This window comes from Sphingopyxis sp. SCN 67-31, from assembly GCF_001725095.1.
In genome coordinates, this window is record NZ_MEFH01000089.1 from 1 (window position 1) to 48,536 (window position 48,536).

Genomic DNA, 48,536 nt, shown 5'->3' on the forward strand with positions numbered 1-48,536 from the left:
ACCGACCCGCCGCCGCCGGTGCCGTCGATCATGCGGATCAGCGGCAGGCGATATTCGTGCGCCATCGCCTCGCACTGGATGAACTTGCGGTGCAGCGCCGCGTCGGCCGCGCCGCCGCGCACGGTAAAGTCGTCGGCGCTCGCGACCACCGGCCGCCCGTCGATATTGGCGCGGCCGAAGATGAAGTTGCTCGCAGCCAGATCTTCCAGTTCGCCGTCGGGACCATAAGTGCCCCGTCCCGCGATCTGCCCGATCTCGCGAAAGCTGCCCGCGTCGACGATCGCGGCGAGCCGCGCCCGCGCGTCCATCTTGCCGCGGCTGTGCTGGCGCGCGACCTTTTCGGCGCCGCCCATCTTCTCCGCCATCGCGCGCCGCGCGGCGAGTTCGGCGACTTCCTTTTCCCAGCTCATCGCGCGACGCTAGCTTACGTTGACGGAAACGTCATTCCCATTTTCTCCCCTCCCGTTTACGAGAGGGGCAGCGAGACTTGAGCCTGCGCAGCAGGCGCTGGTCGCAGCGGGGTGGGCATGGGGCGCGGCGTCGCCTGCCCACCTCATTGCGGCTAGGCAGCAAGCTGCCAAGCCTCATTGCCCCTCCCGCCTGCGGGAGGGGACAAAAGGGAGACAAAAATGACCGACATCACCCTCGCAGGCCGCACCGCGCTCGTCACCGGCGCCTCGCGCGGCATCGGGCGCGGGATCGCGCTGGCGCTGGCCAGGGCGGGCGCCGATATCGCGGTCAACTATACGCGCGATGGCGAGGCCGCCGCCGAAACGGTGGCCGGGGTGATCGCACTCGGCCGCAAGGCTCGGGCCTATCAGGCATCGGTCGCCGACGAAGCGGCGTCCGCCGCGATGGTCGCCGCGATCGAGGCCGATTTCGGCCCCATGTCGATCCTGATCAACAACGCCGGCATCGCCAGCCGCGGCAAGACCGTCGCCGGCACCGACGCCGCCGAGGTCGAGAAGCTGCTCGCCATCCACGCGGTCGGCGCCCACCGCCTGTCGCGCCTCGCGCTGCCGCAGCTTCGCCGGCACGAGCGCAGCGATATCGTCGTCATATCGAGCGTCGCGACGCTGAACCACGCCGCGAACGGCGCGCCCTACAACATGGCGAAGGCGGCGGCCGAGGCGCTGGCGCTCACCCTCGCCAAGGAAGAAGTGCGCAGCGGCGTGCGCGTCAACATCGTCGCACCGTCGCTGACCGTCAGCGACATGGGCGAGCGGCTGGCACGCGCGATCACCGGCCAGGACGACATCCACCATCTCGACGCCAAATTCCCCTTCGGCCGCGTCCCCACGCCCGACGACGTCGCCGCGGCGGTGCTGTGGTTCGTCTCCGACGCCAACCCCTATTGTTCGGGGCAGAAGCTCAACATCGACGGCGCCGGACAGGCGAGCTTTCGCTGACCCCCGCACCATCGCCCACATGACCCGTCCCTAATGATCCCGAGGTCCGATCCATGAAATCCTTCGCCGCCCTTGCCCTTGCCGTCCTGCTTGCGGGCTGCGCCGCCGCCCAGTCGAAGGAACCGCGCGCCGCGTCCGAAACGGCGCCGCCCGCCGGCCCGATGTTCGAGCCGACCGAGGTGCGCTCGGCGGGGTCGGTGACGGTCGACGGCGTCGCCATCGCCTATCAGGCGGTGGCTGGCACGCTGGTCGTCCACCCGAAGGGCTGGACCGACACGCTCGCCGCCGAACGCCGCCGCGACAAGGATGCCGGAAAAGACGTCCCCGACGCCGAGGCGTCGATGTTCTACACCGCCTATTTCAAGGAGGGCGCCCCCGCCGAGAGCCGCCCTATCACCTTCTTCTTCAACGGCGGCCCCGGATCGCCGACGCTGTGGCTGCACATGGGCGCCTTCGGCCCGGTGCGCGTCGAGACGCCCGATCTGGTTCACGGCGGCGCGCCCTATCGCATCGTCGCCAACGACCAGAGCCTGCTGGGCGTCAGCGACCTCGTCTTCGTCGACGCGCCGGGCACCGGCTTCAGCCGCGTCGCGGGCAAGGACAAGGCCGACGCCTTCTTCGGCGTCGATCAGGACATCCACGCCTTCACCGTTTTCATCCGCGATTTCCTGTCGAAACACGGCCGCTGGAAATCGCCCAAATATCTCTATGGCGAAAGCTATGGGACGATGCGCGCCGCGGGGATGACGCTGGCGCTGCAACGGCAGGACATCGACCTCAACGGCGTGATCCTGCTGTCCGACATCCTGAACTGGGACCTCATCCCCGACGACCCGCAGCTCAACCCCGGGGTCGACCTGCCCTATATCGTGTCGCTGCCGACCTATGCCGCGACCGCCTGGTATCACAAGCGCGCCGCGGGCAATCCTCCCGAGTTGCGCCCCTTCCTCGACGAGGTCGAGAAATTCGCCACCACCGACTATGCGCTCGCGCTGATGAAGGGGAACGGGCTTCCCGACGATGAGCGGCAGGCGATCGCCGCAAGGCTCCACGCCTATACCGGGCTGCCGCTCGCCTATCTGCTCAAGACGAACCTGCGCATCGAATATGGCGCGATGCAGAAGGAACTGCTCGCCGACAAGGGCCAGACGACCGGGACGCTCGACACGCGCTTCACCGGGCCGACGCTCGACCCGCTGAGCAAGACCGCCTCCTACGATCCGCAGGGCAGCGCGATCGGCGGCGCCTACACCGCGGCGTTCAACGATTACGCCCGGCGCACGCTCGGCTATGGCGAGGGCCGGCATTACGAGGGCAGCCTCGGCGTCTATGGAAGCTGGGATTACAAGCACGAACCACCCGAGGCCGGCAGGCCGCTGATCGCGCTCCCCAACGTGCTGCCGGACCTGGCGGCCGCGATGAAGCAGAATCCGCAGATGAAGCTGCTCGTCACCGGCGGCTATTTCGACGTCTCGACCCCCTATTTCGCGGGCTGGTACGAGCTTCAGCACCTGCCGGTTCCCAAGGAGCTGCAGGCGAACATCGCCTATAAATATTATCCCGCCGGCCACATGGTCTATGTCAACGTCCCGTTGCTTCGCGAGATGCGCGTCGACGTCGCCGACTTCATCCGCCGCACCGACCATATCGACTGAACCGCGCGGCGGTCATCTCATCGCGCCGAAGCCCCGTCATGCGTCCCGACTCGTCCTCGCCGCTCGTCCCCTTCCTCGTCGCCTGCGCGGGGATCGCGACCTATTCGTCGATGGACGTGCTGATGAAGGGGCTGTCGATCGGCATCGGCGCCTATAATGCGGTGTTGTGGCGCACGATGGCGGGAAGCGTGCTGAGCGGTCTCGTCTATTTCGCGGCGCGGCCGGCGCGCCCCGATGCGGCGACGATGCGCATCCATGCCTGGCGCTCGCTGTTCGTCACCGGCATGGCGCTCGGCTTCTTCTGGGCGCTCGCGCGGCTGCCGATGGCCGAGGCGATAGCGCTCGCCTTCGTCGCGCCGCTGCTCGCGCTCTACATGGCCGCGATCTTCCTCGGCGAGCGGATCGGGCGGCGCTCGATCGCCGCGTCGCTGCTGGGATTCGCGGGGGTGCTGGTGATCGTCGCGGGCAAGTTGGGCGACGGCGGGCACGACACGCAGGCGCTGTGGGCGGTCGGCGCGGTGTTCCTTTCGGCGGTCTGCTACGCCTACAACCTCATCCTCGCGCGGCGGCAGGCGAAGATGGCGGGACCGGCGGAGATCGCCTTCTACCAGAATCTGTTCGTCGCGCTGTTCCTGTCGCTTGCGGCGCCGTGGTTCGCGGCGATTCCCGCCGCCGCCCACGCTGCGCCGATCGTCGGCGCCGCGCTGCTCGCCATCCTGTCGCTGCTGCTGCTGAGCTGGGCCTATGCGCGTGCCGAGGCGCAAATCCTGGCGACCACCGAATATACGGGCTTCCTGTGGGCGATGCTGTTCGGCTGGTTCTTCTATGCCGAGCCGGTGACGCTGCCGACGATCGCCGGCGCGCTGCTGATCGTCGCGGCCTGCCTGATCGTCACGCGCAAGACCCCGCGTAGAGATCCGGTCGAACCGGCAGCGGCTTAGGCTCTACTACATAAAGAATTCACACCGCCGCGCGCGCGAGCCGGTCGTTGATCGCCGCGCCCAGCCCATCGGCCGGAATCGCGGCAACCGCGATCCGCGGCTTTACGCTCGCCGCCCCTGCATGCAGCGCGTCGAACAGATGCGCCGCCGCCTCGGTCGCGTCGCCCGCCTCGCTCAGGCAATAGTCGCCGCGCAGGGCACCGAAGCCGATGCCGAACTCGTCGGGCGCAAAGGAAGCCGCATCCAGCCGCACCGGCTTGCCCGGCGCATAATGACTTGCCAGCATACCGGGGGCAACGACGTCGGCCCCCTTGCGTCCGCGGACGGGGAGGCCGCTGGCTGCGCCGAGCATCGCCGCCGTCACCGGCCCCGGTCGCAGCACCTCCACCGCGCCGTCCACGACCCGTGCGATCGTCGATTCGACCCCGGCCGTCGTCGCGCCGTCGTCGATCACCAGCGCGATCCGTCCGTCGAGGCTCGTCAGCACATGCGCCGCCCTCGTCGGGCTCACCCGGCCGCTGGCGTTGGCGCTCGGCGCGGCGAGCGGCGCGCGGCTGGCGGCAAGCAGCGCCTGCATCGCGCGGTGCGCCGGGACGCGCAGCGCGATCGTGTCGAGCCCCGCCGTCGCGATGCGCGCAACCGGGCAGTCGCGTGTGCGCGGCACCACCAGCGTCAGCGGCCCCGGCCAGAAGCGCGCCGCGAGGGTGCGCTCGGCCGCGCCGAACACCCCCAGCGCCTCGGCCGCTGCCAGATCGGGCACATGGACGATCAGCGGGTTGAAGTCAGGCCGCCCTTTCGCGGCATAGATGCGCGCGACCGCATCGGCGTTCCGTGCATCGGCGGCGAGGCCGTAGACCGTTTCAGTCGGCACCGCGACCGGAAGCCCCTGCGCGACGAGCGTCGCGGCGCGCGCGACCGTGTCGGCGTCGAAGGCGCGGACTTCGGTTGCCATACTCTCGATTGGACCATCGGCCATGCCGCGCTATAGCGCCGGCTGCAACGGAATCACCCCCTAAAACGGGACGCTTCATGACCTACACCGCGCCGACCACCGAACATCTATTCGTCCTCGACCATATCGCCCGCATCGACGCGATGGCGCAGCACGAGCGCTTCGCCGCCGCGACCCCCGACATGGTCGAGGCGATCGTCACCGGCATCGGCGACTTCGCGGCAGAGGTCTACGCGCCGCTCAACCGCGTCGGCGACGTGAACAATCCCCGCTGGGAAGACGGCAAGGTGACCATGCCGCCGGGTTTCAAGGAAGCCTATCGGCAATTCGTCGAGGCGGGCTGGGGCAGCCTCGACGGCCCCGCCGCCTATGGCGGGCAGGACCTGCCCTTCACCCTCGCGACCGTGGTGATCGAGGCGCTGGGCAGCGCCGACATGGGCTTCACCCTGTGCAACATCCTGACCCCCGGCGCGATTCACGCGCTGATGGCCTATGGCACCGAGGAACAGCGCCGGACCTGGCTCCCGAAGCTCGTCACCGGCGAGTGGAACGGCACGATGAACCTGACCGAGCCGAGCGCGGGCAGCGACGTCGGCGCGCTGCGCTCGACCGCCGAGAAGGTGACCGAGGGCGAACATGCCGGCCTCTACCGGATCAGGGGGCAGAAGATTTTCATCACCTTCGGCGAGCACGACCTTACCGACAATATCGTCCACCTCGTTCTCGCGCGCACGCCGGGCGCGCCCGAGGGGACGCGCGGCATCTCACTGTTCCTCGTCCCCAAATACCGGCTCGATGCCGAAGGGCGGCCGACGATTTCGAACGGCGTGCGCTGCGCATCGATCGAACACAAGCTCGGCATCCACGGCTCGCCGACCGCGGTGATGATCTATGGCGAGGAGGAGGATTGCCTCGGCGAGATCGTCGGCGAAGAGATGGGCGGCATGCGCGCGATGTTCGTGATGATGAACAACGCCCGCCTGATGGTCGGCTGTCAGGGCGTCCAGATCGCCGAACGCGCGCTGCAGCAGGCACAACGCTATGCCGCCGAGCGCGTCCAGTCGGCACTCGCGGGTTCGCCCGACCGCACGCCGGTGACGATCGAGCATCATCCCGACGTCAAGCGCATGCTGTGGCGGATGCGCGCGCAGACCGAGGCCGCGCGCGCGCTCATCTATTATGCGTCGGCGCAGACCGATTTCGGCAAGCTGGGCGACGCTGCCGCGGCGCTGCGCGCCGACGTCCTGATCCCGCTGGCGAAGGCGCATGCGACCGACATCGGCTGCGAGGTCGCGAGCCTCGGCGTGCAGGTCCACGGCGGCATGGGTTTCATCGAGGAGACCGGCGCCGCGCAGCATTACCGCGACGCGCGCATCGCGCCGATCTATGAAGGCACCAACGGCATTCAGGCCGCCGACCTCGTCGGACGCAAGCTCGGCCTTGCCGGCGGCGAGGGCGTGCGCTCGCTGATCGCCGACATCGCGCACGGCGGCGCCGATTTCCCCGAACTGGCGCAGCTTGCCGAGGCGTGCGGCGCGGTCACCGACTGGCTCGAACAGGCGAGCATGCCCGACCGGCTTGCGGGCAGCTATCCCTATCTGACCATGCTCGCGACGGCGACCTGCGGCTGGCTGATGGCGATCGAGCATCGGGCGGCGAAAGCGGCGCTCGAAGCGGACGACGGCGATGCCGCCTTTCTGGGATCCAAGATCGCCTCGACGCGTTTCTATCTTCAGCAGATCGTGCCCGCCGCGACGGGTCTGGCCGCCGCCGTGCTCGCAGGCGACGCCGTGCTTCCCACGCTACCGCGGATCGGCTGATTTCCGCCGGGGTCGGGCGCATGATTAACGCGATGATAACCATCGCGTCCTAAGCACGGCGGGCAATCGCTGGAGACGTGCGTGCCCAATCCGGTCAGAAGCCTGATCATCAGTTGGCAGTCCATCGGCCTGTCGCTGCTGTTGAGCGTGCTCGTCGGCCTGTCGGCGGCCGCGGTGCCGCTCGACCGGCTGGTCGAAGCGGCCATCGGCCGGTTCGCCTGGCGACCGGTGTCGGGCGATATAGTGGTCGTCGCAATCGACGAGCGAACGCTCGACAATTCGCCCAAATCCAGCTTTTCGCTGACACAGCACGCACAGGTCGTCGACGCGGTCAATGCCGCCGGCGCGCGGCGGCTGTTCATCGATTTCTACTACAACCGACGCGAGGCGGACAGCGACTTTCCCCGACTGACCGGGGCCATTCGCCGCATGGGCGACCGGGTCGTCCTGGGGCTGGTTGCCGGCTCGAACAGGCCCGGCGATTTCCAGCCGACGTTCCTGCCCAGTCCCGCGTTCGGCTCTGCCGCCGGTCAGGCCAGCATAGGGCTGGAATATGATTTCTGGCAGGTCTGGCGTCTCGCGACGGCCGTCTCGATCGGCGGGAAAACCGTTCCGAGCTTTTCCGCGTTGTTGGCGCAGCGGTCGCTTCCGATCGGCAGTTTCGCGCTCGACTATTCCTATCGAACCAGCTCCATTCCTGTTTATGAGGCCATCGACCTGCTCTCGGGAAAGGTCGGCGGGCGCGAGTTGGCGGGCAAGGATGTCGTCTTCGCACCCACCGCCCCCTCCTTTCAGGATGCGCATTTTCTGCCGGGACATAATCGCGTGCCGGGCGCCTTCATCCATGTCATCGGCGCGGAGACGCTGAAGCGCGGCAATCCGGCCGATATAGGCTGGATGCCGGCGTTCGCACTCGCCCTCCTCACGACGTTGGGCGCCGTCGCCTTCCGCCGTGGCCGATGGTTCAATGCGACGGCATTGGGCACGATCGCGGCGCTGATCGTCGTCAAGGTCTGGCTGACGACGATGCTCGTCACCTGTTCGATCGGCGCCGCACTGGTCCTGATCGGGGTGTTCGGTGCCAATGTTTCGCGCCGCCGCCGCCGCGAATCGGCGCTCCACGAAAATCCCGTATCGGGGCTACCCAATTTCGAGGCGCTACGGTCGCAGGCGCCGTTCGGAAGCCACACCGTGGTTGCGGCAAAGCTGGTCAATTTCGGCGATCTCGTCGCCTTTCTGCCCGGCGAAGGCAGCCAGCAACTCGTCGAGCAGGTCGCACGCCGCCTGCAGCTCGCGTCGCAGTCGACGGCGCTGCACCACGACCCCGACGGCAACTTTGCCTGGCTCGTCCCATTTTATCAGCACAGCCAGATCGAGGCGCAACTCGCGGGCCTCGCCGCGCTGTTCAACGCCCCGCTGACGATCGGCGGCGCGCGCATCGACGTCGCGATCGCCTTCGGCGTCAACGACGAGTTCGAGGGATCGAATGCGCAGCGGCTGGCCGCGGCGCTGGTCGCCGCCGATCACGCGGTCCGCACCCGCGCGCTGTGGACCAAACATATGCCGCGCCAGCAGGAGGACGCCGGCTGGCAATTGAGTTTCCATTCGCAGCTCGAGGACGCGCTGACCGGCGGCGACATCTGGGTCGCCTTTCAGCCGCAATATGGCATCGCGACCGGCCAGCTGGTCGGCGTGGAGGCGCTGGTGCGCTGGACGCATCCGACGCGCGGCCCCATCCCGCCCGACGAGTTCATCGTCCAGGCCGAAAAGAGCCAGGACATCTATCGCCTGACGCTGTTCGTCATGGACCAGGCGATCCGGTCGGCGGCCCAGCTGCATGCTCGCGGCCTCCACGCCAACATGTCGGTGAACCTGTCTGCGGCGTTGCTCGACCATGACGACCTCGTCGGCACGATCCGCGTGATGCTCACAGCGCATCATCTGCCGCCCGAACTGCTGACGATCGAGATTACCGAAACCGCGCAGATCGAGAACAGCCGGCAGGCGCGCCAGACGCTGGCGCAGCTTCGTCGTGCCGGCATCCGCCTGTCGATCGACGATTATGGCACCGGCCAGTCCAACCTCGAATATCTGACCGAGATCGAAGCCGACGAGATCAAGATCGACAAGCGATTCGTGATGACGATGCGCGATTCGCAGCGCAACTTCGAAATCGTCAAATCGACCATCGATCTGGCGCATCGCCTGGGCGCCGTCGCGGTTGCCGAAGGGATCGAGGACGCCCCGACGATGGCGTTGCTCCATCAACTCGGATGCGATGTCGGACAAGGCTATCATCTTGGAAAACCGCAGTTGTTTTCCGATCTGGTCGCGTCGATCTTTCCCAACTCCCACAGCCGCATCGCATAGCTGCCAATCTGGCGGCAATCCCATTGGTTAAGACTCGATTTACCTTAAAAATTAAGGTATACGCGCGGTTAACTGTTCTCTTCGTGGGGCAGTGCCGACAGGAGATTGATCATGGGTTGGTTTTGGGGTTGGCTTGGTGGCTCCGGTAGCGCCATCGGCGGCGCGTCCGCCTAAGCCTTGAAAAACTGCAGGAAGGGCCTCGGCATCGCCGGGGCCTTTTCTTTTTGGGCGAATGGCGATTCGGGATGGAGCCATTTCCGTCCGCGCCCGGGCCCCACTGCCCCCATCCCGCTCCCTGCCATGACACGGCCGTTGACGGCCACGCACCTGAAAGCGTCGAACGCCGCGGAATAGCGTGACCGGCGCGCGTCGCGGAGCGTGCGCGAGCGATGAACCGAATCAAATCAGCGACGAATCGAGTCGGTAATCGGGCATTTACTCTCTTGCATCCCTGCGCCGAAGTGGCACTATAGGTGGTGGGTGATCCGTCGGGGGGCCCCAAGAAATTGTATCTGGCTGCAAATGGCGGATTTCCGTCGCTCTTCGTGCAGAGGGGCGGGAAAAGGACGTGGTGCGCCAAATATGTCCCACCCGACGCGCCGAAAGATGCTAGGCTGGGGCTTCGCCCCGAGTCGAACAAGACAAGAACGAAGGCGCCGTCGCGCGCCATGCAAACGGGGTGAAGCAGGATGGATTTTCGCGAGACCGAACGGGTGGAGATGAACGACGTGGCGACGGTGGAACTGACGAGAAACGATGCGCCCGGTGCGGCCGAATCGAAGACTGATTCGCCGGTCGTCGGGCAGGGCGATTCGGGCGAGCCGAAAGTGCACGCGCGCCGATTCGAGGTCACGACCGATTCCAGCCGCGACGCGCTGCTCACCGATTTCGGCAAGGAGACGCTGCAGGACCGCTATCTGCTGCCCGGCGAATCCTATCAGGACCTGTTCGCGCGAGTCGCGTGCGCCTATGCCGACGATGCCGACCACGCCCAGCGCCTCTACGACTATATCTCGCGCCTCTGGTTCATGCCTGCGACCCCGGTGCTCTCGAACGGCGGCACCGGCCGCGGCCTGCCCATCTCCTGCTATCTGAACTCGGTCGACGACAGCCTCGAGGGGATCGTCGGCACCTGGAACGAGAATGTCTGGCTGGCCAGCCGCGGCGGCGGCATCGGCACCTATTGGGGCAATGTCCGCGGCATCGGCGAACCCGTCGGCCTCAACGGCAAGACCAGCGGCATCATTCCCTTCGTGCGCGTGATGGACTCGCTGACCCTCGCGATCAGCCAGGGCAGCCTGCGCCGCGGTTCGGCCGCCTGCTACCTCGACATCTCGCATCCCGAGATCGAGGAGTTCCTCGAGGTGCGCAAGCCGTCGGGCGACTTCAACCGCAAGGCGCTCAACCTCCACCACGGCGTCCTCCTGACCGACGAGTTCATGGAAGCGGTGCGCGACGGCGCCGAGTTCAACCTGCGCAGCCCCAAGGACCAGAGCGTCCGCGGCACCGTCGACGCGCGCGGGCTGTTCCAGAAGCTGGTCGAGACGCGGCTCGCGACCGGCGAGCCCTACATCATCTTCATCGACCAGGTGAACCGCATGATGCCCAAGCATCACCGCGACCTGGGGCTGAAGGTCTCGACCTCGAACCTCTGCTCGGAAATCACGCTGCCGACGGGCCGCGACCATCTGGGCAACGACCGCACCGCGGTCTGCTGCCTCTCGTCGCTCAACCTCGAAACCTGGGACGAGTGGAGCGGCGACAAGCCGTTCATCGAGGACGTGATGCGCTTCCTCGACAATGTCCTCAGCGACTATATCGACCGCGCGCCCGACGAAATGGCGCGCGCCAAATACAGCGCGAGCCGCGAACGCTCGGTCGGGCTCGGCGTCATGGGCTTCCACAGCTTCCTCCAGGCGCGCGGCCTGCCCTTCGAGGGCGCGATGGCGAAATCGTGGAACCTGCGCATCTTCAAGCATATCCGCGCGCAGGTCGACCAGGCGTCGATGCTGCTCGCCAAGGAGCGCGGCCCCTGCCCCGACGCCGCGGACCAGGGCGTGATGGAGCGTTTCAGCTGCAAGATGGCGATCGCGCCGACCGCGTCGATCAGCATCATCTGCGGCGGCACCAGCGCGTGCATCGAGCCGATCCCGGCGAACATCTACACCCACAAGACGCTGTCGGGCAGCTTCGTGGTCAAGAACCCGCACCTCGAATCGCTGCTCGTCGACAAGGCGAAGAACAGCGACGCGGTGTGGAATTCGATCCTCGAAAAGGGCGGCAGCGTCCAGCACCTCGACTTCCTGACGCAGGACGAGAAGGACGCGTTCAAGACGAGCTTCGAGATCGACCAGCGCTGGCTGCTCGAACTCGCCGCCGACCGCACGCCCTATATCGACCAGGCGGCGTCGCTGAACCTGTTCATCCCGGCGGACGTCGAGAAGTGGGACCTGCTGATGCTCCACTATCGCGCGTGGGAACTCGGCATCAAGTCGCTCTATTATCTGCGGTCCAAGTCAGTGCAGCGCGCGGGCTTCGCGGGTGGTGTCGAGGCCGATAACACGGCCGAAGCGCCCAAATACGAACTCACGGCCGAAAGCACCGATTACGACGAATGCCTGGCGTGCCAGTGATGCGCGCACGCGCATCCCTGTCCCGCGGCGAGCGCCGCCACGCATCCTCCGCAGCCCTCGCGCGTTATTCCGACGCGAGGCGGGCTGAAGCGGAGCATGGCGATGAGCGACATCATCCACTACCCGATCCTGACGGCGCTGTTCACGCTGGTCAGCTTCGTCGCGATGATCTGGCTCATCATCAACGCGCGCGGCGTGGCGCGCCTGTTCGCCAAGCGGACCAACGATCTGGAGCCCGGCCCGGCGCCGCGCGGCGTGACGGCATCGGCGCGCGCGGTGTGGATCGCGATCATCCTGTTCGTTCTCGGCGGATTCGGCGCCTTCCTGATGCTGTTCCTGAGCGGGGAGCGTCAGGAGATCGACGCGATCGACAGTCGCGCGACGCTCGGCGCGCCCTATATCCCGCCCGCCGGCTGACGTCGGCACGAGCACCGGGGGCAGGGGCACCGGGCCCGCGCACCCCCTTCTATCACGCCGGACGCCCGCCGGGCCGTCCGGCGTCTGTCCCTGTCCGCCCTGCTGCTGCCATTGCCTGACGAAAGAAACGAACCATGCCTCTTCTCGAAGCCCGCAAGACCTACAAGCCCTTCGAATATCCCTGGGCTTATGATTTCTGGAAGCGCCAGCAGCAGATTCACTGGGTGCCGGAAGAAGTGCCGCTGGGCGAGGATTGCCGCGATTGGGCGCAGAAGATCAGCGACCACGAACGCAATCTGCTGACCCAGATCTTCCGCTTCTTCACCCAGGCCGACATCGAGGTGCAGGACTGCTACCACGAAAAATACGGCCGCGTGTTCAAGCCGACCGAGATCAAGATGATGCTGACCGCGTTCAGCAACATGGAAACGGTCCACATCGCGGCCTATTCGCACCTGCTCGACACGGTCGGCATGCCCGAAAGCGAATATGGCATGTTCCTCGAATATGAGGAGATGCGCGCCAAGCACGACTATATGGGCACCTTCGGCGTCGACAATGACGAGGACATCGCGCGTACGCTTGCGATGTTCGGCGGCTTCACCGAAGGGCTTCAGCTCTTCGCCAGCTTCGCGATGCTGATGAACTTCCCGCGCTTCAACAAGATGAAGGGAATGGGTCAGATCATCAGCTGGTCGATCCGCGACGAGAGCCTGCATTGCGAAGGCATCACGCGCCTGTTCCACGCCTTCGCCAAGGAACGCGACTGCCTGACCAAGGCGGTGAAGGAGGACATCATCGACTGCTGCCAGAAGACGGTGCGGCTCGAGGATGCGTTCATCGACCTGGCGTTCGAGCAGGGTCCAGTCCCCGGCATGACGCCCAAGGAGATCAAGCGCTATATCCGCTACATCGCCGACTGGCGCCTCGGGCAGCTCGGCTTCCAGCCGATCTACATGATCGAGGAGCATCCCCTCCCCTGGCTCGCGCCGCTGCTCAACGGCGTCGAGCACGCCAACTTCTTCGAAACCCGCGCCACCGAATATTCGAAGGCGGCGACGCGCGGCGACTGGAATAGCGTGTGGGACAGCTTCGACAACCGCAAGAAGGCGAAGGCGAACGACGACGCGCCGGTCGACGAAGCCGAAAGCGACGGCGAGGACATGTTCGCCAAGGCAGGCATCGCGGCGGAATAACCCTTCCTTACCCCCTCCTGCTCGCGGGAGGGGCAGCGAGACTTATTTATGGGCTCCGTCCCATCAATCACGGCGGGGCGGGCATCCGATGTCCGCCCCGGACGCATAGGAACCAGAAGTCAGAGACGACAGAATGACCGAAAAGAAGAAACTCAAACTCCTGATCCTCAGCCAGCCCCAGCGCGCGACGCTCGAGGGTCTCTCCAACCGCCGCCCCCAACTCGCCGCCGACCCCATCCGCGACGAACTCGTCGCGCTGGGCCTCGTCGCGCAGCAGGGCGCCAGATGGGCGCTGACCCCGACGGGCAAGAAGGTGCTGGCGGCGAACTCCAACCGGCGGAACAAGGGCGGATTTTCGGTTTAAGGCGGCTATTCCGGTCGCTCCGGGTTCCCCCAGACGATCCTGCAGGGGAATCGCCCCCGAATGCCGCGGCATCAATGCACCGACACCGAACCACCGGGGCTCCGCATGCGGCCCACCGCGAACATCACGCCGCCGCGCACCGCATCGGGCGAGTCTTCGAGCAGGTAGAGCTTGACCAGTTCGCGCGTCACCTCGCTGTCATCGTCGACGACCAGCCGCAGCGACGCGATGCCGAGGTCATTGCGTTCGATCACCACGTCGCGGATCAGCGCGAGCGGCCACGCGGCGTCGGTGCCACGATAGAGCTGCGCGCCGTCGTGGACGATCCAGGCATCGCGGCGCCGCCACGCGCGGAAGAAGCCGACGAAGCCGAAGATCGCCGCCGCAAGAACCGCGGTCACCACCAGATTGCCGAACAGCAGGTTCATCGCGACCTCCGTCACGTTCGCGCCGCGTGCCTGCCGCGCGATCAGGCCGGCCGCCGCCAGCGCGCACAGCAATTGCCCCGCCAGCAGCGGCTTCGCCCTCAACCGGCCGATCACGATCATCCTGGAACCCCGGTGCGTCATCGCCCGGTCCATAGCATCGCCGCCGCACCGCGCCAGCCCGCGCGCGTCCCGGCGCCACGCTACTCCGCTCTCCCTCCACGACGGGTTGCGGGCGACCGCTTTGCCCGACTCGGCGGGCGCATGGTAGGCTGGTCCGGAAAAGGAGAAATGCCATGCAGGTCGTGACCGAAGGCGATCGCCGCAAGGAGGTCCGCGCGCTCCTCTATCAGATTCAGGCGCATCCCGAGCGCGACTGGACCGCGGCGCGGCGGCGCATCGCCACGCTGAACCGGCTGATCGCGCCGCGGCCCGCGTCCCGCCACTGACGCCTCGCGCCGAAGTCGGAAGCCCGCTGCAAGAGCGAATCGGAAAGCCGATGGTCTGCGACGACCATTCCGCTACCGCCGGCCGCGTTCGTCGCAACCTCGCGGCGTCTCGGCGCTTTTCGCCATCCTTCCAGATTCAGCATAAGCGTGTGTAAGAAATAGGTAATTTCTAACGGCAGCATCTGATCAGACAGTCGGCGCGACTTGGCGCCATGCAACAGCGCCGCCGATCCTTCGTTTTACCCGCATCCGTCCCTTCGCGGACTCCCATACCCGATGGAGAATGATGATGCGCAAGACGATGATGATATTCGCCGCGGGCACCGCGCTGCTTGCGGTTCCCGCATTCGCCCAGCTCGACGTCGGCGGTGCCGTTGGCGGCACGCTCGGCGCGCAGGTCGATCCGGGCGCGACGGTCGGCAATACGGTCGATCGGGTGACGCAGCCGGTCGGCGACACGGTCGACCGCGTCGACGGCACGGTGAACAGAACCGCCGATGCGACCAAGCTGACCCTCGCGACGCGCGAGGAGGTACGCGCCGGCGTTCAGGTCACCGACACCAAGGGCAAGAGCATCGGCACGGTGCAAAGCATCGATGGCGACAATGCGGTGGTGGTCGACGGCGGCAAGCTTTACAACGTGCCGCTTTCCTCGCTCTACCGGCAGGCTGACGGCGCGGCGGGTACGCTGGTGACCAAGCTGCCGAAGGCCGGCCTCGAGGCGCGCGGCAGCGCCGAGGGCGAGACGAACGCCGACGCAACGACGCGCTGAAGTCAGTCAAAAAGCTCCGGCCGCCGCGATCCGCGTGGCGACCGGGCGAGTATCGAACGGAGCCGGTCCGCGTGTCCGGCTCCGTTTTTCGATGCGCAACCGATTGCCCGCGCGGGAAGGGGCTAACCTCGGCTTTCGCCAAAAAGGAAATGGCCCGCCCCGGGGCGTCGGGACGGGCCAGTTTCGGTGCCGGGGTGCCGGATTGCTCCCCCGGCCCTCTGGTTATCCGATCATTCCTCGAACAGGTCGACCGCGTTCGCGGCGTTCGCCGACAGGCGAACCGTGTCGCCATCGACCGAAGCGACAAGACCAGCCGGCAGATAATGATGCCGGCCGTCGCCGCTGTCGGCGCGGGTCAGCTTGATCCGCTCGCCGTCGAGATGATCGACAGTGCCGATATGGACGCCGTCGGCGCCGATGACATGCATATGTTCCTTGATCGCGCTATGGTCGTGATCGGCCATGGTCTGTCTCCTTGCCGCGCCGCCGTCCGTTCCGCGGCGACGATGGAGGTGATACGCGCAAGGCCCGCTTCGGCTCCGCGCGCTCCGACGAACCGCCCGAAAGCTGCGGTCGCGCAGCGTCTCGCGACAGGATGGGGTCTGTCAGGGCGCGCCGCGCGGTTCGTCGTCTTCGATGCCGCCCGGCCCCAGTTCGGCCTCTTCGTCATCGTCGCTGCGCTCGCCGCGATAGGCGTCCATGTCGATCCGGCCCGATCGCTCCATCTGGCGCATATGGTCGATCAGGTCCTCGGCATCGTCGCGTTCGTCGCGCGCCTTCGTCTTCCGGCTGTCTTCGAGCGGGCGAGCGCGGCGCGCGGCCTCGGCGACGGTCTGGGCCTGCGCCTCCTCGTCCTGCTGTTCGCGGTTCCGCGCCTCGGGCGCTTCATTCTTGTCGTTGCGGGGTTCGTCGACCATGACCGGCTCCATCGCTGGGGGATGACCGGGAAACGCCCGAGGCGCCGCGGCCGTTCCGTCAGGCAGCGGCGGTCAGCAGCTTGTTCTCGATGATGCGGACGAAGACCTCGGGATCCTGCGCACCGGGAATCAGCATACGTCCGCCGAGGATGAAGGCCGGCACGCCGGTGATATTGTTATCGGCCCAATACGCCTCTTCGGCGCGGACCTCCTCGGCATAGGCATCGCCCGCGAGGATCGTGGCGGCGCGCGCGGGATCAAGGCCCGCCGATGCCGCGACATCGGCCAGCACCTGCGGATCGCCGACGTCGCGCTTGTCGGTGAAATGGGCGCGAAAAAGCGCGAGCTTCAGCGCGGTCTGGACCCCGGTCGCCGTCCCCGCCGGTTCGGCCGCTTCGCATCCAGCCGCCCAGGCGAGCAGCCGGTGGGCGTCGAAGCTGTTGCGCATGCGGAACGCGAGCCCGCGGTTGAAGACGAAGCCCAGGTCGGCGGCCGCGCCAGCGAGCCTTTCGCTGTTCGCGCGGCTCTGTTCGGCGCTGATCCCATATTTGCGCATCACGTGGCTCGCCGCGTCCTCGCCCTCGGGCGGCATGTCGGGGTTGAGCTCGAACGGGTGCCAGCGGACGCGAAAGGTCAGCCGCCCCGCGAAATGCGCCATCGCCTGTTCGAAACGGAGCCAGCCGATGATGCACCAGGGGCACATCACGTCGGATACGATGTCGACGTCGAGGCGCGGGGTCGCCGTGTCGGTCACGATTGTCCTCCTGCGCACCGCCGTGCGTGTTGACCGGATTCAGGAAGGCGAACGGCGATCCTTGCCCGAACGGCGATCGTCACCGCTGCGTCGCTCCGGCCCTTTGTAATTCGGGTCGTCCGCTACCCTCCGGTCACCCGAGCGCCGATCCGCCCGGTCCCTCTTGTCCTGATCTCGCGACATGGTCTTCCTTTCCCACGCGAAAAGGGAAAAGCTGCTGCGACCCGCGAAACATTATTCACATTATCGGCGAAAAGACAATCGGCGGAGTATCGAAGGCCCGGTTCAGCCGCCCTCCGGCATGGCGCTGCCCGCCGTCAGGGCGGAGCGCGACAGGGTCCACCAGGCCCCGATCATCAGAGCGGTGGACAGCGCTTCGATGATCATCGCCTGGACGATGCCGCCATTGACCACATCGCCGCTCGCGGCGCCGATCAGGCGGCCGAGAAGCGCGGTGCCATAGAGCGCCGCGGGGACCAGCAGCGCGCGAAGCCAGCCGGGCACGAGCGCCCCGACCGCCGCCCCGCCGGCCGCGACCAGGAAAAAGGCCGACATGTCGGCACGCACCGTATTCGCGGCGGCGCCATCGATACCGATGCCGAACTGTTCGACATAGGTGGCGGGATCGAGCACGCCCCGCACGCCCAATATGGCGAACAGCAGCGCCCAGAGCAGGACGGCGCCGCGCAATACCCAGTTGATCATCGCTCTTCTCCCTTGCTGGCCGCAGGCTGCGGCATCGCCGGGAAAAGTGCAATCCCATCCTTGCGCGCCGCGAGGGCGCGCCGCGCTTCGGATCAGGCGGCGTCGGCCGCGAAGCTTTGCTCGATCCACCCGCCGCCGAGCACCCGGCTCGCATCGCCGGCGTCATAGAGCACCGCCGCCTGCCCCGGCGCGACGCCATATTCGGGCGCCGCGAACAGCAACCGGTCGCCCACCATGCGCGCCGGCACCGGCTTCGCCATGCTGCGAACCTTCGCCAGCACATCGCGCCCTTCGACATCGGCGAGCCAGTTCGCCTCGCCGAGCCGCGCGCCCGATACCGCGAGCGCCCGCCGCGGGCCGACGACGACGCGCTTCGTCTCCGCCTCCAGCCGCACGACATAAAGCGGCTCGGCCTGCCCGCCGATGTCGATCCCGCGGCGCTGGCCGACCGTGTAGTGGATCAGGCCCTTGTGCGCGCCGAGCAGGGTGCCGTCGACATGGACGATCTCTCCCCGGTCGTCGGCTTCGGGCCGCAGCTTGCGCACGAGTCCCGCATAGTCGCCGTCGGGGACGAAGCAGATGTCCTGGCTGTCGGGCTTGGCCGCGACGCCGAGGCCGAGCTCGCGCGCGATCTCGCGCACCGCGCTCTTTTCGAGCCCGCCGAGCGGGAAGCGCAGGAAATCGAGCTGCTCCTGCGTCGTCGCGAACAGGAAATAGCTCTGGTCGCGCGCCGGATCGAGCGCGCGGTGCAGTTCCGCGCCGGCAGGGCCCATCACGCGGCGCACATAATGGCCGGTCGCCAGACAATCGGCGCCCAGATCGCGCGCGAGTTGGAACAGGTCGGTGAACTTGACCCCCATGTTACAGCGCACGCAGGGAATCGGGGTGCGCCCGGCGAGATATTCGTCGGCGAACTGGTCGATCACGGTGTCGCGAAAGCGGCTTTCATGGTCGTGGACATGATGCGCGAAACCCAGCCGGTCGGCGACGGCGCGCGCGTCGCGGATGTCCTGGCCCGCGCAGCAGGCACCGACGCGCTTCGCCTTCGCGCCATGCTCGTAAAGCTGGAGCGTCACCCCGATTACCTCGGCGCCCGAGCGCGCGGCGAGCGCCGCGACCACGCTCGAATCGACGCCGCCCGACATGGCGACGACGATTCGCCGGGCCTTCAGCGGTTCGGCGAGCTGGAAATCGCCGAGTCGGTCGGGGGTGAGCAGCGCTGCCATGATGGCCGCCATCTAGGGACGATAGCGGCGAGATGCCAGTATTTCCGGGACGTCTGTCAAAATATTGACGGAGATTAAGCTTCGCTAACAAGCTCTGAAATGAGCATTTACGCGGCCTTAGGCGGTTGCCGCTAGACGGGTGGCATGAACCTTGTGCCGTCCGATCTTCCGCCCTTCGCCGGTGCGGCCCGCCTGTCGAAGCCCGGCTTCGACATATTGCTGGCGGTGTCGAGCGCGCGGCAGGCGGCGTTGCCGACGGTGCGGATGATGCGCGAGCGCACACACGGCGAAGCGCATGCGGTGCGGGTGGGCGCCGTCCGCGACCTGTTGGGGGGCAGGCGCGGCGACATGCAGGACGCGGCGGCACGGCCCGCGCGCTTCTTCGACCTGTCGCCCGAAACGCAGGATTTGACCGAAACCGTGAACGGTCCGTTTACCAGAGGGTTTCAGCCGATGTTGAGCCCCGCCTTTCTAGACCGGCGAATGTCGGTTGAACCGATCCCCCCCGTTGCAGACATTATGGAATGAGCATGATCGAGAATCAGAAAATCCGCCCGGCCCAGGTCATCGGCCCCCTCGGGGAACCGCTGACGCTGGACACGCTGCCGCCGCCGAACACCACGCGCTGGGTCGTCCGACGCAAGGCAGAGGTCGTCGCCGCGGTCAATGGCGGGCTGCTGACGGTCGACGAAGCGTGCGAGCGCTATAGCCTGAGCCTCGAGGAATTCGCCAGCTGGCAGCGCTCGATCGACCGCAGCGGCATGGCCGGCCTGCGCGTCACGCGCATCCAGCACTACCGCGACCTCTACGAGCGCCAGCAACGCTTCTGACCGCGAGCATCGCTGGACGAAAGGGGGCGCCTTCGGGCGCCTTCTTTTTGCCCCGCACCCCGCCCCAGCGGCGGCGGGATCAAGAAAGAATCGCCTTGCTTCCGATATTTGACGATTTTCCTGCAACCGATGCGTTCATCCCGCGTTAAGCCCCCGAGTCAAACTTGGAGAGAACTCGATATGCGCAAGATTGTGATCACCCTCGCCGCCGCGTCGGCCCTCGCGCTGGGCGCTTGCCAGAGCCCGCAGGCCGACAAGGTCGAGGATCAGGCCGAAGCCCAGGCGGACGCCATCGACGCCCAGGCCGACGCCATGCCCGAAGGCCCCGCCAAGGAAGCCACCGAGGACAAGGCCGACGCGGTTGAAGCAGCCGGCGAAGCCAAGGCCGACGCGATCGACAACGGAACCGTCGCGCCCCCCCCGGCGACCGTGCCGCCCGTCGACGAGAAGAAATAAGGCGAACGGCTCGCCCAAGGCAAACAAGGGCGCCGGAGGCTTGGCCTCCGGCGCCCTTTGTCATGAACATGACCGCAGCGAAGACCGCCCGGTCGAAGCCGGTCAGTCTTCGTCCTTGTAGATCGCAACCTTGCGCTCGCCGGTGCTGCTCGCCTTGCCGCGATACATGCCCGGCGTGTTGAACGACCAGTCGGCGGTCCCGCCGGGCCCGGTGATGATCACGCCGCCGGTGCCGCCCAGCGCCTCCAGTTCGGCCATGACCGCGTCGGCCGCCTGCCTGGGCGCCTCACCCTTCATCCGGATGCGCGCGCAGATTTCGTGCGCCGCGCCGACGCGGATGAAATATTCCCCCGCGCCGGTCGCCGACACCGCGCAGGCGCGATCGTCGGCATAGGTGCCGGCGCCGATCACCGGCGCGTCGCCGATGCGGCCCCAGCGCTTGCCGGTGAGGCCGCCGGTGGAGGTCGCCGCGGCGACATGCCCCTCGACGTCGACGGCGACGGCGCCCACGGTGCCATATTTGCGATCGACGTCATAGGAACCGAGCTGCTTCGCCTTCATCCGTTCGAGCTGCCGGCGGCGCTCGGGCGTCGCGAACCATTCCGGATCGACCTGCTGCAGGCCCTGCTCGACCGCGAAGCCGTCGGCTCCGGCGCCGCTCAGGAAGACATGCGGGCTCTTTTCCATCACCGCGCGCGCCAGGCTGACCGGATGGCGCGTCCGCGTCACGCCCGTCACCGCGCCCGCCGCCCGGGTGCGGCCATCCATGATCGCGGCGTCGAGTTCGTTGCGCCCCTCCCAGGTGAAGACCGCGCCGCGGCCCGCGTTGAAATGCGGATCGTCCTCGAGCACCTTGATCGCCGCCTCGACCGCATCGAGCGAACTGCCCTTGGCCGCGAGCACCGCACTCCCCGCATCGATCGCGCGGCCGAGCGCAGCGCGAATCTCCTTGTCCTGTTCGGGCGTCAGGCGATCGCGTTCGATCGTGCCGGCACCGCCGTGGATCACGATGGTCCAGCCCGGCGGGGCCGAGGCCTGCGATGGCGACTGAGCCCCGGCGGCCGGCGCGGCGACGAGGGAAAGAGCGCCGAAGAGAGACAGAAAACGCATGCGGGACTCCCCTGTTGCGGTGGACGATCTTCGGACCGGGCGCGCCGTCAGGCGAACAGCCGGTCGGGACGGATATGATGCGGCTCGACGCCATGCTCCGAAAGCAGCCCCGGCCACGGCAGGCCGAACAGCAGCGCCTCCGCCGCCATCGCCATCGCCGGCGACGTCTGGAGGCCGTAGCCGCCCTGCCCCGCCAGCCAGAAAAAGCCGGGTGCGTCGGGGGCGAAACCCGCCGTCGGCACCTTGTCGGCGACGAAACTGCGAAGTCCGGCCCATTTGAGCGCAATCCGGCCCACCGACAGCGTCGTCGCCTCTTCGATGCGCCAGGCGGCGAGCGCCATCTCATAATCTTCGGGCTGGACGTCGCACGGCGGCGACGGCGTGACGTCCATCGGCGACACGAGCAGGCGCCCGGCGTCGGGCAGCATATAAAAGCCGTCGTCCTGAACCGTCTTGAGGAACGGCCAGTCCGCGATCGGGATGCCTTCAGGCGGGTCGAACCCGATGATCGTGCGCCGCAGCGGCGTCAGGCCGAGCGGCCGGACCCCCGCGAGCACCGCCAGTTCGTCGGCCCAGGCGCCCGCCGCGTTGACCACCGTCTTCGCGGCATAGCTTCCTTCGGCCGTGTCGACGATCCACTCCGTGCCGTCGTGCGCGATCCCCGTCACGCCGGCGTTGAAGCGGATCTCACCCCCCGCCGCGCGCAGCGCGCGCGCATTGGCCTGGAGCAGCAGGTCGGCGTCGAGCTTCCGCCCCCGGCACGATCGCCTGCATCTCGTCCGGGCCGACCCGGGCGATGCTGTCCGTGAAGCGGCGCATCTCCGTTTCGAGCGCGACTAGCTCATCCATGTGCTGCGGCGTGGCGATGAACAGCGCCGCCTTTTCCTGCCACAGCGGCACGTCCGAATAGCCGGGCGGCGGATCGGCGAAGAAGAAGCGGCTGGCCGCGGTCAGGCCGCGCACCACATCGTCGCCGATCCCGAAATGATAGAAGGTCGCGCTGCGTCCCGACGAATGATAGCCGAGCGCGCTTTCCCGCTCGAGCAGCACGGTCGGCGCATGCCTTGCGAACAGCGCGGCGGCGGATACGCCCGCGATCCCGCCCCCGATCACCACGATCTCCACGCGCTTCAACGGCTGCTCCTTTTCGTTTCATGCCGGCTGTCCGTCGGCGGGCGGTGGCGCGCGATCAGCGCCCTGACCGCTGCGATGTCGAGCGCCTCGCCGCGCGCCGCCGGCGCTTCCGCCGTCGCCTGCCGCTCGACCGTCGTCGCCATCAGCAGCGAATTGTAGATCGCCTCTTCGGCGGCTTCGGCAGCGGCGACGAACAGCGGCGAGACGGCATCGTTGGACAATTCGGGATAGGCCGCGATCCCGGCGCGCCGCGCGGGCGTACGGCGCACCTCGGCGGCGGTCGAGAAGGCGATGGCATAATCGCCCGAGCCGTTGGAAAAGGCCGATCCGGTTCGCGCCAGCCCGGCGATCGCGCGATGCGCGAGACGGGTCAGGTTGCGGTCGCCGAGCGGCGCGTCGGTCGCGACGACCAGGATGATCGAGCCGTCCGCCGCCGTCCGCTCGCCATGGTCCTTCAGATAATAGCGCCCCAGCGCCCGGCCGACCGGCAGGCCGTCCATGACCAGCGTGCCGCCATAGTTGGTCTGGACGAGGACGCCGACGCGATAGCCGCCCAGCGCCGGCGGCAGGACCCGCGAACTCGTTCCGATCCCGCCCTTCCAGCCGAACGCCATGGTACCGGTGCCCGCGCCGACGCTGCCTTCGGCGACCGGCCCCGGCCGCGCGCCTTCGATCGCCGCGACGACGTCGGCGCGGGTGATCGCCCGCTTGCGGATAGCGTTGAGATGACCGTCGTTGGTTTCGCCCGCCACGGCGTTGACCGACCGCACCGATTCATTCCCCGGCTGGCGCAGCGTCCAGTCGACGATGCCGTCGATCGCCTGCGCGACGTTCAGCGTGTTGGTGAGGACGATCGGCGTCTCGACCTCCCCCAGTTCGGCGACCTGCGTCGTGCCCGCGAATTTCCCGAAGCCGTTCGCGACGACGACGCCCGCCGGCACCTTGTCCTGAAACAGATTGCCACCGTGCGGCAGGATGGCGGTCACGCCCGTGCGGACGTCGGCGCCCTCGATCCGTGTCACCTGTCCGACGCGAATGTCGCCCACGTCGGTAATGGCATTGAGCGGCCCCGGCGCGAACAGGCCGGGCGCGATGCCGATGTCGCGCGCCCGAACGCGCTCCGCGGCGGCGGGAGCCGGCTTTTCCGCATCATGCGCCCACGATCGCCCCAGATCCCCGAAGGCTGCGCAAAGCAGCCCAAGACCGACGAAAGCGGAAAGGCTGCGGGAAACGAAAGATGGACGCAAGGATCGGCTCCGCGGCGGGACAGGAAATTCTGCCTATACGTCCGCGGTCCCATTGGCAAAAGGGATTGCGGACCGCTGGTCCCTCGGCGCGGAGGATCGCAGAGATTTATTAGCTTTTCGGTCGTATCCGCGCGGAAGGGGGGCATCGCTTGCGGCACGCGCGTTTCGACAGGATGAAAAGCGGAAATGCGCGCCCCGCGCGGCGCCGGTCGGCGCGCGCGGTCGACCTCGTCCGCGAGATGGATGCGGACCGGCTGGCGGCGGAATGGGAGCAGCTCGAACCCCGCGGAAACTGGCCGACGCAGACGCGGGATTTCGCGGCGGCGCTCGCTCCCCTCCTGTCAGGCCAGCACCAACAACTGATCGGGGTCCACAGCGGTGTTGCGATCACCGCATTGCTGCCGCTGTGCCGGGACCGGCGCTATTTCGCCCGCTGGCGGATGGCCGGCGCCATCGAATTGTTCGAGCCCGGCGACCTGCTCTGTGCCGACCCGACGGCGGCCGATCCGATCGCCGTCGCGATCCGTGCGGCGCATCACCCGCTATCGCTCGACCGCATTTCCCGGGACTCGCCCCTCGTACCCGCGCTGCGGCGGGCGATGCGGGGCCGCGGCTGGGTATCGGTTCGCCCCGCCATGCCATGCCCGATGATAGCGCTCGGCGAATCGTGGCGCGATCCCGAAAGCCGGTTCAACGCCGGCCGCCGGTCCGATTTTCGGCGCGCGGCGCGGCGCGCCGAAGCGATCGGCCCCGTGACGTTCGAGACGCTGGCCCCGGGCCCGGCGGACTTCGACGCGCTGTTCGACGAAGCGATCGGTGTCGAGCTGCGAAGCTGGAAGCGCGAGGCCGGCAGCGCGCTGGCGGTCGACCGGCGGCGCGAGACCTTCTTTCGCCGCTTCTTCCGTTCGGCTGCGGCGCGCGGCACCTTTCGGCTGTCGTTCATGCGCATCGGCGGGGAGGCGGTGGCGATGCAGCTGGCGCTGCTCTGGGCGGGGCAATACTGGCTGTTCAAGATCGGGCATGACGACCGTTTCGGCAAATGCTCGCCCGGAACCCTGCTGATGCTGCACACGCTGCGCTGGGCGGCCGAGCAGGGGCTCGAAAGCTATGAACTGCTTGGCGAGACCGAGGCGTGGATCACACGCTTCTGGACGCAGGAGCAACGCGATTGCATCCGCGTGCGAACCTATCCCTTCACCCCGCCCGGCCTTGTCGCGCTGCTTGCCGACGGCCTGTTCTGGCTGCGGCATCGACTGGGTAGAGCCGCGCGGTGAAGGAATCGGCCGCCTGGCGTTGGCTGCGCGACCAGCGTTACGCGCTGCCGCGCCGCGCGGCGCGATGGTTGCGGACGCCCGAGCCCGCCGATGCCGCCGCGCTATGCGCGCGGTTGCGGCGGCGGGAGTTCGCGGCGACCGTCGGCTATTTCCAGGACGACGGCGACAACCCGGATACGATCATCGCCGCCTACCGCGCCGCCGCGGCGCGGCTTATCGGCACCGGCGCCTATCTGTCGGTCAAGGCGCCGCCGCTCGGCTTCTGTCCCGCGCGCCTGCGCGCGCTCGCCAACGCGGGCGCGGCCGCAGGAATGCCGCTCATGCTCGACGCCCACGGCCCCGCCGACGCCGAGGCGACGATTGCGGCAACCGAGCAGCTGCTCGCCGACTTTCCGGGGACCGGCTGCGTGCTTCCCGCGCGCTGGCGGCGCAGCTCCGCCGATGCCGTACGCCTTCGCGACACGACGGCGCGCATCCGGATCGTCAAGGGCGAGTGGCCCGATCCCGATGCAGACCCCGCGGATACCGACGCGGCCTATCTGGCGCTGGTGTCGGAATTCGCCGGCCGCACTGCGCCGGTCGCCATCGCGACGCATAGGCCGGCGCTCGCCGCGCAGGCGCTCGACAGGCTGATCGCCGCCGGGACGCCCGTCGAACTCGAACAGCTGCGCGGGCTTCCACGGGCGCGAACGGTCACTATTGCGCGGCAGCGCGGCGTGCCCGTGCGTCTCTATATCCCGTTCGGCCCCGGCTGGTGGCCCTATGCGATCGACAAGGCGCTCGCGCGCCCGTGGCTGCCGCTATGGATGCTGCGCGACATGCTGGGGCTGCGCGATCCGTCCTCAAGCAAAATGGGGCAGCCCGATTAGGGCCGCCCCAGTTGTGTCCGCCGGGGAGAGGGAGAGGGCGGGCCGGAGAATGGTGTCTGGCTTGGGATGATGTCAGCGCGACGCCACCTGGCTGTCGCCCTGGGCTTCGGCCACGCCCGCGATCTTCAGCGCGGTGCGATACTGCTTGGCGGCGGCGCGTTCGTTGCCCGCTTCGCACAGCTTGTTGCCTGCGGCGACGAAGCGCTTTGCGCTGGCCTGCTTGCCGCTCTGGACGGTGTCGGCCGCGCCGCGCGCCTGCTCGGCGAGCGCGGTGCAGCGATAGTCGCCGCTCTGGGGCTGGGCGTGCGCCGGCGCGGTCGAGGCGATCAGGCCGGTGAAGGCAAGCGCCGAAGCCGCGACGATTGCGAAGGCGGAGGGGAAGCGGTTAAAAGAGGAGAGCCGATTGGTCATGGGAGAGATCCTTTCGTTTCGTTGTGCAACTTATTTAGCCGCGCTTGCGCCAATAGATAATCCTCTATAATCTGCAAGTGCTTTGAAGCAGGATTTAACAATCCCTCAGGGGGCGCTCGACGGGATCGAGGCTTTTCTGCGCGTGGCGGAACGGCGAAGCTTCTCCGCCGCCGCTGCGGACCTCGGCGTTTCGCCCTCGGCGATCAGCCAGACAGTGAAGGCGCTGGAAGCGCGGGTCGGTGCCCCGCTGTTCATGCGCACGACACGCAGCGTCGGCCTGACCCAGGCGGGCGAAATGTTCCTCGAACGCGCCGCGCCGGCCTATGCGGGGCTGACCGACGCCTATGAAGCGGCGCGCAACCTGGGCAACCGGCCGGCGGGACGGCTGCGCATCAACCTGATGCGCGGCGCGGTGCAGCCGCTGTTCGAGCCGATCATCGCCGGCTTCTGCGAAGCCTATCCCGATATCGAACTGGAGATTTACGCCGACGACGGACTGGCGGACCTCAGCGCCGGCGGCTTCGATGCGGGCGTCCGGATGGGCGAAACGCTCGACGCCGACGTAATCGCGGTGCGCCTCACCGGACCGTTCCGTTTCGTCGCGGCGGCGGCGCCGGCCTATCTCGACCGCCATGGGCGCCCCGAAACGCCGGAGGATTTGCGCGACCATCGCTGCATCCGCTTTCGCTATGCGACGGGCGGGTTGATGCCATGGACCTTCGAAAGGGGGAATCGCGAATATGAGGTGCCGGTGACTGGGCCGGTGATCGTCAACGACTGGATCGCGGCGATGGTCGCGATGCGCGCGGGGGTGGCGATGGGAATGCTGGCCGAACCCGTTGCAAAAACGATGGTGGCGAGCGGCGATCTGGAACTGGTGCTGACCGAACATGCGAGTTCGACGTCGGGGCTGTTCCTCTATTATCCCAGCCGCAAGCAGGTGATGCCGAAGCTGCGTGCCTTCATCGACCATGTGCGCGAATATCTTCCCGATCAGGTGAACGGCTGATGCCGCATCGGGGCCGTCTCGGCTGGGCGCGGAAACCCTTCCCTTCAACGGCAGCAGAAAAACTGTACTGGCGTTCGCCGTAGAATCGCGGCAGCACCTTCTCAACGAAAACAGTTGGGATGAAATCATGCTTGAACTTTCGGCGCTCGATCCGTCGGCGCTCCTGCCCTTCATCCTGATCGGTTTCGCCGCGCAACTCGTCGACGGCGCGCTCGGCATGGCATTCGGGGTCATCTGCAACACGCTGCTCGTCGCGGTGATGGGCGTGCCCCCGGCCACCGCGTCGGCGCGCGTCCATGTCGTCGAGGTGTTCACGACCGGCGTGTCGGGCATCAGCCACCTGATCCACCGCAACATCGAATGGGGGCTATTCTTCCGCCTGCTCGTTCCCGGGATCATCGGCGGCGTGACCGGCGCCTATCTGCTGTCGTCGATCGACGGCGCGGTGGTCAAGCCGATCGTCCTGACCTATCTGATCCTGGTCGGCGTCTGGCTGCTCGTCCGCGGCCTCCTGTATCCGCCGAAAATCCGCAAGCCCAAGGTGATCGCGCCGCTCGGCCTCGTCGGCGGCTTCCTCGACGCGGCGGGCGGCGGCGGCTGGGGACCGGTCGTCACCTCGAACCTGCTCGTCCAGGGCGCCGAGCCGCGCAAGGTCGTCGGCACGGTGAACAGCGTCGAATTCTTCCTGACCCTAGCGGTATCGGCCACCTTCATCTGGCACCTCGGCTTCGCCGACATCGCGGGCGCGACGCTCGGCCTGTTGATCGGCGGGGTGATCGCGGCACCGATGGGCGCCTTCATGGCCAAGCGCTTCTCGCCCAAGCTGATGCTGATCCTCGTCGGCGTCGTCCTGACGCTGACCAGCGCCTTCGGCCTGTGGCGAGCGCTGATCTGACCGGCGGCGGGGCGGTCCCGGCGCTAGTTCGCCGGCCGCGTCTCGTCGATCTTGTCGACCCATTCGGGGTAGAAGCTGGGTTCGCGCGCCGACCAGCCCGGCGCGGTGGCCGCCGATTCGCCGATCGACTGGAGCAGCGCCTTGCGCTTGTCGGGATGGAGATGCGGCAACGCCGCCGCGGCGCAGAAGGCACCGGGCAGCCAGGGCCGCGCATGCGCGCCGAGCAACCGTTCGTACAGGAAGCGATAGGCCCGGAAACTCGGCAGGCGATCCTGCCCGAGGTCGAAGGCCGACACCGCGACCAGCGGCGCCATGAAGCCCTCCAGCGCGTCGAGCCCGCTATCCTCCGGAATATGCGCGCGGATCGCGCCGAGCCGCCCATAGACCTTCGCCTGCACGCGGATCGCCGCTTCCTCGACCGGATCGCGCGACCAGCGCGCAACCGCGTCGTCGCGCTCCAGCCCGATGTCGAGCGAGCGGCGGATATAGCGCTGGGTGCCCGGAAGGAAGGCGGCGAATTCCCGAATCTCCGCGAGCGACAGATCGCCGGCTGCCGGTCCTGAACGCGTGGCCATGGTCGTGCTCCCGCTAAGCGCCCGGGGAGCCATCCCCCCGGAGGCCTGCACCGCGCACCATGCCACCCGGATGGTTAGCGGTCGGTTAACCATGATGTCGGCGATCGTTCAGCCTGTTGCGACGGGCGTTGCGCGCCGCGATGCCGCGGCCTAATCAACAGGCTGTCCCCGAACAACAAAAGACACGCAGGTCATCCATGTCGCACCAATCGCAGCCGGTCCTGTCCGCCACCGGCCTCTTCACCCCCGCCGAACGCATCAGCAACGAAGAACTGGTGGCCAGCTTCAACCGATATGTCGCGCTCTACAATCGCGACAAGGCGGCGGCGATCGCGGCGGGCGAAATCCCGGCGCTGACCGAATCGAGCGTCGAGTTCATCGAAAAGGCCAGCGGCATCGGGTCGCGCCACGTCGTCGACAAGGCGGGCATTCTCGACCCCGCGCACATGGCGCCGCGGCTGCGCGAGCGCGGCAACGACGAATTGTCGATCCTCGCGGAGATCGGCGTCGCGGCGGCGAAGGACGCGCTGGCCCGCGCGGGGCGCGACGCCGCCGATGTCGATGCGGTGCTGTGCGCGGCGTCGAACATGCAGCGCCCCTATCCCGCGATGGCAATCGAGATTCAGCAGGCGCTCGGCATCGACGGCTTCGCTTTCGACATGAACGTCGCCTGCTCGTCGGCGACCTTCGGCATCCAGACCGCCGCCGACTATGTCCGTGCGGGCCATGCGAAAAGCGTGCTCGTCGTGAACCCCGAAATCTGTTCGGGGCACCTCAACTGGCGCGATCGCGACAGCCATTTCATCTTCGGCGACGTCGCGACCGCGATCCTGATCGAGGACAAGGGCTTGGCGCCCGCGGGGCACTGGGACATCCTCGGCACGAAGTTGAAGACGGTATTCTCGAACAATATCCGCAACAATTTCGGCTTCCTCAACCGTGCCCACGGCGGCATCGACCAGTCGGGACCGAAAACCGACAAGCTGTTCGTCCAGGAAGGCCGCAAGGTGTTCAAGGAAGTCGTCCCGATGGTCGCGGCGATGATCGTCGACGAAATGGCGAAGCTGGGGCTCGAAGGCGCCGACATGCGGCGGCTGTGGCTGCATCAGGCGAACACCAACATGAACCGGCTGATCGCGCAGCGGGTGCTGGGCCACGAAGCGAGCGACGACGAAAGCCCGACCGTGCTCGACACCTATGGCAATACGTCGAGCGCGGGGTCGATCATCGCCTTTCACCTGCATCACGACGACATGCAGGCGGGCGACACCGGCCTCATCTGCTCGTTCGGCGCCGGCTATTCGGCGGGCACGGTGTTCGTCAGAAAGACCTGACCGGCAAGCCCGCCGCCGCCAGCCGCGCATGCGCATCGGCGATCGTCGCCTCGCCGAAGTGGAAGATGCTCGCGGCGAGCACCGCGCTCGCCCCGCCCTCGATCACCCCGGCAACGAGATGGTCGAGGTTGCCGACCCCGCCGCTCGCGATCACCGGCACCGATACCGCATCGGCGATCGCGCGGGTGAGCGCGAGGTCATAGCCGTCCTTCGTGCCGTCGCGGTCCATGCTGGTGACGAGCAGTTCGCCCGCCCCCAGTTCGGCGAGCCGCACCGCATGCGCGACGGCATCGATCCCGGTCGCCCGCCGCCCGCCGTGGGTGAAGATTTCCCATCGCCCCGCCGCGACCTGCCGCGCGTCGATGCTGCCCACCGCGCACTGGCTGCCGAAGCGGTCGGCGATGTCGGCGACCAGTTCGGGGCGCACCACCGCGGCGCTGTTCACCGCGACCTTGTCGGCGCCCGCGAGCAGCAGCGCGCGCGCATCCTCGGCGCTGCGCACCCCACCGCCGACGGTCAGCGGCATGAAGCAGACCTCCGCCGTGCGGGCGACCATGTCGAGCAGGGTGCCGCGCCCCTGATGACTCGCGCTGATGTCGAGGAAGCAAAGTTCGTCGGCGCCCGCAGCGTCGTAAGCGCGCGCAGCCTCAACCGGATCGCCCGCATCGCGCAGGTCGACGAAGTTCACGCCTTTGACGACGCGCCCGTCGGCGACGTCGAGGCAGGGGATGACACGAACGCGGACGGTCATGGAGCCAACCTTCCGTGTTCCCCGGCGAAAGCCGGGGTCCAGAGCGTTACGAAACCGTCGTTGCGCGATAACACCCTGGACCCCGGCTTTCGCCGGGGAACACTGAGAGGCATGGCCTTCATCCCTGCCCCACGGCAATTGCTTCGACCAGATCGAGCCGACCGTCGTAAAGCGCGCGGCCGGTGATGACGCCTTCGATGCCGCTTGCGACATGCGGACGGAGCGCATGGATGTCGCCGATGTCGGCGACTCCGCCCGAAGCGATCACCGGAATCGCGACTGCCTGGGCGAGCGCCACCGTCGCCTCGACATTGCAACCTTTCAGCAGCCCGTCGCGGCCGACGTCAGTAAAGAGCAGCGCCGCGACGCCGGCATCCTCGAACCGCCGCGCAAGGTCTTCGACGCGCACGTCGGACACATCGGCCCAGCCCTCGGTCGCAACCATACCGTCCCTCGCATCGACCCCCACGACGATCCGTCCGGGTAGATCGCGCGCAGCCGATTTGACGAACTCGGGATCTTTCAGCGCGGCGGTGCCGATGATCACGCGCTCGACACCGCGCGCCAGCCAGCGATCGACGCCCGCCCGGTCGCGAATGCCGCCGCCGACCTGCACCTTGCCTGGAAACGCGGCGATGATGCTCTCGACCGCCGCGCCGTTGACGCTTTCCCCTGCGAAAGCGCCGTCGAGGTCGACGACATGCAGCCAGTCCGCGCCCGCCGCGGCGAACAGCCGCGCCTGCGCCGCCGGATCGTCGCCGTAAACTGTCGCGCGCGCCATGTCGCCCTCGGCCAGCCGCACCACCTGTCCGCCCTTCAGGTCGATCGCGGGGAAGATCGTCAGGGCCGCCATGCGAGAAATCTTTCGAGGGTGGCGAGGCCATAGGCCTGGCTCTTTTCGGGGTGAAACTGGACGCCGACGATATTGCCCCGCGCCACGGCGGCGGTGAAGGTCCCGCCATGGCTGCTCGTCGCCGCGACATGCACCGCATCGGCGAAATGATAGCCGTGGAGATAATAGGCCTCGCCCGCCGCGATCACCGGATGCGCCACCGTGGGAACGACATCGTTCCAGCCCATATGCGGAATGCGAAGCCCCGGCGCGGGCGCGAAGGCGCGCACCGTCCCGCCGATCCAGCCGAGACCCTTGTGCGTGCCATGCTCTTCGCCCGCGTCGGCGAGCAATTGCATGCCGACGCAGATGCCGAGGAACGGCACGCCGTCGCCACGCACGCGCCAGCCCATCGCCTCGACCAGCCCGTCGATGGCTGAAAGGCCGTTCATGCACGAAGCGAACGCCCCGACGCCGGGCAGCACGATGCGGTCGGCCTTGGCCACGACATCGGGATCGGCGGTGACGGCGACATTGTCCGCGCCTGCCGCGACGAGCGCATTATGCACCGAGCGAAGATTGCCTGCGCCATAGTCGATCAGGGCAATCACGCTCATGGACGGCTCCTAGAGCACACCCTTGGTCGACGGGATCGCGTCGCCCTTGCGCGGGTCGATCTCGACCGCCTGGCGCAGTGCACGCGCCAGCGCCTTGTACATGCTCTCGGCGATATGGTGGTTGTTCTCGCCATAGAGGGTTTCGATGTGCAGCGTGATCCCGGCGGCCTGCGCGAAGCTGGCGAACCAGTGCGGGAACAGCTCGGTATCCATCTCGCCGAGCCGCGGCTGCGAGAAACCCGAGTTCCAGACGCAGTGCGGCCGCCCCGAAATGTCGAGGATGCAGCGCGTCAGCGTCTCGTCCATCGGCGCATGCGCCTCGCCATAGCGGGCGATGCCGCGCTTGTCGCCGAGCGCCCTGGCCACCGCATCGCCCAGCGCGAGCGCCGAATCCTCTACCGTGTGGTGCTGGTCGATGTGCAGGTCGCCCTTCACCGTCATCGAAATGTCGATCAGCGAATGGCGCGACAGTTGCTCGATCATGTGGTCGAGAAAGCCGATGCCGGTCGATACCGAATAGGTGCCGCTGCCGTCGAGATCGACGGTGATCGCGATATCGGTTTCCCTGGTCGTGCGCTGGACAGAGGCGGTTCGCATGGCCGACGCCATAGCAGCGACTTTTCGCGTTGCAAGGCGACTCTCCGCTCTCGACCCCCCTTGACCATCGCCCGCGCGCCGTTCATCCCCCTCGCCCATGAGTGACGAAGTCCGCGACAGCCTGATTCCCTATGACGAGATCGTGCAGGACGCCCTGCGCGCCGTGGTCGGCCGCGTGCTGTCGCAGATCGTCGGATCGGACAGCCTGCCCGGCGAGCATCATTTCTATATCACCTTCAAGACGCAGGCGCCGGGCGTGTCGATCCCCGCGCATCTGGTCGCCAAGTTCCCCGACGAAATGACGATCGTGCTCCAGAACCGCTTCTGGGACCTGAAGGTCGAATCGGATCATTTCAGCGTCGGCCTGTCGTTCAACCAGACGCCGTCGATGTTGGTGATCCCCTATGCGGCGATCACCGCCTTCGTCGATCCATCGGTCGATTTCGGGCTCCAGTTCCAGGTCAGCGACGAGGATATGGAAGCGCCCGAACCGCATGACGAAGCCCATAACGACCGCCCCGACGTATCGGCCGAGGACGGGTCGAACGTGGTGACCGTGGACTTCGGCAAGAAGAAATAGCGCCGTGGCCGACAACTGGCCGCCATCGCGCTTCTGGCAATATTGGGCCCTTGCGGGCATGGTCGTGCTGACCGCCGCCTTCTGGTGGGGGGTCGAGGGCTATGCCTTGTTCGAGGGGCCCTATCCCCGCGGGCAGATCGCCGACGGGCTGCTGCGCTTCAGCCTGCTGGTGCTGACCCCGGCGCTGGTGCTGGTCTGGATCGTCGCCGCCTGGCTGCGCGCGCGGGTCGGCGAGCGCGGTTTCTGGAAGCTGCTCAGCCTCGTCGCGCTGATCTGGGCCGGGGCGGTGATGGTGACGAGGATATTGATCCTATGAGCGACACGCGGATCGAAAGCGACAGCCTGGGCGAGATCGCGGTGCCCGCCGACGCCTATTGGGGCGCGCAGACGCAGCGGTCGATCGAGAATTTCCCCTTCGGCGCGCGCGAGCGGATGCCGGTCGGGATCGTCCACGCGCTCGCGCTGGTCAAGCAGGCGGCGGCGCGGGTCAACCGCCGCCACGGCCTGTCCGCCGAAAAAGCCGACGCGATCGAGGCCGCTGCCGCCGAAGTCGCCGCCGGCGAGCATGACGACCAGTTCCCGCTCGTCATCTGGCAGACGGGCAGCGGCACCCAGAGCAACATGAACGCCAACGAGGTGATCGCCGGCCGCGCCAACGAGATGCTGACCGGCACGCGCGGCGGCAAGGTGCCGGTGCATCCCAACGACGACGTCAACCGCGGCCAGTCGTCGAACGACAGCTTTCCGACCGCGATGCACGTCGCCGCGACGCTGGCGATGCGCAGCCGCCTGCTGCCGGCGCTCGACGTGCTGATCGAGGCGCTGCGCGCCAAGGCGGAGGCGTGGGACGATATCGTCAAGATCGGCCGCACCCATCTGCAGGATGCGACGCCGCTGACGCTGGGGCAGGAATTTTCGGGCTATCACGCCCAGCTGCTTCTGTGCCGGACGCGCACCGAACCGCTGGTGCAGCATGCCCTGCCGCATCTCGCGCAGGGCGGGACCGCGGTCGGCACCGGGCTGAACGCCCCCGCGGGCTTCGCCGGGGATTTCGCGGCCGAGATGACCGCGATCACCGGCGTCGCCTTCGCAAGCGCTCCGAACAAGTTCGAGGCGCTGGCGAGTCACGACATGCTGGTCGACCTGTCGGGGCGGCTGAACACGCTCGCGGTCGCGCTGACCAAGATCGCCAACGACATCCGTCTGCTCGGTTCCGGCCCGCGCGCCGGGCTGGGCGAGATCGACCTGCCCGCGAATGAGCCCGGCAGCTCGATCATGCCGGGCAAGGTCAACCCGACCCAGTGCGAGATGTTGACGATGGTCGCGGCGCAGGTGATCGGCAATCATCAGGCGGTGACCGTCGGCGGGATGCAGGGGCATCTCGAACTCAATGTCTTCAAGCCGCTGATCGGCGCCAATGTGCTGCGCTCGATCGACCTGCTCGCGACCGGCATGGAAAGCTTCGCGACCCGCTGCGTCGCCGGGATCGAGCCGAACCGCCCGCGAATCGCCGAACTGGTCGAGCGCTCGCTGATGCTCGTCACCGCGCTGGCGCCCGAGATCGGCTATGACAACGCGGCAATGATCGCAAAACACGCGCACAAAACCGGCTCGACCCTGCGCGAGGCGGCGCTGGCGCTGGGTTTCGTCGATGCGGCGACCTTCGACCGGGTCGTCGACCCGCGCCATATGCTCGGTCCGGAACCCGAAGGCCGCGTCGCGGATTGATGGGGGAGGAAGGATCGTGAAGATGATGGGACGGATCGTCGGCGGCGTGCTCGGCAGCGCGATCGGGCGCCGCAAGAATAATCACCCGGTCGCAGGTGCCGTGATCGGCGCCGGGACGTTGTTCGTGGCGCGGCGGATGTTCCCGCAACGCTATGCCGTGCTCGCCGCGACCGCGGCCGCCGCCTACCTCACCAAGAAATGGGCCGACCGCGCCGAACAGCGCCGCGCCGCCGAGGAAGCGCATCGCATCGGCGACCGGCTGGCGCGCGAAGGCGTGGTCGACAGCTATGCCGGTATCGACAGCGCGGCGTCCGACGGCGAACAGCTCGGCGATGCCCTGCCCCCGGCGCTGCCGGTCGAAACGAATGGGCAGCCGTCGGTTCACTAAAACCGCTTCGTTATCGAAGATCAGCCCGCCTGCCAGTCCTTGATCGCCTCCACCGGCGAGACGAGCATCAGGACGTTGAGCGTCAGATTGTCGCGGATCGCGAACAGGGTGAACAATTCGAAGGCGATCGCAACGGCGACGGTCGTCTGCCAGCGCATCCGGCTCGCGGCGAGGAAGCCGAGCAGCATGAACGCCGCATCGCTCACCGAATTGAGCACCGAATCGCCCGCATAGCCATAGGCCATCGTCACCTCGCGATAACGGTCGATGATGATCGGCGAATTTTCGAGAATCTCCCACGCCCCTTCGATTCCGATCGCGACGGCGAGCGCGATCCACAGCGGCGCGCGCGGCATCAGCCAGCGCGACAGGCCATAGAAGAGGAAGCCGTGGATAACGTGGCTGAAGCTGTACCAATCCGAAATCTGCTGGCTGTTCTGGTTCGACTGGACGACCCCGTGCCACAGGCTGACGGTACCGCACGGACAGATCGGCGGGCGTCCCATCGCGATCAGGATCGCGGCGAGCAAGGTCAGCAGCGCGGCCGCGACCAGCCAACCTCTGCGCGTCATTCCCGCCATGATGCCCCTTCCCGCTTGACCGGCGCCCGCGCGCGCGCAATGAGCCCGCATGGCTGACAGCGTCCATCTTCACCGCCGCGGCGTGCTCTTCATTCTGTCGTCGCCTTCGGGCGCGGGCAAGACCACGATTTCGAAAAAGATGCTCGCCGCCGATCCCGACATCGCGCCGTCGATCTCCGCGACCACGCGGCCGATGCGCCCGGGCGAGCGCGACGGGGTCGATTATCATTTCGTCGATGTCGAAACCTTCAAGCAGATGGCCGCCGACGGCGAATTCCTCGAATGGGCGCATGTCTTCGGCCATCGCTACGGCACGCCGCGCGGGCCGGTCGAGGACCTGCTCGCCGCGGGCAAGGACGTGCTGTTCGACATCGACTGGCAGGGGGCGCAGCAGCTCTATCAGGAAGCCGGCCCCGACGTGGTGCGCGTGTTCATCCTGCCGCCGACGATGGCGGAACTCGAACGCCGGCTGCGGTCGCGCGGGACCGACAGCGACGAGGTGATCGCGGCGCGCATGGCGCGCGCGGCGAACGAGATCAGCCACTGGGACGGCTATGACTATGTGCTGATCAACGACGATGTCGAAGGCTGTTTCGATGAGGTGAAGGCGATCCTGCGCGCCGAACGGCTGAAGCGCCGCCGCCAGATCGGCCTGATCGGCTTCGCCCGCGACCTGATCCGATCGGTGCCCGAGGCGGACAAGAAGCTTTAATAGCGCTAGGCTCCGTCCTCCGTTCATCGTCACCCCGGATCAAGTCCGGGATGACGAAGGTCAGGCCAGATCGCTAAATCGGCCTAGCCAGATTCGCCTCCAGCTCCGCGACCATCTCCGCGCGCAGCGGCTTCGCCTCGCCGTCGGTGCGGCAGACGACGACGGTGTCGCAGGTCGCGATCGCGCGGCCGTTCTGGAACATCGCCTGGATGAGCGTCCAGCTCGACGTGCCGATGCGGCCGATGCCGGTCGCGATCTCGACGGGATCGGGGAAATTGCCCTCGGCCAGATAGTTGATCTCGACCGCGGCGACCATCATGCGTTCGTTCGCCGCACGCTCGCCCTGCGCGCGCAGGCGCCAGTTGAGCAGGACGCGGCCGCTTTCGAACAGCGCCGCGAAGGCCACGTTGTTGAGGTGGCCGTTGACGTCCATGTCCTGGAACCGCGTCTGGAATGTTTCGCAGACGGGGTAGCTGGCGGCATCGAGCCGCCAGCCTTCCGGTTTGGCCATATCAGCGCGGCGCCATGCGGATGCCGCCGTCGAGGCGGACGTCCTCGCCGTTGAAATAGCCGTTCTCGATCATGCAGAGCGCGAGGGTGGCATATTCGTCCGGATTGCCGAGCCGCTTCGGATTGAGCACCGAGGCGGCGAGCGCGTCGCGGACATTCTGCGGCGCGGCGCCGAGCAACGGGGTGTCGAAGATGCCCGGCAGGATGGTGTTCACGCGGATATTCTCGCTCGCGAGGTCGCGCGCGACGGGCAGCGTCATGCCGACGACCCCGCCCTTCGAAGCCGAATAGGCGGCCTGGCCGATCTGGCCGTCCTCGGCCGCGACCGAAGCCGTGTTGACGATCGCGCCGCGCTCGCCGTCCGCCATTGGGTCGAGCGTCATCATGCCCGCGGCCGACTTGGCGATGCAGCGGAAGGTGCCGACGAGGTTGATCTGGATGATCCAGTTGAAGGCGTCGAGCGGGAAATGCCTGATGCTGCCGTCTTCCTTGCTGCGGCTCGCGGTCTTGATCGCATTGCCGGTGCCCGCGCAGTTGACGAGGATGCGCTCCTGCCCGATCGCGGCGCGCGCCTTGGCGAAGGCGGCATCGACCGACGCGTCGTCGGTGACGTTGCATTCGCAGAAGACGCCGCCCAGTTCCTCGGCGATCGCCTTGCCCTTTTCTTCCTGAAGGTCGAAGATCGCGACCTTGACGCCCTTCGCGGCAAGCGCGCGCGCGGTGGCGGCGCCGAGGCCCGAGGCGCCCCCGGTGACGACGGCGGATACGGTGGAATCGAGTTTCATGGGTTTCTCCTGACTAAAGCCCCTCCCCTTCAGGGGAGGAGTTGGGGTGGGGGGTCGCAGGATGGAACGAGACCGCTTGGTCCACCCCGCTGCGACTAGGGAACAAGTTCCCAAGTCTCGCTGCCCCTCCCGCAAGCGGGAGGGGCTTTGAAAGCTTTACAGCCGCTCGACGATGGTGACGTTCGCCTGGCCGCCGCCTTCGCACATCGTCTGAAGGCCGTATTTGCCGCCCCGGGCATCGAGCACGCCGAGCAGCGTCGCCATCAGCTTCGCGCCGGTGGCGCCGAGCGGGTGGCCGAGCGCGATGGCGCCGCCGTGGACGTTGAGCCGCGCGGGATCGGCATCAAGATACTTGAGCCACGCGAGCGGCACCGGCGCGAACGCCTCGTTGACCTCATAGGCATCGATGTCGCCGATCTTGAGCCCCGCCTTCTTCAAGGCCTTTTCGGTCGCAAACAGCGGTTCCTCGAGCATGATGACCGGATCGCCCGCCGTCACCGACAGGTGATGGATGCGCGCGCGCGGGGTCAGACCATGATCCTTGAGCGCCTGTTCGGACACGACCAGCACCGCCGAGGCGCCGTCGCAGATCTGGCTCGACGTCGCCGCGGTGATCGTGCCGCCTTCCTGGAGCAGCTTGACCCCGGCGATGCTTTCGAGCGTCGCGTCGTGGCGGATGCCCTCATCGGCCTTGTGCCATTCCTTGCCGTCGGCGGTCTCGATCTCGACCGGAACGATCTCCCGATCGAACAGGCCCGCCTCGGTCGCCGCCTTGGCGCGGCGGTGGCTTTCGAGCGCGAAGGCGTCGAGGTCGGCCTTGGTGAAGCCGTGCTTCTTGACGATCATCTCGGCGCCCATGAACTGGCTGAACATGATGCCGGGATATTTCTCTTCGAGCCGCGGCGATTTGTAGTTGCCGAGCCCCTCCTTCATGAACAGCGTCGCGACGCTGCCCATCGGCACCCGCGTCATGCTCTCGATGCCGCTCGCCAGCACGACGTCCTGCGTGCCAGACATCACCGCCTGCGCCGCGAACATCACCGCCTGCTGCGACGAGCCGCACTGGCGGTCGATGGTGACCGCAGGGATGCTGTCGGGAAGCTTCGACGCGAGCACCGCATTGCGGCCGAGGTCCATCGTCTGCTGCCCGCCTTGCGACACGCAGCCGGTGATGACGTCCTCGATCACGCTGGTGTCGAAATCGTTGCGGTCGGCGATCGCGTCGAACACCGCTGCGCCGAGGTCGACGGGGTGGACACCGGCCAGCCGGCCGCCGCGGCGGCCGCCGGCGGTGCGGACGGCGTCTACGATATAAGCTGTAGCCATGGAGAATTCCTTTCTTGATCCCCCTCCCGCAGGCGGGAGGGGTTAGGGGTGAGCGCGAGCGGAGCGAGCATCCGGGGGTGAGATGGTCCACCCCGCTGCGACCAGGGAGCAAGCTCCCAGATCTCGCTGCCCCGCCCGCTTGCGGGCGGGGAAATCAGAGCTTCCGCCCGATCAGTTCCTTCATGATCTCGTTCGTTCCGCCGAAGATGCGCGTCACGCGCGCGGCGCGCCACGCGCGGGCGATCGGATATTCGTTCATGTAACCCGCGCCGCCGTGAAGCTGGAGGCACTTGTCCATCACCTCCCATTGCAGGTCGGTGTGCCACAGCTTCGCCGCGGCGCCTTCCTCCGGCGTCAATTCCTTCTTCATGTGGCGCGCGAGCGCCCAGTCGAGGTGCGCCCAGCCGACCTGCAGCTTCGCCTTGAGGTCGGCGAGAACGAAGCGGCTGTTCTGGAAATCGAGGATCGGCTTGCCGAACGCCTTGCGGTCGCGCGTATATTCGACGGTATCGTCGAACGCGCGCTGCGCCGAGGCTTGCGCGCTCACCGCGATCGAAAGGCGTTCCTGCGGCAGTTCGCTCATCAGATAGATGAAGCCCTGCCCCTCGTCGCCGAGGCAGTTGGTGATCGGCACGCGCACGTCGTTGAAGAAGAGTTCCGACGTGTCGGCTTCGTCCTGCCCGATCTTGTCGAGGTTGCGGCCGCGCTGGAACCCTTCGCGCTCCGCCTCGACGAGGATGATCGATACGCCCTTCCACGCCGGCTGCACATCGGTGTCGGTCTTGGCGCAGACGAGGATCAGGTCGGCGTTCTGGCCGTTGGTGATATAGGTCTTCGACCCGTTGATGACATAGTGATTGCCGTCCTTCTTCGCGGTCGTGCGCATCCCCTGAAGGTCGCTGCCGGTGCCCGGTTCGGTCATCGCGATCGCGGTGACGACCTCGCCCGCGACCATCTTGGGCAGCCAGTGCTTCTTCTGCTCCTCGCTGCCGTAGCGGACGATATAGTTGGCGACGATGTCCGACTGGAGCGAGAAGCCCGTGGTCACGCGGCCGTAATAGGCGCTTTCCTCGTCGACGATGGCGTTATAGCCGAAGTCGAGGCCAAGCCCGCCATATTCCTCCGGCACCGTCGGGCACAGCATCCCGATCTCGCCCGCCTTGGGCCACAGCGCCTTGGGGACGATGCCGTCCTCGGCCCATTTCGCCTGGTTGGGGGCGACTTCCTTTTCGAGAAACTGGCGAACCGTCGCGCGGAACGCTTCATGGTCCTCGGTATAAGCGGTGCGCGACAGATGATCGAGCGACATGGGTCTTCCTTTCCTGAGGGCGGCCGAGCGTTATCGGGGAGTCGGTCCGCGCAAGAACGGGCGCGCCGCGGCACGCCCTTCGCCGACCAATGGACCTTACGTTTACGTCCACGTCAAGTAGAAATGCCGCTACGGCACGAAACTCCTTCGTCGAGCGGATTTGCCGGTGCCGGGCGGCGACGCTATGCCATTGCTTATGGTCGAATTGCTCCTCGACGCCCACGCGCTGCTCGGCGAGTCGCCGCGCTGGCACGCGGGCGAATCGCGCCTCTATTGGGTCGATATCGACGCGCACCGCATCCACCGCACCGACCCGACGACGCGACGGACCGAGACGATGCAACTCGACGGGCCGGTCGGCTGCATCGCGCCGCGCGCGGGCGGCGGGCTGGTCGCAGGCCTGAAGGGCGGCTGCGCGCTGATCGACGTCTGGGGACGAGCGCCGCGCCCTTTCGGTCAACAAGTGCTCGCGGACATTCCCGAGCAGCGCTTCAACGACGGCTGCGTCGATGCCGCCGGGCGCTTGTGGGTCGGCAGCGTGACGCGCGACAAGACGAACCCGGCCGCCTCGCTCTATCGGCTCGACCCCGACGGGTCGCTGACGAAAATGCTCGGCGGCCTGCTGACGAGCAACGGCGCCGCATTCAGCCCCGACGGACGGACTTTCTATCACGCCGACACGCCGACGCACGCGCTGCGCGCCTATGCCGTCGATCCGGCGACCGGTATGCTGGGCGAGGGGCGGCTGTTCCACCAGTTCGAGACAGGCACCGGCCGCCCCGACGGCGGCACCGTCGATGCCGAAGGCTGCTATTGGTCGGCGCTGTGGGACGGCTGGCGCGTCGTGCGCCTGTCGCCGGCCGGCGAACTGCTCCAGACCGTCGAGCTGCCGGTGCAGCGCCCGTCGATGATCGCGCTGGGCGGCGCCGACATGCGCACCGCCTTCGTCACCAGCGCGGGCAAGGCGCTGTCCGACGAAGAACGCCGCGAGCAGCCGCACTCGGGCGGCCTCTTCGCCTTTCGCGTCGACGTGCCCGGCCTCATCCAGCCGGGCTTCGCCGGTTGACCGCCGCCTTGCATCGCCGCGCGGTCCCGGGTTAAGGCTCCCCCATATGGTTTCGCCCGAAACCAAAGTTCCCGGGAGATGACCGATGATGCCGCGCCCAGCGCCCCCTCTCGCCCGCCGCCTGTCGATGCTGCTCGCATCCACCGCGCTGGTTGCGGGTTATGCCAGCATGGACAGCCAGATGAGCAAAGCCACCGCCGCCGAACCCGCCGCCGCTCCGGCCGCGGCCACCCCTGCCGCCGACAACCCGATGCTTGCGCCGTGGACCGGCCCCTTTCAGGGGGTGCCGCCGTGGGACAAGCTCGATCCCGAGCTGTTCCCCGACGCCTTCCAGAAGGCGATGGCCGAAACGCGCGCCGAGGTCGAGGCGGTGATCGCCAACCCCGAAGCGCCGACGTTCGAGAATACGCACGTCCCGATGCAGCTCGCGGGCGACACGATGGACCGCGTCTATGCGCTGTGGGGCGTGCAGACGTCGAACAAGTCGAACGACCGCGTCGAGGCGATCGACGCCGAATGGAGCCCGAAGCTTTCGACCTTCTTCACCGAGCTGTTCCTCGATCCGCGCCTGTTCGCCCGCTACAAGGCGGTCTATGACGCGCGGCATTCGAGCGGGCTCGACGCGCAACAGATCCGCATCGTCGAGCGCAGCTATGACGAGATGGTGCGCGACGGCGCCAGCCTGTCGCCCGTCGACAAGGCAAAGCTCGTCGACCTGAATGCAAAGCTCGAAGGACTGTTCTCGGCCTTCTCGTCGAAGCTGCTCGCCGACGAGAAACTCTATACCTTCGTCACCGACAAGGCCGAGCTGGCGGGGCTGGAACCCGCGTTCGTCGCCTCGCTCGCCGCGGCGGCCGAGGCGCAGGGCAAGCCCGGCCAATGGGCGATCAAGAACACCCGTTCGTCAGCGCAGCCCGTGCTTCAGAACGCCGCCAACCGGAGCTTGCGCGAAAAAGTGTGGCGCGCCTTCGTGAACCGCGGCGACAATGGCGACGCGAACGACACCAACGCGACGATCGCCGGGATATTGAAGCTGCGCCAGCAGCGCGCCGAACTGCTCGGTTTCCCGACCCACGCGCATTATCGCATGGCCGACACGATGGCGAAGACGCCCGAAAAGGCGATGGAGCTGATGATGAAGGTGTGGCCCGCCGCGGTCGCGCGCGTGCACGAGGAAGTCGCCGACATGCAGGCGATCGCCGACGCCGAGGCGAAGGCCGGCAAGGGTCCGAAGATCACCATCGAGCCATGGGACTATCGCTATTATGCCGAGAAGGTCCGCAAGGCGAAATACGACCTCGATGAAAGCGAGGTGAAGCCCTATCTCCAGCTCGACAAGCTGCGCGACGCGATGTTCTGGTCGGCGGGGCGGCTCTACGACCTCGGCTTTCGCGAGAATACGGGCACCATCCCCATCTTCGATCCCAAGGTGAAGACCTTCGAGGTCACCAACCTCAAGACCGGCGCGAACATCGGCGTTCTCTATCTCGACAATTTCGCGCGCGACGGCAAACGATCGGGCGCGTGGATGACCACCTATCGCAGCCAGCAGACATTGGGCGGCGACCGCAACGTGCTGGCGTCGAACAACAATAATTTCACCGAAGCCGCGAAGGGCGAACCGACGCTGGTCAGCCTCGACGACGCGACGACGCTGTTCCACGAATTCGGCCACGGCATCCACTATCTGCTGCAGCATGTGACCTATCCGGCACTCGGCGGCGTGCCGCGCGATTTCGTCGAGTTTCCGAGCCAGGTGAACGAGAATTGGCTGATGACGCCCGAGGTGCTGTCGACCTATGCGACGCACTATCGGACGGGCGAGCCGATCCCGCAGGCGCTGGTCGACAAGATCCTGGCATCGGCGAAATTCAACCAGGGGTTCGAGACGGTCGAATATCTGGCGAGCGCGATCGTCGACATGAAGCTGCACGACCGCAAGACCCCCGTCACCGACATCGACGCGTTCGAGCGCGAGACGCTGGCCGAGATCGGCATGCCGAAGGAAATCGTCATGCGGCACCGGCTGCCGCAGTTCGGCCACCTGTTCAGCTCCGACAGCTATTCGGCGGGCTATTACAGCTATCTGTGGTCCGAAACGATGGACGCCGACACCTGGGCGGCCTTTACCGAAGCAGGCGGACCATGGGATCGCGGCGTCGCCGACCGGTTCCGCACCATCCTGCTGATGACCGGCAACGAAACCGACCGCGCCGACGCCTATCGCGCCTTCCGCGGTCGCGACCCGGACGTGAAGGCGCTGCTGCACAAGCGCGGTTTTCCGACCGACTGACCGGCATTCCGCCGCGAAGCAAAGGGGGCCTTCGCGCGCCCTTTGTCCTGTTGTATCGTCCGGCGGGTCCACGTTCGTGACCGCCAGGGCGATCTGGAATGGAATGGCGGGTTTCGACGTTTCTTCTCCCCTCCCGCAAGCGGGAGGGGTCGGGGGTGACAAGTTCGCGAGTCTCGCTGCCCCTCCCGCTTGCGGGAGGGGGAACCGGTGCATGGCTCAGACGGCTTCCTGCCCCCAAACCGCCATCACCACCGCCCCACAAATCCAATTGACGCCGGCCAGATGCGATATAAATATGATGTCATCTTTATATCGGAGGGTGCCATGGGTGATTCGTATGTGACGGCCGCGCTCAACCCAACGCGCGAGGTGCGCGCGGCGACGGCGAGCGGCTATCTGATGCTGTTCGTTTGGCTCGTCCTGCTCGGCATCGCGATCTGGGCGGGGGTGAGCAACGCCACGGGGACCGAAGCGTCGTGGAAATGGGTGCTGCTGGCCGTTTCGGCGATTGCCGGCACGCTGATCCTCTGCGGCTTCTACCTTATCAATCCGAACGAGGCGGCAGCGATCCAGCTTTTCGGCAGCTACAAGGGCACCGACCGCGAGACCGGGCTGCGCTGGGTGCTGCCGTGGCTGACGCGCCGCAAGATCGCGGTGCGCGCGAACAACGTCATCTCCGACAAGATCAAGGTCAACGACCTGCGCGGCAATCCCATCGAAATGGCGGCGCAGGTGGTATGGCGCGTCACCGACACCGCGCAGGCGCTGTTCGACGTCGAGGATTACAAGGGATTCGTCCTCGCGCAGATCGAGGCCGCGGTGCGGTCGATCGGATCGCGCTACCCCTATGACGACATCGAGCATCAGGAAGTGACGCTGCGCGGCAACCATGACGAGGTCGGCGCCGAATTGCGCAAGGCACTGATCGAACGGCTGGCGGTCGCCGGCATCACCGTCGACGAATGTGGCCTGACCCACCTTGCCTATGCGCAGGAGATCGCAGGCGCGATGTTGCGCCGCCAGCAGGCCGAAGCCGTGATCGCGGCGCGCCGGAAGCTGGTCGAAGGCGCGGTGACGATGGTCGAGATGGCGTTGCAGCATCTGTCGGAGAAGGACGTCGTCCATCTCGACGACGAGCGCAAGGCGGCGATGGTGTCGAACCTGATGGTGGTGCTGTGCGGCGAACGCGACACCCAGCCCGTCGTCAACACCGGGTCGCTCTATTGATTTGCAAGGATCGTTCGTGTCGAGCTCTTCGACGGCCTTAGCCGGCGCTCGGGGCCCGATGCGAACGGGAATTGAGGTTTGTTCCCATGCCCGCGTCGCCCAAAAAAGCCTTTGCCCTCCGCCTCGATCCCGCGCTTTATGCGGCGATCGCGCGGCTGGCCGCGGCCGAGTTGCGCAGCGCCAATGCCGAGATCGAGATATTGCTGCGCGAGGCGCTCGCCCGGCGCGGCGTGGCGGTGAAGCAGTCGGAGGGCCCGCGGCGCGGGCGCCCGCCCAGGACCGGGGACTGACAGTCGCCGAAGGCGACCGGGCGCACGGCCGCTTGCTCCCCATCGGCTAGATGGTTAAGGCCGGTCGTCATGACCGCCGCACCCTCCGTCCGCATCGCCCCCTCGATCCTCAGCGCCGATTTCGCGAAGCTCGGCGAAGAGGTGCGCGCGATCGAGGCGGCGGGCGCCGACTGGGTTCACATCGACGTGATGGACGGCCATTTCGTTCCCAATCTGACGATCGGGCCGATGGTGGTGAAGGCGCTGCGGCCGCATTCGGCCCTGCCCTTCGACGTGCATCTGATGATCTCGCCGGTCGACGGCTTCCTCGACGCCTTCGCCGCGGCGGGCGCCGACATCATTACCGTCCATCCGGAAGCGGGACCGCACATCCACCGCAGCATCCAGCACATCAAGTCGCTGGGCAAGCAGGCCGGCGTCTCGCTCAACCCCGCGACCCCGGCGAAGATGCTCGACTATCTGATCGACGAGATCGACCTTGTCCTGATCATGAGCGTCAACCCGGGTTTCGGCGGCCAGAGCTTCATTTCCAGCCAGCTCCGCAAGATCGAAGCGGTGCGCAGGATGATCGACAAGTCGGGCCGCGACATAAGGCTGGAGGTCGACGGCGGCATCGACGCGGGCACCGCGCCGCTCGCGATCGCGGCGGGCGCCGACGTGCTCGTTGCCGGCACCGCGACCTTCCGCGGCGGGCCGGACGCCTATGCCGACAATATCCGGCGCCTGCGCGGCGCCTGAGCGATGGAGGGGAGACCGTTGACCGTTGCCCCCATCGACCCGACCCCCGATGCGGGCGAAGACACGCCGCCGCTCGACGACTCGATCGAGCCCGGCAAGCGGCTGATCCGCCTGCCCGCCGACAAGGGGCTGTCGCTCGGCGACCGCATCGCCAACCAGATCACGCGGCTGACGTGGCGCACCCCGCTGCACGCCTTCCGCCTCAAGGGGCGCTTTCCGCTCAAGCTGCTCGGCGTGCCCGAGGACCCGGTTCCCGGCGACACGCGCGCGGGCACAGCGATCCGCGCCGGCCATTTCCTCCATCGCGGGCTCAGGCTGCCGCTCGCCACGCTCGATTTCACGGCGCTGGGCGTCGCGCCGAGCTTTGCCGATCACATCCACAGCTTTGCGTGGCTGCGCGACCTTGCCGCCACCGGGACGCGCGCCGACGGTGCGGCGATCGCGGAGGCGATCGTGCGCCAATGGCTCGCGGTCCATGGCGAGACGGTCAGCGAACCGGCGTGGAAAGCCGACAATACGGGGTGGCGCATCCTGTTCTGGGCTGCGCACGCGCCGCTGATCCTGTCGTCGAGCGATCTCGTCTATCGCTCCGCCGTGCTCAACCACCTCGCCCGCGCGGCGCGGCATCTCGACCGCGTCGCCGACAAGACGCGCCCCGGCGTCGAGCAGATGGTCGCCTGGATCGGCGTCGTCGCCGCCTCGCTGCTGATGCCCGGCGGCGAACCGCGACAGGTGTTCGGCGAAGCGGGATTGCGCAAGGTCATCGAGACGAGCTTCTACGCCGACGGCGGCAATATCGCGCGGTCTCCGCAGGCGCAGCTCGATGCGATCATGGCGCTGTCGATGCTTGCGCGCATATACGACATGCGGCGGATCGACCTGCCGCCCTTCCTGCACGAGGTGCTGGCGCGCGCGGTTCCGGCGCTGCTCGGGATCGTCCACAGCGACGGCGGCATGGGAAGCTGGCAGGGCAGCGGCGCGACGCCGGCCGAAACGATCGCGGCAATCGTCGCGGCGAGCGGCGTGCGCACCCGCCCGCTCAAACAGGCGCGCGACTGGGGCTATCAGCGGCTCGTCGCGAACAAGGTCGTGCTGCTCGCCGACGCGGCGCCGCCGCCGATCGCGCGCGTGACCGAGGCGGGCTGCGCCTCGACCCTGGCATTCGAGCTGAGCGACGGGGCCGAACGCATCGTCGTCAACTGCGGCGGCGCGGCGCTGACCGGCGCGACGATCCCCACCGAACTGGCGCGCGGGCTGCGCACCACCGCCGCGCATTCGACGCTGGTCGTTGCCGACAGCAATTCGACCGCGATCCTGCCCAACGGCTCGCTCGGCAAGGGGGTGACCGAGGTCGAGCTCGACCGGCACGAAACCCCGCAGGGCAGCCGGCTGGAAATGAGCCACGACGGCTATGCGCGGCGCCACGGGCTGATCCATCGCCGCCTGCTGATCCTCTCCCCCAACGGGCGCGAATTGCGCGGCGAGGACATGCTGCTCCCCGCTCCGCGCAGCCGCCGCAAGGGCGACAAGCATTTCGCGCTGCGTTTCCATCTCGGCCGCAACATTTCCGCCAGCCTGACCGCCGACCGGCTCGGCGCGCTGCTGCGCATCGCCGGCGGGCCGCTGTGGCAGTTCCGCGCCTCCGAGGGCACGCTCGCGGTCGAGGAAAGCCTGTGGGTCGACGGCGAGGGCCGCCCGCATCCCACCGAACAGCTCGTCGTCACCGGCAGCGCCCCCGCCGGCGGCGTCAGCATCGGCTGGATCTTCAAGCATATCGGGTAAGCGGCTTCCATCGCGGTGAGCCTTGAATTTGCGCTAGGACCAATCGACATTCAGCTCTGGCGGCCTGCAAATGGCGGCTTTTCGCGCTTCCGCTGCTCACGTGCCGTCAGCACGCTGCGCTCCGAGTCGCGAAAAACCACCATTTTCGCCTCGCCATCTTCTGAATGTCGATTGGTCCTAGGTTTCGTTTACATTCAGGATTTCCATTGGCGCAGGATTGTGATTCAAGCTGCTGGCTGTTTGGAGGTCGGCATGGATGGATCGACAGGAAGTAA

Annotated in this window: 52 protein-coding genes and 1 pseudogene; 31 read left to right on the top strand and 22 right to left on the bottom strand. The window is 67.3% G+C overall.

Features of this window, described 5'->3' with window-relative positions; translation table 11 throughout:
* Positions 1–410 (bottom strand): carboxyl transferase domain-containing protein (locus ABS88_RS18100; protein ID WP_286750256.1); only part of this gene is annotated, 410 nt, incomplete at its 3' end.
* 219 nt (positions 411–629) lie between these two features.
* On the opposite strand from ABS88_RS18100, the gene ABS88_RS18105 reads away from it, so the two are divergent.
* The 3 genes from ABS88_RS18105 to ABS88_RS18115 are packed head-to-tail and all read left to right on the top strand — an operon-like array spanning position 630 to position 4,005.
* Positions 630–1,409, top strand: a complete 780-nt coding sequence (locus tag ABS88_RS18105; RefSeq protein ID WP_286750257.1) for an SDR family NAD(P)-dependent oxidoreductase — start codon at positions 630–632, stop codon at positions 1,407–1,409.
* 53 nt (positions 1,410–1,462) lie between these two features.
* On the top strand, positions 1,463–3,064 hold the full coding sequence (locus tag ABS88_RS18110) for a S10 family peptidase (protein WP_286750258.1): 1,602 nt from the start codon (positions 1,463–1,465) through the stop codon (positions 3,062–3,064).
* A gap of 38 nt (positions 3,065–3,102) precedes the next feature.
* Positions 3,103–4,005 (top strand): DMT family transporter, encoded by a 903-nt coding sequence (locus tag ABS88_RS18115; RefSeq protein ID WP_286750259.1) that lies wholly within the window; start codon positions 3,103–3,105, stop codon positions 4,003–4,005.
* Between the two features lie 19 nt (positions 4,006–4,024).
* Here the strand turns inward: ABS88_RS18115 and ABS88_RS18120 are convergent, their stop codons facing one another.
* Positions 4,025–4,957 carry an L-threonylcarbamoyladenylate synthase gene (locus tag ABS88_RS18120; RefSeq protein ID WP_286750260.1) on the bottom strand — a complete coding sequence of 311 codons (933 nt, stop codon included), beginning with the start codon at positions 4,955–4,957 and terminating at the stop codon, positions 4,025–4,027.
* A 77-nt stretch (positions 4,958–5,034) separates the two neighbouring features.
* Here ABS88_RS18120 and ABS88_RS18125 point away from each other — a divergent pair, with 77 nt between their 5' ends.
* From ABS88_RS18125 to ABS88_RS18150, 6 genes are all read left to right on the top strand, one after another.
* Positions 5,035–6,777, top strand: coding sequence for an acyl-CoA dehydrogenase (locus ABS88_RS18125; RefSeq protein WP_286750261.1), 1,743 nt, complete (start codon positions 5,035–5,037; stop codon positions 6,775–6,777).
* Between the two features lie 81 nt (positions 6,778–6,858).
* Entirely contained in the window at positions 6,859–9,147 is a 2,289-nt protein-coding gene (locus tag ABS88_RS18130; protein ID WP_286750262.1) for an EAL domain-containing protein, read from the top strand.
* Between the two features lie 689 nt (positions 9,148–9,836).
* Positions 9,837–11,780 carry a ribonucleoside-diphosphate reductase subunit alpha gene (locus ABS88_RS18135; RefSeq protein WP_212598475.1) on the top strand — a complete coding sequence of 648 codons (1,944 nt, stop codon included), beginning with the start codon at positions 9,837–9,839 and terminating at the stop codon, positions 11,778–11,780.
* 102 nt (positions 11,781–11,882) lie between these two features.
* On the top strand, positions 11,883–12,197 hold the full coding sequence (locus ABS88_RS18140) for a hypothetical protein (protein WP_286750263.1): 315 nt from the start codon (positions 11,883–11,885) through the stop codon (positions 12,195–12,197).
* Positions 12,198–12,331: 134 nt separating this feature from the next.
* Positions 12,332–13,393: a ribonucleotide-diphosphate reductase subunit beta gene (locus ABS88_RS18145; protein ID WP_286750264.1), complete on the top strand. Its 1,062-nt coding sequence runs from the start codon at positions 12,332–12,334 to the stop codon at positions 13,391–13,393.
* A 133-nt stretch (positions 13,394–13,526) separates the two neighbouring features.
* Positions 13,527–13,757: a hypothetical protein gene (locus tag ABS88_RS18150; RefSeq protein ID WP_067106118.1), complete on the top strand. Its 231-nt coding sequence runs from the start codon at positions 13,527–13,529 to the stop codon at positions 13,755–13,757.
* Positions 13,758–13,828: 71 nt separating this feature from the next.
* Here ABS88_RS18150 and ABS88_RS18155 read toward each other — a convergent pair whose 3' ends face one another.
* Entirely contained in the window at positions 13,829–14,326 is a 498-nt protein-coding gene (locus ABS88_RS18155) for a hypothetical protein (protein ID WP_286750265.1), read from the bottom strand.
* A gap of 152 nt (positions 14,327–14,478) precedes the next feature.
* On the opposite strand from ABS88_RS18155, the gene ABS88_RS18160 reads away from it, so the two are divergent.
* Both ABS88_RS18160 and ABS88_RS18165 read left to right on the top strand, forming a co-directional pair.
* Positions 14,479–14,631, top strand: a complete 153-nt coding sequence (locus ABS88_RS18160; protein ID WP_169799637.1) for a hypothetical protein — start codon at positions 14,479–14,481, stop codon at positions 14,629–14,631.
* Between the two features lie 289 nt (positions 14,632–14,920).
* Positions 14,921–15,403: a hypothetical protein gene (locus tag ABS88_RS18165; RefSeq protein ID WP_286750266.1), complete on the top strand. Its 483-nt coding sequence runs from the start codon at positions 14,921–14,923 to the stop codon at positions 15,401–15,403.
* A 230-nt stretch (positions 15,404–15,633) separates the two neighbouring features.
* Here the strand turns inward: ABS88_RS18165 and ABS88_RS18170 are convergent, their stop codons facing one another.
* The 5 genes from ABS88_RS18170 to mnmA form a co-directional block, all read right to left on the bottom strand.
* On the bottom strand, positions 15,634–15,867 hold the full coding sequence (locus ABS88_RS18170) for a DUF2171 domain-containing protein (protein WP_067106114.1): 234 nt from the start codon (positions 15,865–15,867) through the stop codon (positions 15,634–15,636).
* 141 nt (positions 15,868–16,008) lie between these two features.
* Positions 16,009–16,320, bottom strand: a complete 312-nt coding sequence (locus ABS88_RS18175) for a hypothetical protein (protein ID WP_067106112.1) — start codon at positions 16,318–16,320, stop codon at positions 16,009–16,011.
* Between the two features lie 58 nt (positions 16,321–16,378).
* Positions 16,379–17,074, bottom strand: coding sequence for a DsbA family oxidoreductase (locus tag ABS88_RS18180; RefSeq protein ID WP_286750267.1), 696 nt, complete (start codon positions 17,072–17,074; stop codon positions 16,379–16,381).
* 285 nt (positions 17,075–17,359) lie between these two features.
* Positions 17,360–17,779, bottom strand: coding sequence for a hypothetical protein (locus tag ABS88_RS18185; RefSeq protein ID WP_286750268.1), 420 nt, complete (start codon positions 17,777–17,779; stop codon positions 17,360–17,362).
* A 92-nt stretch (positions 17,780–17,871) separates the two neighbouring features.
* A complete protein-coding gene (gene mnmA / locus ABS88_RS18190; protein ID WP_286750269.1) occupies positions 17,872–19,005 on the bottom strand; it encodes a tRNA 2-thiouridine(34) synthase MnmA in 1,134 nt (377 codons plus the stop codon).
* Positions 19,006–19,149: 144 nt separating this feature from the next.
* Between mnmA and ABS88_RS18195 the strand changes: the two genes are divergently transcribed.
* The 3 genes from ABS88_RS18195 (at position 19,150) to ABS88_RS18205 (ending at position 20,291) form a co-directional block, all read left to right on the top strand.
* The gene (locus ABS88_RS18195) at positions 19,150–19,533 is read left to right on the top strand and encodes a hypothetical protein (RefSeq protein ID WP_067106108.1); all 384 of its coding nucleotides are present in this window, start codon (positions 19,150–19,152) and stop codon (positions 19,531–19,533) included.
* 2 nt (positions 19,534–19,535) lie between these two features.
* Complete coding sequence (gene sciP / locus ABS88_RS18200) at positions 19,536–19,835, top strand: CtrA inhibitor SciP (protein WP_067106105.1); 300 nt, start codon at positions 19,536–19,538, stop codon at positions 19,833–19,835.
* A gap of 180 nt (positions 19,836–20,015) precedes the next feature.
* Positions 20,016–20,291, top strand: a complete 276-nt coding sequence (locus ABS88_RS18205; RefSeq protein WP_067106103.1) for a hypothetical protein — start codon at positions 20,016–20,018, stop codon at positions 20,289–20,291.
* 102 nt (positions 20,292–20,393) lie between these two features.
* Here ABS88_RS18205 and ABS88_RS18210 read toward each other — a convergent pair whose 3' ends face one another.
* The 3 genes and pseudogenes from ABS88_RS18210 to ABS88_RS18220 form a co-directional block, all read right to left on the bottom strand.
* A complete protein-coding gene (locus ABS88_RS18210; protein WP_286750270.1) occupies positions 20,394–21,401 on the bottom strand; it encodes an isoaspartyl peptidase/L-asparaginase family protein in 1,008 nt (335 codons plus the stop codon).
* Between the two features lie 47 nt (positions 21,402–21,448).
* A pseudogene (locus ABS88_RS18215) lies at positions 21,449–22,526 on the bottom strand (NAD(P)/FAD-dependent oxidoreductase).
* Between the two features lie 5 nt (positions 22,527–22,531).
* Entirely contained in the window at positions 22,532–23,782 is a 1,251-nt protein-coding gene (locus ABS88_RS18220) for a P1 family peptidase (RefSeq protein WP_353745110.1), read from the bottom strand.
* A 173-nt stretch (positions 23,783–23,955) separates the two neighbouring features.
* Here ABS88_RS18220 and ABS88_RS18225 point away from each other — a divergent pair, with 173 nt between their 5' ends.
* On the top strand, positions 23,956–25,056 hold the full coding sequence (locus tag ABS88_RS18225) for a GNAT family N-acetyltransferase (protein ID WP_286750271.1): 1,101 nt from the start codon (positions 23,956–23,958) through the stop codon (positions 25,054–25,056).
* Complete coding sequence (locus ABS88_RS18230) at positions 25,053–25,925, top strand: proline dehydrogenase family protein (protein ID WP_286750272.1); 873 nt, start codon at positions 25,053–25,055, stop codon at positions 25,923–25,925. Before ABS88_RS18225 ends, ABS88_RS18230 begins: the two co-directional genes overlap by 4 nt.
* A 72-nt stretch (positions 25,926–25,997) precedes the next feature.
* On the opposite strand, the gene ABS88_RS18235 is transcribed toward ABS88_RS18230, so the two are convergent.
* Positions 25,998–26,336 (bottom strand): hypothetical protein, encoded by a 339-nt coding sequence (locus tag ABS88_RS18235; RefSeq protein ID WP_067106095.1) that lies wholly within the window; start codon positions 26,334–26,336, stop codon positions 25,998–26,000.
* A gap of 82 nt (positions 26,337–26,418) precedes the next feature.
* Between ABS88_RS18235 and ABS88_RS18240 the strand changes: the two genes are divergently transcribed.
* Together ABS88_RS18240 and ABS88_RS18245 are read left to right on the top strand one after the other, a co-directional pair.
* The gene (locus ABS88_RS18240) at positions 26,419–27,345 is read left to right on the top strand and encodes a LysR family transcriptional regulator (RefSeq protein ID WP_067106093.1); all 927 of its coding nucleotides are present in this window, start codon (positions 26,419–26,421) and stop codon (positions 27,343–27,345) included.
* Positions 27,346–27,472: 127 nt separating this feature from the next.
* Positions 27,473–28,240: a sulfite exporter TauE/SafE family protein gene (locus ABS88_RS18245; RefSeq protein ID WP_212598465.1), complete on the top strand. Its 768-nt coding sequence runs from the start codon at positions 27,473–27,475 to the stop codon at positions 28,238–28,240.
* 23 nt (positions 28,241–28,263) lie between these two features.
* Here the strand turns inward: ABS88_RS18245 and ABS88_RS18250 are convergent, their stop codons facing one another.
* Positions 28,264–28,815: a hypothetical protein gene (locus ABS88_RS18250; RefSeq protein WP_067186073.1), complete on the bottom strand. Its 552-nt coding sequence runs from the start codon at positions 28,813–28,815 to the stop codon at positions 28,264–28,266.
* Positions 28,816–29,012: 197 nt separating this feature from the next.
* Between ABS88_RS18250 and ABS88_RS18255 the strand changes: the two genes are divergently transcribed.
* Positions 29,013–30,149, top strand: a complete 1,137-nt coding sequence (locus tag ABS88_RS18255; protein ID WP_286750273.1) for a beta-ketoacyl-ACP synthase III — start codon at positions 29,013–29,015, stop codon at positions 30,147–30,149.
* Here ABS88_RS18255 and hisF read toward each other — a convergent pair.
* The 4 genes from hisF to hisB all read right to left on the bottom strand — a co-directional run bounded on the left by hisF (position 30,136) and on the right by hisB (position 32,946).
* On the bottom strand, positions 30,136–30,900 hold the full coding sequence (hisF, locus tag ABS88_RS18260) for an imidazole glycerol phosphate synthase subunit HisF (protein ID WP_067106085.1): 765 nt from the start codon (positions 30,898–30,900) through the stop codon (positions 30,136–30,138). The two genes, ABS88_RS18255 and hisF, sit on opposite strands and share 14 nt — an antisense overlap.
* Before the next feature lie 118 nt (positions 30,901–31,018).
* The gene (gene hisA, locus ABS88_RS18265; protein ID WP_067106083.1) at positions 31,019–31,753 is read right to left on the bottom strand and encodes a 1-(5-phosphoribosyl)-5-[(5-phosphoribosylamino)methylideneamino]imidazole-4-carboxamide isomerase; all 735 of its coding nucleotides are present in this window, start codon (positions 31,751–31,753) and stop codon (positions 31,019–31,021) included.
* Entirely contained in the window at positions 31,741–32,349 is a 609-nt protein-coding gene (hisH, locus tag ABS88_RS18270; protein ID WP_067186077.1) for an imidazole glycerol phosphate synthase subunit HisH, read from the bottom strand. The genes hisA and hisH overlap by 13 nt, the downstream gene beginning before the upstream one ends.
* 9 nt (positions 32,350–32,358) lie before the next feature.
* Positions 32,359–32,946 carry an imidazoleglycerol-phosphate dehydratase HisB gene (gene hisB, locus ABS88_RS18275; protein WP_067106177.1) on the bottom strand — a complete coding sequence of 196 codons (588 nt, stop codon included), beginning with the start codon at positions 32,944–32,946 and terminating at the stop codon, positions 32,359–32,361.
* A 97-nt stretch (positions 32,947–33,043) separates the two neighbouring features.
* Between hisB and ABS88_RS18280 the strand changes: the two genes are divergently transcribed.
* The 4 genes from ABS88_RS18280 to ABS88_RS18295 are packed head-to-tail and all read left to right on the top strand — an operon-like array spanning position 33,044 to position 35,642.
* Positions 33,044–33,526, top strand: coding sequence for an SspB family protein (locus tag ABS88_RS18280; RefSeq protein WP_067106079.1), 483 nt, complete (start codon positions 33,044–33,046; stop codon positions 33,524–33,526).
* A gap of 4 nt (positions 33,527–33,530) precedes the next feature.
* On the top strand, positions 33,531–33,842 hold the full coding sequence (locus ABS88_RS18285) for a hypothetical protein (protein ID WP_067106077.1): 312 nt from the start codon (positions 33,531–33,533) through the stop codon (positions 33,840–33,842).
* On the top strand, positions 33,839–35,254 hold the full coding sequence (gene fumC / locus ABS88_RS18290) for a class II fumarate hydratase (RefSeq protein WP_067186079.1): 1,416 nt from the start codon (positions 33,839–33,841) through the stop codon (positions 35,252–35,254). The genes ABS88_RS18285 and fumC overlap by 4 nt, the downstream gene beginning before the upstream one ends.
* A 22-nt stretch (positions 35,255–35,276) precedes the next feature.
* Positions 35,277–35,642: a hypothetical protein gene (locus tag ABS88_RS18295; RefSeq protein WP_067106073.1), complete on the top strand. Its 366-nt coding sequence runs from the start codon at positions 35,277–35,279 to the stop codon at positions 35,640–35,642.
* A gap of 20 nt (positions 35,643–35,662) precedes the next feature.
* Here ABS88_RS18295 and ABS88_RS18300 read toward each other — a convergent pair whose 3' ends face one another.
* On the bottom strand, positions 35,663–36,214 hold the full coding sequence (locus ABS88_RS18300; RefSeq protein ID WP_148650921.1) for a DUF2585 domain-containing protein: 552 nt from the start codon (positions 36,212–36,214) through the stop codon (positions 35,663–35,665).
* Positions 36,215–36,272: 58 nt separating this feature from the next.
* Between ABS88_RS18300 and gmk the strand changes: the two genes are divergently transcribed.
* Positions 36,273–36,935, top strand: coding sequence for a guanylate kinase (gmk, locus tag ABS88_RS18305; protein ID WP_067186083.1), 663 nt, complete (start codon positions 36,273–36,275; stop codon positions 36,933–36,935).
* Positions 36,936–37,008: 73 nt separating this feature from the next.
* Here the strand turns inward: gmk and ABS88_RS18310 are convergent, their stop codons facing one another.
* From ABS88_RS18310 to ABS88_RS18325, 4 genes are all read right to left on the bottom strand, one after another.
* A complete protein-coding gene (locus ABS88_RS18310) occupies positions 37,009–37,446 on the bottom strand; it encodes an acyl-CoA thioesterase (protein WP_067106066.1) in 438 nt (145 codons plus the stop codon).
* A 1-nt stretch (position 37,447) separates the two neighbouring features.
* The gene (locus tag ABS88_RS18315) at positions 37,448–38,230 is read right to left on the bottom strand and encodes an SDR family NAD(P)-dependent oxidoreductase (RefSeq protein WP_067186085.1); all 783 of its coding nucleotides are present in this window, start codon (positions 38,228–38,230) and stop codon (positions 37,448–37,450) included.
* A 156-nt stretch (positions 38,231–38,386) separates the two neighbouring features.
* Positions 38,387–39,556: an acetyl-CoA C-acetyltransferase gene (locus tag ABS88_RS18320; RefSeq protein WP_067186087.1), complete on the bottom strand. Its 1,170-nt coding sequence runs from the start codon at positions 39,554–39,556 to the stop codon at positions 38,387–38,389.
* Positions 39,557–39,710: 154 nt separating this feature from the next.
* Positions 39,711–40,865 (bottom strand): acyl-CoA dehydrogenase family protein, encoded by a 1,155-nt coding sequence (locus ABS88_RS18325; RefSeq protein ID WP_067186089.1) that lies wholly within the window; start codon positions 40,863–40,865, stop codon positions 39,711–39,713.
* Between the two features lie 196 nt (positions 40,866–41,061).
* Between ABS88_RS18325 and ABS88_RS18330 the strand changes: the two genes are divergently transcribed.
* The 7 genes from ABS88_RS18330 to ABS88_RS18360 all read left to right on the top strand — a co-directional run.
* Positions 41,062–41,931 carry an SMP-30/gluconolactonase/LRE family protein gene (locus tag ABS88_RS18330; RefSeq protein WP_067186091.1) on the top strand — a complete coding sequence of 290 codons (870 nt, stop codon included), beginning with the start codon at positions 41,062–41,064 and terminating at the stop codon, positions 41,929–41,931.
* A gap of 85 nt (positions 41,932–42,016) precedes the next feature.
* A complete protein-coding gene (locus ABS88_RS18335) occupies positions 42,017–44,224 on the top strand; it encodes a M3 family metallopeptidase (RefSeq protein WP_286750274.1) in 2,208 nt (735 codons plus the stop codon).
* A gap of 324 nt (positions 44,225–44,548) precedes the next feature.
* Positions 44,549–45,451 (top strand): SPFH domain-containing protein, encoded by a 903-nt coding sequence (locus ABS88_RS18340; protein ID WP_286750275.1) that lies wholly within the window; start codon positions 44,549–44,551, stop codon positions 45,449–45,451.
* 86 nt (positions 45,452–45,537) lie between these two features.
* Positions 45,538–45,741, top strand: coding sequence for a toxin-antitoxin system HicB family antitoxin (locus ABS88_RS18345; RefSeq protein WP_241941790.1), 204 nt, complete (start codon positions 45,538–45,540; stop codon positions 45,739–45,741).
* Between the two features lie 69 nt (positions 45,742–45,810).
* Positions 45,811–46,479, top strand: coding sequence for a ribulose-phosphate 3-epimerase (gene rpe, locus ABS88_RS18350; protein ID WP_067186097.1), 669 nt, complete (start codon positions 45,811–45,813; stop codon positions 46,477–46,479).
* A 3-nt stretch (positions 46,480–46,482) separates the two neighbouring features.
* A complete protein-coding gene (locus tag ABS88_RS18355) occupies positions 46,483–48,261 on the top strand; it encodes a heparinase II/III family protein (protein ID WP_286750276.1) in 1,779 nt (592 codons plus the stop codon).
* A gap of 15 nt (positions 48,262–48,276) precedes the next feature.
* A partial coding sequence (locus ABS88_RS18360; protein WP_286750277.1) for a hypothetical protein occupies positions 48,277–48,536 on the top strand: 260 nt, incomplete at its 3' end.

Bases quoted from the DNA above. Each gene is read 5' to 3' on its own strand.
- mnmA (WP_286750269.1), bottom strand. From the start codon at position 19,005: ATGGCAGCGCTGCTCACCCCCGACCGACTCGGCGATTTCCAGCTCGCC.
- ABS88_RS18170 (WP_067106114.1), bottom strand. From the start codon at position 15,867: ATGGCCGATCACGACCATAGCGCGATCAAGGAACATATGCATGTCATC.
- ABS88_RS18110 (WP_286750258.1), top strand. From the start codon at position 1,463: ATGAAATCCTTCGCCGCCCTTGCCCTTGCCGTCCTGCTTGCGGGCTGC.
- sciP (WP_067106105.1), top strand. From the start codon at position 19,536: ATGATCGAGAATCAGAAAATCCGCCCGGCCCAGGTCATCGGCCCCCTC.
- ABS88_RS18185 (WP_286750268.1), bottom strand. From the start codon at position 17,779: ATGATCAACTGGGTATTGCGCGGCGCCGTCCTGCTCTGGGCGCTGCTG.
- ABS88_RS18145 (WP_286750264.1), top strand. From the start codon at position 12,332: ATGCCTCTTCTCGAAGCCCGCAAGACCTACAAGCCCTTCGAATATCCC.
- ABS88_RS18210 (WP_286750270.1), bottom strand. From the start codon at position 21,401: ATGCGTTTTCTGTCTCTCTTCGGCGCTCTTTCCCTCGTCGCCGCGCCG.
- ABS88_RS18195 (WP_067106108.1), top strand. From the start codon at position 19,150: ATGAACCTTGTGCCGTCCGATCTTCCGCCCTTCGCCGGTGCGGCCCGC.
- hisF (WP_067106085.1), bottom strand. From the start codon at position 30,900: ATGACCGTCCGCGTTCGTGTCATCCCCTGCCTCGACGTCGCCGACGGG.
- ABS88_RS18245 (WP_212598465.1), top strand. From the start codon at position 27,473: ATGCTTGAACTTTCGGCGCTCGATCCGTCGGCGCTCCTGCCCTTCATC.
- ABS88_RS18125 (WP_286750261.1), top strand. From the start codon at position 5,035: ATGACCTACACCGCGCCGACCACCGAACATCTATTCGTCCTCGACCAT.
- ABS88_RS18160 (WP_169799637.1), top strand. From the start codon at position 14,479: ATGCAGGTCGTGACCGAAGGCGATCGCCGCAAGGAGGTCCGCGCGCTC.
- ABS88_RS18205 (WP_067106103.1), top strand. From the start codon at position 20,016: ATGCGCAAGATTGTGATCACCCTCGCCGCCGCGTCGGCCCTCGCGCTG.
- rpe (WP_067186097.1), top strand. From the start codon at position 45,811: ATGACCGCCGCACCCTCCGTCCGCATCGCCCCCTCGATCCTCAGCGCC.
- hisA (WP_067106083.1), bottom strand. From the start codon at position 31,753: ATGGCGGCCCTGACGATCTTCCCCGCGATCGACCTGAAGGGCGGACAG.
- ABS88_RS18280 (WP_067106079.1), top strand. From the start codon at position 33,044: ATGAGTGACGAAGTCCGCGACAGCCTGATTCCCTATGACGAGATCGTG.
- ABS88_RS18150 (WP_067106118.1), top strand. From the start codon at position 13,527: ATGACCGAAAAGAAGAAACTCAAACTCCTGATCCTCAGCCAGCCCCAG.
- ABS88_RS18255 (WP_286750273.1), top strand. From the start codon at position 29,013: ATGTCGCACCAATCGCAGCCGGTCCTGTCCGCCACCGGCCTCTTCACC.
- ABS88_RS18300 (WP_148650921.1), bottom strand. From the start codon at position 36,214: ATGACGCGCAGAGGTTGGCTGGTCGCGGCCGCGCTGCTGACCTTGCTC.
- ABS88_RS18120 (WP_286750260.1), bottom strand. From the start codon at position 4,957: ATGGCAACCGAAGTCCGCGCCTTCGACGCCGACACGGTCGCGCGCGCC.
- ABS88_RS18325 (WP_067186089.1), bottom strand. From the start codon at position 40,865: ATGTCGCTCGATCATCTGTCGCGCACCGCTTATACCGAGGACCATGAA.
- ABS88_RS18335 (WP_286750274.1), top strand. From the start codon at position 42,017: ATGATGCCGCGCCCAGCGCCCCCTCTCGCCCGCCGCCTGTCGATGCTG.
- ABS88_RS18105 (WP_286750257.1), top strand. From the start codon at position 630: ATGACCGACATCACCCTCGCAGGCCGCACCGCGCTCGTCACCGGCGCC.
- hisH (WP_067186077.1), bottom strand. From the start codon at position 32,349: ATGAGCGTGATTGCCCTGATCGACTATGGCGCAGGCAATCTTCGCTCG.
- ABS88_RS18320 (WP_067186087.1), bottom strand. From the start codon at position 39,556: ATGGCTACAGCTTATATCGTAGACGCCGTCCGCACCGCCGGCGGCCGC.
- ABS88_RS18295 (WP_067106073.1), top strand. From the start codon at position 35,277: ATGATGGGACGGATCGTCGGCGGCGTGCTCGGCAGCGCGATCGGGCGC.
- ABS88_RS18345 (WP_241941790.1), top strand. From the start codon at position 45,538: ATGCCCGCGTCGCCCAAAAAAGCCTTTGCCCTCCGCCTCGATCCCGCG.
- ABS88_RS18155 (WP_286750265.1), bottom strand. From the start codon at position 14,326: ATGACGCACCGGGGTTCCAGGATGATCGTGATCGGCCGGTTGAGGGCG.
- ABS88_RS18175 (WP_067106112.1), bottom strand. From the start codon at position 16,320: ATGGTCGACGAACCCCGCAACGACAAGAATGAAGCGCCCGAGGCGCGG.
- ABS88_RS18140 (WP_286750263.1), top strand. From the start codon at position 11,883: ATGAGCGACATCATCCACTACCCGATCCTGACGGCGCTGTTCACGCTG.
- fumC (WP_067186079.1), top strand. From the start codon at position 33,839: ATGAGCGACACGCGGATCGAAAGCGACAGCCTGGGCGAGATCGCGGTG.
- ABS88_RS18250 (WP_067186073.1), bottom strand. From the start codon at position 28,815: ATGGCCACGCGTTCAGGACCGGCAGCCGGCGATCTGTCGCTCGCGGAG.
- ABS88_RS18355 (WP_286750276.1), top strand. From the start codon at position 46,483: ATGGAGGGGAGACCGTTGACCGTTGCCCCCATCGACCCGACCCCCGAT.
- ABS88_RS18310 (WP_067106066.1), bottom strand. From the start codon at position 37,446: ATGGCCAAACCGGAAGGCTGGCGGCTCGATGCCGCCAGCTACCCCGTC.
- gmk (WP_067186083.1), top strand. From the start codon at position 36,273: ATGGCTGACAGCGTCCATCTTCACCGCCGCGGCGTGCTCTTCATTCTG.
- ABS88_RS18340 (WP_286750275.1), top strand. From the start codon at position 44,549: ATGGGTGATTCGTATGTGACGGCCGCGCTCAACCCAACGCGCGAGGTG.
- ABS88_RS18315 (WP_067186085.1), bottom strand. From the start codon at position 38,230: ATGAAACTCGATTCCACCGTATCCGCCGTCGTCACCGGGGGCGCCTCG.
- ABS88_RS18225 (WP_286750271.1), top strand. From the start codon at position 23,956: ATGAAAAGCGGAAATGCGCGCCCCGCGCGGCGCCGGTCGGCGCGCGCG.
- ABS88_RS18165 (WP_286750266.1), top strand. From the start codon at position 14,921: ATGCGCAAGACGATGATGATATTCGCCGCGGGCACCGCGCTGCTTGCG.
- ABS88_RS18135 (WP_212598475.1), top strand. From the start codon at position 9,837: ATGGATTTTCGCGAGACCGAACGGGTGGAGATGAACGACGTGGCGACG.
- ABS88_RS18235 (WP_067106095.1), bottom strand. From the start codon at position 26,336: ATGACCAATCGGCTCTCCTCTTTTAACCGCTTCCCCTCCGCCTTCGCA.
- ABS88_RS18330 (WP_067186091.1), top strand. From the start codon at position 41,062: ATGGTCGAATTGCTCCTCGACGCCCACGCGCTGCTCGGCGAGTCGCCG.
- hisB (WP_067106177.1), bottom strand. From the start codon at position 32,946: ATGCGAACCGCCTCTGTCCAGCGCACGACCAGGGAAACCGATATCGCG.
- ABS88_RS18115 (WP_286750259.1), top strand. From the start codon at position 3,103: ATGCGTCCCGACTCGTCCTCGCCGCTCGTCCCCTTCCTCGTCGCCTGC.